The sequence below is a fragment of the Geodermatophilus poikilotrophus genome (genome assembly GCF_900111455.1).
In the GTDB taxonomy this organism is placed as follows: Bacteria; Actinomycetota; Actinomycetes; order Mycobacteriales; family Geodermatophilaceae; genus Geodermatophilus; species Geodermatophilus poikilotrophus.
Genome location: NZ_FOIE01000008.1, coordinates 214,223 through 270,547 on the forward strand (window position 1 = coordinate 214,223; position 56,325 = coordinate 270,547).

The following is a 56,325-nucleotide window of genomic DNA, read 5'->3' on the forward strand; positions in this document are numbered from 1 at the left end:
GTCGCCGTTGTCCTTGTCGCCGTTGTCCTTGTCGCCGTTGTCCTCGTCAACGACCTCGACGTCCTCCTTGGTCTCCTCGTCGAGCTTCTCGTCGTCCTCGGTGATGGTGACCGTCACGTCGACCTTGTCGCCCTCCTCGGCCTTCTCGTAGTCCTCGACGACCTCGAGTTCGACGGTGATCTCGTTCTTCTCGCCGTTGCAGTCGAGGTCCTCGTCCGCCTTCTCGTAGCGGATGTCCTTGTCCTCGTTCTCGGCGACCACATCGGCCGTGACGGAGTCTTCGTCCTCCTCCTCGCACTTGTACTCGAACGTGACCTTGAGCTTGTCGCCGTCTTCCTCGAGTTCGGCCTCGTCGTTGATCTCGATGACCTTGGCCCAGGTGCCGTCGTCGGAGTGCCCGTCGCCAGCGAGTGCCGGCGAGCCTCCGACGAGGACCATCGCCGTGGCGGCGGGCAGGGCGAGCAGCAGACGTGAACGGTTCATGGAGTCTTCCTTCCCGGCGGCCGCATCCGTGCGGCCGAGAGTGCAATGACGGCCGAGACCCTCTCGGGGTCCGCCGGGAGATCACAACCAGGTCACGGTGAATCCGGCGCTACGAGCTCCGGACCCCGGGCGAGGCGTGACTCCCGGGCCCGTCTCACCTACAGCCTGGCCCCGACAACGCGGCCATCTCATACGTCGCACAGCGCTCTGGTCAGCACCGGCAGGGCACGGCCCAGGTCGGCGCGGGTCGGCGCGGCGAACCCCACGACCAGTCCGGCCGCGTGCGGCCCGGGTCCCGTCCAGTGCCGTCCCAGTCCGTCCACCGCGACGCCGTCCGCGGCCGCTGCGGCGATGACCCCCTCCTCGGCCGCCCGGTCCGGCAGCGGCACGAGCACGTGGGCGCCGGCCGGGTCGCCCTCGGCGTGCGCCCCGCCTGCGGCCACCGCCGCCAGCACCTGCTCGCGCCGGACGACGAGCTCCCGCCGGAGCCGGCGCAGGTGCCGGGCCAGGTCACCGCTGCCGGCCAGCGCGGCGAACACCCGCTGTCCGGCCCGCGCGGGTCGGGTACCGGTCGCCGTCCGCCGGGCGACCAGCGCGGCGCGCAGGTCCGGCGGCGCCACCACCCAGCCCACACCCAGCGTGGGACTGACGATCTTGCTGCTCGTGCCCAGGTGCACCGCGACGTCCGGCCCGAGTGCACCCAGCAGCGGCAGCGGCGCGACGTCGTACCGCAGTTCGCCGTCGTAGTCGTCCTCCAGCACCCACCAGCCCTCGGCGCGGGCCCGGGCGACCAGGCCGAGCCTGCGGGCCGCGGACAGGCGGCGGCCGAGGGGGTACTGGTGCGCCGGCGTGCAGTAGACCGCCGCCAGCCCCGTGGGGACCGCGTCGACGACGAGGCCGTCCCGATCCACCGGCAGCGGCACCACGGTCACGCCGGCGTCCCGGAGCGCCCCCAACACCCGCTGGTAGCCCGGGTCCTCGACCCCCACGCGGCTGCCGGGCGGCAGCAGCCGGGCCACCTCCGCGACGGCCGCCGAGGTCCCGGCGGTGGCCAGCACGTCATCGGGCAGGGCGGCCAGGCCGCGGTGGCGGAGCAGGTGGTCGGTGACGGCGCGCTGGAAGCCCGGGTCGGCGGCCGGCTCCGGACCGGCGTCGGGGGCGGGGTCCCCCGCAGCCCGCCACGCCCGCCGCCAGGCCGAGCGGTCCAGGACCTCCAGGCACGGCGCGCCGGCGCGCAGCTCGATCGGCGCTGCGACCACCCGCGGAGCCGCGGGGCGCGCCGGGGAGGGTGCCGCAGCCGCGGTCTGCGCCCCGACGACGAACGTGCCGACGCCGCGGCGCCCGTCCGCCCAGCCCTCGGCCAGCAGCTGGTCGTAGGCGGCGGCGGTGACGGTGCGGCTGACCCGGAGGGCGACCGCCAGCTCCCGCGTGGAAGGCAGCCGGTCGCCCGGGCGGAGCACGCCGCCCACGGTGGCCGCTCGCAGCGCGTCGGCCAGCTGCACCGACAGCGGCCTCCCCGATCCGCGGTCGAGCACCAGGGGCGGGACGTCGACCACCCGCACCTCCTCCGGCTTCGGGGCAGTGGCCTGCTGGATCGCCAGCGTATTGGCCCTTGGACGGGGCCACCGCACCGGGCACGGTGAGGCCATGGACACCGCACCACCGCTCTCGCCCACCGCCCGCAGCACGGTCCGCCGGGGCGCCGAGCGGGCCCGCACCGACCGCACCGAGCTGCACGCCGTCCTCGACGCCGGCCTGGTGGGGCACCTGGGCGTCGTCCTGGACGGCTCGCCGGTCGTGCTGCCGACCGGCTACGGGCGGCGGGGCGACACCCTCTACCTGCACGGTTCCACCGGCGCGGCGACGCTGCGCGCCGCGGCCGCCGGTGTGCCGGTCTGCTTCACGGTGACCCACGTCGACGGCGTGGTCTACGCCCGCTCGGCCTTCCACCACTCGATGAACTACCGCTGCGCCGTCGTCCACGGCGTCGCCCGTCGGGTGACCGACCCGGGCGAGCGCCTGCTGGGTCTGGAGGCGCTCACCGAGCAGCTGGCCCCCGGCTCCTGGGCCGCCACCCGGCAGCCCGACCGCAGGGAGCTCGCCGCCACCGCACTGCTCGCCCTCGACCTGACCGAGGCCAGCCTCAAGGTGCGGACCGGCCCGCCCGGCGACGACGAGCGCGACCTGGCCGCACCGGTGTGGGCGGGCGTGCTGCCGCTGCGCACCGTCGTCGGGGAGCCCGAACCGTGCCCACTGCTGCCGGACGGGGCGCCGGTGCCGGCCCGGATCCGGGACCGGGGGGTCTGAGAAAGGACCCCGTCCTCCCCACCCTTCGCAGGTTCGGGGCGGGGCCCGGGACGGGGCCGCTCAGCGCGGGGTGACCCGCAGCAGGCGGTCCTCGCCGTCGCCGTTGTCGGTGGTGACGTACAGCGCGCCGTCCCCGCCCTGCTGCACGCTGCGGATGCGGCCGTACGTGCCCTCCAGCTCGGGCAGCCGGAACTGCTCGCGCAGGGTCCCGTCGTCGGCCACGCGCAGGGCCAGGACGCCCTGGTCCCTCAGGATGCCGAGCAGCAGCAGGCCCTCGTACCCCTGCCACTGCTCGCCCGCCAGGAAGGTCGCGCCCGAGGGGGCGATGGTGGGGTCCCCCGACGCCCAGGTGGCCGGCATCGCCTCGGGCAGGGAGAGGTCGGTCATCGACACGAACTCGCCGTAGCCGGGGCCCTGGGGCGCGAAGCCGCCGTTGCCGCCGGCCTGCAGCAGGGTCACCTCGTCGTCCCGGCGGGGGCCGTGCTCGGCGGCGTAGACCTGCCCCGTTCCCGGGCGGACGGCGAGGCCCTGCACGTTGCGGTGCCCGTAGGTCCACACCCGCGGGTCGGCGTCCGGGCGGCCCAGGAACGGGTTGCCGGCGGCCGCCTCGCCGGTGGCCGGGTCGACCCGCAGCACCTTGCCGGCGACCGTGCCGAGGTCCTGGGCGTTGGTGGCGACGGCGTTGTCGCCGGTGCCCACGAGCAGTGCCCCGGTGCCGTCGAAGCGCAGCCGGCAGCCGCCGTGCCGGCCGCGGCGCTCGTTGACCGGGATGTCGTCGATCAGCGGGTCGGCGACGCGGGTCGCCGTCGTCCAGCCCGGGTCGACGGTCCAGGCGGTCACCTGGATCTCCGCTGCGCCGTCCTCCTCGACGCCCTGGCAGGTGTAGAAGCGGCGGTCCCGCGCGAACCCCGGGTCGAGCACCAGGCCCATCAGCCCGGTCTCCCCGGTGGCGAACAGGTCGCCGAAGTCGGCGTCGAGCGCGCGCACCGTGCCGTCGGTCAGCACCGCGGTCAGCCCGCCGCCCCGCTCGTCGAGCAGCAGGGTGCCGTCGGGGGCCTGGGCGACGTCCCAGGGGTGGTCCAGACCCTCGGCGAGGACCGCCACGTCCAGCGCCGGGCGGGGCTCGGACGCCGGATCGGGCTCAGGCGGCGCGGGCGGGGACGTCGTCGCCGTCGGGGCGCTCTGCTCGGCGGGTGCCGCGGCCGCGGGCTCCTCGCCGGGCGTCGCGGAGCACGCGGACAGCAGCAGGACGGCTCCCGTGCCGAGTGCAGCCGGCCCCGTCCGGAGGTTCACCGGGAGCTCGCGAACGGTGAGCGGGACGGGCTCCGAGTGGTGGGGGGCAGGGGGGCCGTCACGGGGTGCTCAGCTGGTGCGCGTCACGACGTAGTCGCACAGGGCCGAGAGCGCCTCGCGGACCGGCCCCTCCGGGACGCCGGACAGCCGCGCCTGCGCCCGGTCGGCGTACTCGCGCAGCACCCCGGTGGCCCGCTGCAGCGCCGCCGAGGAGCGCAGCAGGTCCAGGGCCTCGGCGTGCTCGGCGTCGTCGGTGATGGGTCCGGAGACCAGCGCGCGCAGCCGCTGCTCGGCCGGGTCGTCGCCGGCGAGCGCGAAGAGGGCGGGCAGCGTGGCGATGCCCTCCCGCAGGTCCGTGCCGGGCGACTTCCCCGACGCGCCGTCCCGGCTGAGGATGTCGAGCAGGTCGTCGGAGAGCTGGAAGGCGACGCCGACCTCCTCGCCGAAGGCGGTGAGCGCGGTGACCAGCTCGGCGTCCACCCCGGCGAAGGAGGCACCGAAGCGCGCCGAGGTGGCCACCAGGGAGCCGGTCTTGTCGGCCAGCACGTCGAGGTAGTGGTCGACCGGGTCGTCCCCGGGCTGGGCGCCGACGGTCTCCCGGATCTGCCCGGTGACCAGTCGCTCGAAGGTCCGCGCCTGGATGCGCACCGCCTCGGGGCCGAGGTCGGCGAGCAGGTCGGAGGCGCGGGCGAAGAGGAAGTCGCCGGTGAGGATGGCGATGCTGTTGGACCACCGGCTGTTGGCGCTGGGGGCACCGCGGCGGACGACGGCCTCGTCCATGACGTCGTCGTGGTACAGCGTGGCCAGGTGGGTGAGCTCGCAGACCACCGCGGCCTCGGTGACCCCCCGCGCGTGCGGGTCGCCGAGCTCGGCGGCGAGCAGCGCCAGCAGCGGGCGGAAGCGCTTGCCGCCGGCGGCGACCAGGTGCCCGGCCGCCTCCCGCACGAACGGGTGGTCGCTGCCGACGGCCGTGCGCAGCGCCTCCTCGACGCGGCCCAGCCCCGCGGCGAGCCGGACGCCCAGGTCGCCCTCGGGCAGCCACGGGCCGATCGTCGAGGCGGGGGTCGAGATCCGCTGCCAGGTGTCGGTCGGGGTGTCCCCGCCGACGGCGGCGCTGGCTCCGGTCATCAACCGACGAAGATAGCCGCCTGCTGTGCCAGATCGAGCACCGCCCCGGGCACGACGCCCAGCACCACCGTCGCGGTGACCGTCACGGCGAGCACTAGCGTCGTCGGCAGGCCGGGGACGCCGACCGTCGGTCCGTCGACGGCTGGCTCGGAGAAGTACATCAGCACGATGACGCGCACGTAGAAGAACGCCGCGACGGCGCTGGCCAGCAGCGCCACGACCACCAGCGGCCAGGCCCCGTCGTCGATCGCGGCCCGGAAGACGGCGAACTTCCCGGTGAAGCCGCTGGTGAGCGGGATGCCCGCCAGCGCCAGCAGGAACAGCGCCATCACCGCCGCGGTGAGCGGCGAGCGGCGGCCGAGCCCCGCCCACTTCGACAGGTGGGTGGCCTCGCCGTCGCCGTCGCGGACCAGGGTGAGCACCGCGAAGGCGCCGATCGTGGTGAGCCCGTAGGCCAGCAGGTAGAACATCGTGGCCCCGAGGCCCGAGCCCGTGCCGTCGGCTCCGCTGCCGTAGCCGAGGACGCCGGTGAGCAGGAAGCCGGCGTGGGCGATCGAGGAGTAGGCGAGCATCCGCTTGAGGTCGGTCTGGGTGAGCCCGAGGACGGCACCGACGACCATCGAGACGATCGCGATGCCGTAGACGAGCGGCCGCCAGGTCCACTCGTCGGTGCCGAACGCCACGTAGAGCAGCCGCAGGATCGCCCCGAAGGCCGCGACCTTGGTGCAGGCGGCCATGAAGGCGGTGACCGGTGTCGGGGCGCCCTGGTAGACGTCCGGCGTCCAGGCGTGGAACGGCGCCACGCTGGCCTTGAACATCAGCCCGACGACGAGCAGGGCCAGCCCCAGGACCAGCAGGACCCCGCCCCCGGCCTCCCCGGCGGACGCCTCGCGGATGGCCGACAGCCGGATGCTGCCGGTGGCGCCGTAGACCAGCGCCAGGCCGTAGAGGAAGAAGGCCGAGGCGAACGCGCCCAACAGGAAGTACTTGACCGCCGCCTCCTGCGACAGCAGTCGCCGGCGGCGGGCCAGCCCGCTGATCAGGTACAGCGGCAGGCTGAGCACCTCGAGCGCGACGAACATGACCAGCAGGTCGTTGGCCGCGACGAACAGCATCATGCCGCCGATGGCGAACGTGGCCAGCGGGTAGACCTCGGTCTGCACGCGCGGGGCGGTGATCAGCTCGCGGTCGCGCGGGCTGCCCGCGGGCACGGCCGCGGCGGCGACGAAGGCGGAGCGGGCCGGGTCCAGCGAGCGCTCGGCGAACAGCAGCAGCGACAGCGCGCCGAGCCCGGCGATGGTGGCCTGCAGGAACACCGCGGCGCCGTCGACGGCGAGCGCACCGCCCGCGGTCACCTGCCGCTCCCCCGCCAGCAGCAGGCTGCTGACCAGCCCGCCGAGCGTGCCGACCAGCGCGACGGCGACCTGCACGGGGTGCCGGCTCTCGCGCGGCGCGAACGCCTCGACGAGGACGCCGACGCAGGCGGCACCGAAGACGAACAGCAGAGGTGCCAGCGCGGCCAGGGAGAGGTCCGGGGCCTCGATCATCAGTCCGTCCCCTCGACGGGAGCCTCGGGCGAGACGCCGGCCGGGTCGGCCCCGACGTCGCTCATGGTGGCGGCGACCGCCGGCTCGATCAGGTCGATCAGCGGTTGCGGGTAGACCCCGAGCGCGATGACCAGTGCGACCATCGGCGCGGCGACGGCCAGCTCGCGGCGGGAGAGGTCACGCACCCGCAGCCGGGCCGGCGCCGGCGGCGGGGCCTCGAGGGTGGCGGTCGCGGCGGTGGCCCCTCCCCCGCCGCCCGTGGCGGGCGCAGAGGTCTCCGGCGACGGCTCGAGCAGCACGCCGCGCGGCGGGCCGTGCATGGTGCGTTGGTAGAGCAGCAGCACGTACAGCGCCGCCAGCACGATGCCGACGGTGGCCAGCACCGTGAACACCGGCCGGGTCGGGAAGGAGCCGATCAGCACGAGGAACTCGCTGACGAAGCTGTTGGTGCCCGGCAGCGCGAGGGAGGCCAGGCCCGCGACGAGGAAGACGCCGGCCAGCAGCGGCGCCTGGGCGGCCACGCCGCCGTAGTCGCCGACCTGCCGGGAGCCGCCACGGGCGATGAGCATGCCGACGACCAGGAACAGCAGGCCGGTCGCGATGCCGTGGTTGACCATGTAGAGCACCGCCCCGGTGGCCGCCTCGGTGGTGAAGGCGAAGATGCCCAGGGCGATGAAGCCGAAGTGCGCGATCGAGGTGTAGGAGACCAGCCGCTTCATGTCGCTCTGGCCCATCGCCAGCAGCGCGGCGTAGAGGACGCCGGCGACGGCGAGGGCGAGCACGTACGGCGCGAGGTCGCGCGAGGCGTCGGGGAACAGCGGCAGGCAGTAGCGCAGGAAGCCGAAGGTGCCGACCTTGTCCAGGACGCCGACCAGCAGCACCGACCCGCCGATCGGCGCCTCGGCACCGGAGTCGGGCAGCCAGGTGTGGAACGGCACCAGCGGTGCCTTGATCGCGAACGCGACGAAGAACCCGAGGAACAGCAGCTTCTGCATACCCGGGTCGATCTCCATCCCCCGCAGTGCGTCGAAGGCGAACGTCCCCTCGCCCAGCTCGCCGGCGCTCACCACGTACAGCCCGATGACGGCGGCCAGCATGACCAGCCCGCCGACCAGGCTGTAGAGGAAGAACTTGACCGCCGCGTACTGCCGGCGCGGCCCGCCGAAGCTGCCGATCAGGAAGTACATCGGGACGAGCATCGCCTCGAAGAAGACGTAGAAGAGGAAGACGTCGGTGGCGGCGAAGACGCCGACCATCAGCGACTCCAGCAGCAGGAGCCAGGCGAAGAAGGTCTTCATCGACCGGTGCCCGGTGGGCTCGTCGCGCCAGGAGGCGAGCACCACCACCGGCACCAGGACGCCGATGAGCAGCAGCATCACCAGCGCGATGCCGTCGACGCCGAGGGCGAAGTCGACACCGAAGTCGGGGATCCAGGGGACCGACGTCGTCAGCTGGAACCGCTCACCGCCGGCGTCGAAGGCGACGGTCGCCAGCACCGCGAGCAGCAGCACCAGCAGGCTCACCCCGAGGGCGGCCTGCTTGGCGGTCTCCTCGCGGCCCCGCGGGAGCGCCGCGACGACGGCCGCCCCGACCGCCGGGACGGCGATCATCGTCAGGAGCCAGGGGAAGTCGGTCACGACGTGGCCTCTCGGTTCTGCAGGGACCCGGTCACCCGGCCGTCACCGCCAGCAGCGCGCCCGCCACGACCACCGCGCCGCCGAGCATCGACAGCGCGTAGGAGCGGACGAACCCGGTCTGGGTGCGGCCCAGCCGGGACGACGAGCCGCCCAGCGTCGCGGCCAGCCCGTTGACCGCGCCGTCGACCCCGCGGTTGTCGACGAAGACCAGCGCACGGGTCAGCCACTGGCCCGGCCGCATGAACAGCGACTCGTTCACCGCGTCGGCGTAGAGGGCGCGGCGGGCGGCGCGGGTCACCGGCGACACCCGCACCGGCGCGGTCACCGGGACCTCGCGGCGGCCGACGAACAGCCAGGCGGTGAGCACGCCGAGTGCCATCACCACGGTGACCAGGATGCTCACCACGAGCGGCGCGACGACGTGCTCGGCCGCCTCTGGCTCGCCGAAGACCGGGGTCAGCCACTCCTCCAGCGGGAAGGCGACGACCAGCAGGAAGCCGGCGAGGACCGAACCGACGGCGAGCAGGACCATCGGCGCGGTCATCACCGACGGTGACTCGTGCGGGTGCACCCCGGGCTCCCAGCGGGGGCGGCCGAAGAAGGTCATGAGCATCAGCCGGGTCATGTAGAAGGCGGTGAGCCCGGCGGCCAGGATCGCGATCCCGCCGAGCAGGTAGCCCCAGCCGTCGCCGCGGTCGAACGCGGCCTCGATGATCGCGTCCTTGGTGTAGAAGCCGGACAGGAACGGGAAGCCGATCAGCGCCAGGTAGCCCAGCCCGAACGTCACGAAGGTGACCTTCATCCGCGAGGCCAGCCCGCCGAAGCGGCGCATGTCGACGTCGTCGTCCATCGCGTGCATGACCGAGCCGGCACCGAGGAACAGGCCGGCCTTGAAGAAGCCGTGGGTGAGCAGGTGCGCCAGGCCCGCGACGTAGCCGACCGGGCCGAGCCCGACGGCCAGGAACATGTAGCCGATCTGGCTGACCGTCGAGTAGGCCAGCACCTTCTTGATGTCGTCCTGGGCGCAGCCGGCGATCGCGCCGATCATCAGGGTGATCGCGCCCACGGCGAGGACGGCGGCCCGCGCGGTGGGCGTCGCATCGTAGACCGGTGCGCAGCGCGCGATGAGGTAGACGCCGGCGGTGACCATGGTGGCCGCGTGGATCAGCGCCGACACCGGGGTCGGGCCCTCCATGGCGTCGGGCAGCCACGCTTGCAGCGGGAACTGGCCGGACTTGCCGCACGCGCCGAGCAGGAGCAGCAGCCCGATCGCGGTGACCGTGCCGCCGGCCAGGGTGCCGACCGCGCCGAACACGCCGTCGTAGGAGACCGTCCCCAGCTGCGCGAACATCAGGAAGATCGCCAGCGCCAGCCCGACGTCGCCGACCCGGTTCATGATGAACGCCTTCTTCGCGGCGGTCGCCGCCGACGGGCGCTCGTGCCAGAAGGCGATGAGCAGGTAGGACGCCAGGCCCACGCCCTCCCAGCCGACGTACAGGGCCACGAAGTTGTCGCCGAGGACCAGCAGCAGCATCGCCGCGACGAACAGGTTCAGGTAGGCGAAGAACCGCCGGCGCCGGGGGTCGTGCGCCATGTAGCCGATCGAGTAGACGTGGATCAGCGCGCCGACGCCGGTGATCAGGAGGACGAAGACCGCCGAGAGCGGGTCGAACAGCAGGCCGGCCTGCACGTCCAGCGACCCGGTGGCGACGAAGGTGAACAGGTCGACGTCGAGCCGCCGGCCGTCCAGCTGCAGCGTGCACAGCAGGCCGAGCACGAAGGCCGCGACGACCGTGCCGGTGCCCAGCAGGTGCCCCCAGCGGTCGGTGCGCCGTCCCCCGAGCAGCAGGACGGCGGCGCCGGCCAGCGGCAGCGCGATGAGCAGCCAGGCGGAGGTGATCAGCCCGTCGGCCGGTGCGGTGTCCATCCCCGGTCCCCGTCCCTCAGTACTTGAGCAGGTTGGCGTCGTCGACCGACGCCGACCGGCGGGTCCGGAAGAGCGACATGATGATCGCGAGGCCGACGACGACCTCGGCGGCGGCGACGACCATGACGAAGAACGCCATGACCTGGCCGTCGAGGGTGCCGCTGGCCCGCGCGAAGGTGACCAGCGTCAGGTTCACCGAGTTGAGCATCAGCTCGACGCACATGAACACGACGATCGCGTTGCGCCGCACGAGGACGCCGACCGCGCCGATGGTGAACAGGATCGCGGCGAGCACCAGGTAGTGCGTGAGGCTCATCGGTCGCGCCCCCCCGGGACGTCGCTGGGCGCCGGGTCGAGGGTGCCCAGCGCCGCGTCGGGGGTGCCGAGCTCGGCCCGGCCGGTGGGCCTCGGCATCTGCTCGACCTCCTGGGGCTCGATCCCGGTCGCGAAGCTGTCCTCGGCCAGCCGCCCGTCGGGCAGCAGCGCCGGCGCGGCGACGGAGTTGCCGCGCGCGAAGACACCCGGTCCGGGCAGCGTCTGCGGCCGGTCGGTGAGGAACCGGGCGCGCGACAGCTCCTTCTGCGTGGGCCGGGTGCCGGGCTCGCGCTCGATGTGGGCCAGCACCATCGCCCCGACGGCGGCGGTGATGAGCAGCGCGCTGGTGACCTCGAACGCCAGCAGGTAGCGGGTGAAGAGCACCTCGGCGATCGCCTCGATGTTGCTGGTCTCCGCGCCCTGCACGGCCGCGAGGCCGGCGACGGGGATGCCCTGGGTGGCCCGGGCGATGCCGGCGCCGACCAGCCCGGCGAAGCCGAGGCCGAGCACGATCGCCGCCACCCGCTGACCGCGCAGCGTCTCCACCACCGAGTCGGACGAGTCGCGGCCGACCAGCATCAGCACGAACAGGAAGAGGATCATGATCGCGCCGGTGTAGACGATGATCTGCACCGCGCCGAGGAACGGCGCCTCCTGGACGACGTAGAAGACGCCCAGCGCCAGCATCGTGTTGACCAGCCACAGCGCCGAGTGGACGGCGTTGCGCGAGAGCACCATGCCCAGCGCGCCGGCCAGCGCGATGGGCCCGAGCACCCAGAAGACGACGGCCTCGCCGGTGCCGATGACGACGTCGGGGTTCACGACCGGGCCCCTGGCACCGGCTGGTCGACGCGCGCACCGGCGGCGGGGTCGACCGGCGGGGCCGCTCCTGCTGCCTCCCGGACGTAGTAGTCCTTCTCGTCCTCCCCCAGCCGCATGGCGTGCGGCGGGGCCTCCATGCCCGGCAGCAGCGGCGCCATGAGCTGCTCCTTGGTGTAGATGAGGTCGGCCCGGTTGTCGTCGGCCAGCTCGAAGTCGTTGCTCATGGTCAGCGAGCGGGTGGGGCAGGCCTCGATGCACAGGCCGCAGAAGATGCAGCGCAGGTAGTTGATCTGGTAGACGCGCCCGTACCGCTCGCCGGGCGAGTAGCGCTCGTCCTCGGTGTTGTCACCGCCCTCGACGTAGATGGCGTCGGCGGGGCAGGCCCAGGCGCACAGCTCGCACCCGACGCACTTCTCCAGCCCGTCGGGGTGCCGGTTCAGCACGTGCCGCCCGTGGTAGCGCGGCTTGGTCACCTTGGGCACCTCGGGGTACTCCTCGGTGGTCACCTTGCGGAAGATCTGCGCGAAGGTGACCCCGAAGCCCTGCCCGGGACCGGGCAGCCAGCTGGACCGCTTGACCGCCCCGGCGTCGCGGCCGCGGCGCTCGAGCTCGCGCTTCGTCTGCGCCACCATGTCGTGACCGGGGTCGTGGGGATCCGGCGAACGGCGGTCCACGTCGCGGTGCTCAGTCATCGACGTCCTCCTCGATCGTGGTGGTGCTGCGCCGTCCGGTGCCCACCACGGCGCCCTCGGGCGCGACCGCGTCGCGGCGGCGCAGCCGGGGCGACGGCGGGACGGCGAGGTCCATCGGCGGGATGGGGAAGCCGCCCTCGGCCCGGCTGGGACCGCCCGGCCCGCGGCGCGGCCCGGGCGGCGGCAGCACCTCGGGCTCGGTGGGGTGGTTGGAGCCCGCCGCCGCCTCACGGGCGGCGAGGCGGGTGGCCCGGTTGCTGGCGCGGCTGGCGACCAGCAGCACGGCGATGACGAGCAGCGCGATCGGGACGCCGACGAACAGCGCCACCTGGCCGGTGGAGAGGTCGGCCTCGCGGGCCACGGTGCGCATGGTGGCGACGGCGAGGATCCAGACCAGCGCGGTCGGGACCAGCACCTTCCACCCGAAGCGCATGAACTGGTCGTAGCGCAGCCGGGGCAGCGTGCCGCGCAGCCAGATGAAGACGAACAGCGCGGCGACGACCTTGAGGAAGAACCACAGCAGTGGCCACCAGCCGGAGTTGGCGCCGTCCCAGACCGAGATCGGCCACGGCGCCCGCCAGCCGCCGAGGAACAGCGTCGCGGCCAGCGCGGAGACGGTGACCATGTTGATGTACTCGGCGAGGAAGAACAGCGCGAACTTCAGCGACGAGTACTCGGTGTGGAAGCCGCCGACCAGCTCGCTCTCGGCCTCGGGCAGGTCGAACGGCGCCCGGTTGGTCTCCCCCACCACGGCGATGACGTAGATGACGAAGGAGACCGGCAGCAGGACGGCGAACCAGCCGGGGCCGGTGAACTCCAGGCCGAAGAAGGAGACCGGGTTGCCGTCGGCCTGCGCCGCGACGATCTCCGAGGTGGACATCGACCCCGCGTAGAGGAACACCGCGACGATCGACAGGCCCATCGCGATCTCGTAGCTGATCATCTGCGCGGCGCTGCGCAGCGAGCCCAGCAGCGGGTACGTGGACCCGGAGGCCCAGCCGCCGAGGACGATGCCGTAGATCCCCATGGCCGAGCAGGCCAGCACGACGAGGACCCCGATGGGGGCGTCGGTGAGCTGCAGCGGCGTCTGCTGGCCGAAGATGCTGACCACCGGGCCGAGCGGGATCACCGAGAACGCGAGGAACGCGGGCACGGTGGCGAGGACCGGGGCCAGGAAGTAGACCGGCTTGTCGGCCAGCGCCGGCATGATGTCTTCCTTGAACGCCAGCTTCAGCCCGTCGGCGAGGCTCTGCAGGTAGCCGCGCGGCCCGACCCGGTTGGGGCCGATCCGCTGCTGCATCCGCGCGACGACCTTGCGCTCGAACACGATGGCGAACAGCGTCAGCAGCACCAGCAGGGCGAAGACCCCGACGACCTTGATGAGGACGATCCACCACACGTCGGTGCCGAAGTCCGCGAGGGTCGGCTGGTCGGCCGCGGCGGCGAGGATCACTCCGCACCCCCCGCGACCAGGCGGACGACGCCGCCGGGCGGGGTGCCCAGCCGGGTGCGCAGCTCGCTGCCCGGTGAGCGCATCGGCAGCCAGACCACCTGGTCGGGCATCTCGGTCACCAGCACCGGCAGGCTGACCTCCCCCATCGCGCCGCAGACGGTGACCCGGTCGCCGTCGGCCAGGCCCAGCCGGCGGGCGGCGTCCTTGCCGAGACGGGCGACCGGCGGGCGGGCGGTGCCGGCGAGCTCCGGCTCGTCGCGCTGCAGCGTCCCGACGTCCAGCAGCTGCCGCCAGGAGGCGAGCACCGCCTGGTCCTCGGCGAGCTCCGGGTCACCCGGCGGGACGACGTCCAGACCCCGGACCCGCGGGCGCTCGGCGACCACGCCGAGGGCGGCGAGCTCGGCACGGGCGACCTCGGGTGCGGGCAGCCGCAGGTCGACGTCCATCTCGTCGGCCAGGCCCTGCAGCACGCGGCCGTCGGGCAGCTGCCCGGCGCCGTGCAGCGTGGTGTCGAACGGGCGCAGCCGGCCCTCCCAGTCCAGGTAGGCGCCGGCCTTCTCGGAGGCGGCGGCCACCGGGAGGACGACGTCGGCGTGCTCGGTGACCGCGCTGGGGAGCATCTCCAGGCTCACCACGAAGTCGGCCCGGGCCAGGGCGGCCTCGGCCAGGCCCGGATCCGGGAGGTCGGCGGGGTCGACGCCGCCGACGAGCAGGCCGGCGAGCTCCCCGTGGACCACCGCGGTGAGGATGCCGGTGGTGTCGCGCCCGGGGGTGGCCGGCAGCTCGTCGACACCCCAGGCGGCGGCGACCTGGGCGCGGGCGCCGGCGTCGGTGACCGGGCGACCGCCGGGGAGCAGGGCCGGCAGCGCCCCGGCCTCGACGGCACCGCGCTCACCGGCCCGCCGCGGCACCCACGCCACGCGGGCGCCGGTCGCGCGGGCGAGTGCGACGAGGGCCGAGAGCGCGCCGGGCGACTCGGCCAGCCGCTCGCCGGCGAGCACGACCGCCCCCGACTGCCGCAGCGCCTCGACCGCGGGCCCGCCCCAGCTGCCCTCGGCGAGGGCGGCCAGCGAGCGGGCCTCCGTGCCGGGCCGGGTGGCCAGCACCGTGGCCTGCAGCTTCTCCGCGGCGGCAGTGGCGAACGGGGCGAGGTCGTACACCGCCAGCCGGTTCTTCCGCACCGCCCGGCGCAACCGCAGGAAGACGATCGGCGACTCCTCCTCCGGCTCCAGGCCGGCGAGCAGCACGGCAGGCGCGCTGGTCAGGTCGTCGTAGGTGACCGCACCGTTGGCCGGGCCGGTGCCGGCGACGTGCGCCACCAGGAAGGCCAGCTCCTCGGCCGAGTGCGCGCGGGCGCGGGCGTCGACGTCGTTGGTGCCCAGCGCCACCCGGGCGAACTTGGCGTAGGCGTAGGCGTCCTCCACGGTCAGCCGCCCGCCGGGCAGCACCCCGACCCCGCCGGCGTCCCGCGCGGCGCGCAGCCCCTCGGCGGCCGCGGCCCACGCCTCCGGCCAGGACGCGGGCTGCAGCACGCCGTCCCGCCGGACCAGCGGCGTGGTGAGCCGGTCGTTGGCCGTGGCGTACCGGAAGGCCCACCGCCCCTTGTCGCAGTTCCACTCCTCGTTGACCGCCGGGTCGTCCCCCGCCAGCCGGCGCAGCACCTTGCCGCGGCGGTAGTCGGTGCGCTGGGCGCAGCCGGAGGCGCAGTGCTCGCAGACGCTCGGCTCGCTGCGCAGGTCGAACGGTCGGGAGCGGAACCGGTACTGGGCGCTGGTCAGGGCGCCGACCGGGCAGATCTGCGTGGTGTTGCCGGAGAAGTAGGAGGAGAACGGCTCGTCCTCGTAGATGGCCACCTGCTCCAGCGCGCCGCGCTCGAACAGCTCGATGAACGGGTCGCCGGCGACCTGCTGGGAGAAGCGCGTGCAGCGGGCGCAGAGCACGCAGCGCTCGCGGTCGAGCAGCACCTCGCTGCTGATCGGCAGCGGCTTGGGGTAGGTGCGCTTGACGTCGACGAACCGGCTCTCCGTGCGGCCGTTGCTCATCGCCTGGTTCTGCAGCGGGCACTCGCCGCCCTTGTCGCAGACCGGGCAGTCCAGCGGGTGGTTGATGAGCAGCAGCTCCATCGTGCCCTGCTGCGCCTTGTCGGCGACCGGGCTGGTGAGCTGGGTCTTCACCACCATCCCGTCGGTGACCGGCATGGTGCAGGAGGCGACCGGCTTGCGCTGGCCCTCCACCTCGACCAGGCACTGGCGGCAGGCGCCGACCGGCTCGAGCAGCGGGTGGTCGCAGAACCGCGGGATCTGGACGCCGATCTGCTCGGCGGCCCGGATGATCAGCGTCCCCTTGGGCACGGCGACGTCGAAGCCGTCGATCGAGCAGTGGACGGCGTCCGGCGGGGTCTGCGGACCGGGCACCGCGGGCGCGGTGGCCGGGGCGGGCTGGGGCGTCGTCACGAGGCCACTCCGACGGGTTCGAGCCGGAGACTGCGGCCCAGGCGGGCCTGTTCCTCCGGCGGCAGCAGCGCGACGTAGTCGTCGCGGAAGTACTTCAGCGAGCTGGAGATGCAGCTGGTCGCGCCGTCACCGAGGGCGCAGAAGGAGCGGCCCAGGATGTTGTCGCAGGTGTCGGTGAGCAGGTCCAGGTCCGCCGCCGTCCCCCGGCCGTCGACCAGGCGCTGCAGGACCTGCACCAGCCAGTACGTCCCCTCGCGGCACGGGGTGCACTTGCCGCAGCTCTCGTGCGCGTAGAACTCGGTGAACCGCAGGGTGGCCTCGACGATCGAGTCGGTCTCGTCGAAGACCATGAGCGCGGTGGTGCCGAGCATCGAGCCCGCGGCGGCCACCGAGTCGAAGTCCAGCGGGACGTCGAGGTGCTCGGGGGTGAAGTACGGCGTCGACGAGCCGCCCGGCGTCCAGAACTTGAGCTCGTGCCCCGGGCGGACGCCGCCGGCCATGTCCAGCAGCTCGCGCATCGTCGTCCCCATGGGGGCCTCGTACTGGCCGGGGCGGACGACGCGGCCCGACAGCGAGTAGATCTTCGGTCCGGGCGACCGCTCCGGGCCGAACTCCTTGAACCAGTCCGAGCCGCCGCGGACGACGAACGGCACGCTGGCCAGCGTCTCCACGTTGTTGATCACCGTGGGGGCGCCGTAGAGGCCGGCCACGGCGGGGAACGGCGGCTTGAGGCGCGGCTGCCCGCGGTAGCCCTCGAGCGAGTCGAGCAGCGCGGTCTCCTCGCCGCAGATGTAGGCGCCGGCACCCGCGTGCACGATCAGCTCCAGGTCGTAGCCCGAGCCGAGGATGTCGGTGCCGAGGTAGCCCGCCTCGTAGGCCTCGCGGACGGCGTTGACCAGCCGGCGGTGGGCGTGCACCGCCTCGCCGCGGACGTAGATGACCGCCAGGTGCGACCGGATGGCGTAGGAGGCGATGACCACGCCCTCCACCAGGGAGTGCGGGTCGGCCATCATCAGCGGCAGGTCCTTGCAGGTGCCCGGCTCGCCCTCGTCGGCGTTGACCACGAGGTACTTGGGCAGCGCGGCCGGCCCGGTCGGCGTCTCCCCCGGCTTGGGCTGCGGGATGAAGCTCCACTTCATGCCGGTCGGGAAGCCCGCGCCGCCACGGCCGCGCAGCCCGGAGTCCTTGACCATGCCGACCAGCTCGTCGGGGGTCATGGACAGCGCGGTGCGCAGCGCGGTGTAGCCGTCGAGCCGCTCGTAGGTCGACAGCCGCCAGGACTGCGGCTCGGCCCAGCGCGAGGTGAGCACGGGTGCGAGGGGCATGTCACGCCTTCCCGTCGGTCGGGGTGGTGCCGGTGGCGGGCTCGGTGGCGGGTGGGGTCTCGGTGCCGGCGTGCTGCCGGCCCCGCGGCTGCCCGTACTCGGCGCCCTTGTCGGGGTGCGCCTGCGCGGCGCCGGCCCGCTCGGCGGGGTTGTCCGCGGCCGCGACGCGGGCGTCGGCGGCCTCCTCCTCCGGCGTCTCGCCGGTGCGGCCCGAGGGCCGCACCGTCTCGCCGGCCCCGTCCCGGGCCCCGCCCTGAGCCTGCGAGGGGTGGGCAGGACGGGGTCCTCCTGCGGTGTCGGCCGGCGGCCGCGCGGGCCCGGGCATCGGCGGGGCGGACTCACCGCGCTCCGCGGCCAGCCGCAGCCCGGCCAGCGTCGGGCCGATCGCGCCCTCGGCGTCGACCGCGGCTGCCCGGGCGGCCTCGCCGCCGTACTGGTCGAAGCCGGCCAGCTGGCGGGAGACGCCGCGGAAGTCGGTCAGCGGCGCCCCGCGGGTGGGGTGCGGCTTCTCGCCACGGCGGAGCGCCGCGACCAGTTCGCGGGCGCTGTCGACGTCCTGCTGGTCGTAGAACTCGTAGTCGACGGTGACCACCGGCGCGTAGTCGCAGGCGGCCAGGCACTCGGCGTGCTCGAGGGTGACCGAGCCGTCGGCGGCGGTCTCGTCGTGGTGGACGCCGAGGTCGCGGGAGAGCGCGTCGAAGATCCGCTGCCCGCCCAGGACGGCGCACAGCGTGTTGGTGCAGACGCTGACCAGGTGCCGGCCGGTGGGGCGGCGCTTGTACATCGTGTAGAAGGTCGCGACCGCGCCCACCTCGGCCTTGGTCAGCCCCAGCTCCTCGGCGCACAGCGCGACGCCCTCGGGGGTGACGTAGCCCTGGTGGCTCTGGACCAGGTGCAGCATCGGCAGCAGCGCGGAACGGGGCTGCGGGTAGCGGGCGATGATCTCCCGCGCCTCCAGCCGGACCTGCTCGGTCAGCGGCGGCAGGTCCGCGGCGGCGGGCTCGACCGGGCTGGAGTCCAGCCCGGTGACCGCCGTCCCCTCGGCGCTCCCGGGGAGGGCGCTCATCGGTCGCACCCGCCCATCACCGGGTCCAGGGAGGCGATGGCCGCGATGACGTCGGCGATCATGCCGCCCTCGCTCATCGCCGCCGTGGCCTGCAGGTTGACGAAACTGGGGTCGCGCACGTGCACCCGCCACGGTCTGGTGCCGCCGTCGCTGACCACGTGGTAGCCCAGCTCGCCGCGGGGTGACTCGATGGGCACGTAGACCTGGCCGGCCGGCACCCGGAAGCCCTCGGTGACCAGCTTGAAGTGGTGGATCAGGGCCTCCATCGACTGCCCCATGATGTGCTTGACGTGCTCCAGGGAGTTGCCCATGCCGTCGGGCCCCAGCGACAGCTGGGCCGGCCAGGCGATCTTCTTGTCCTCGACCATGACCGGCCCCGGCTCCAGCCGGTCCAGGGCCTGCTCGATGATCTTCAGCGACTCGTTCACCTCGGCCATGCGGACCAGGTAGCGGCCCCAGGCGTCGCAGGTGTCGGCGGTCGGCACCTCGAAGTCGTAGGTCTCGTAGCCCAGGTAGGGCTCGACCTTGCGCAGGTCCCACGGCAGCCCGGCGGCGCGCAGCACCGGCCCGGTGACACCCATCGCCACGCAGCCGGTGACGTCGAGGTAGCCGGCGTCCTTGAGCCGGGCCTGCCAGATCGGCTGGCCGGTGAGCAGCTTGTGGAAGTCGGCGACCCGGTCCGGCATGACCTGCAGGAACTCCCGGATGTGCTCGACCGCGCCGGGCGGGAGGTCCTGCGCCAGCCCGCCGGGGCGGATGTAGGCGTGGTTCATCCGCAGCCCGGTGATCTCCTCGAGCAGGTCCAGGACCAGTTCCCGCTCGCGGAAGCCGTTGGTCATCCCGGTGAGCGCGCCCATCTCCATGCCGAAGGTGGCCAGCGCGACCAGGTGCGAGGCGATCCGGTTGAGCTCCATGACCAGCACGCGGATCGTCCGCGCGCGCTGCGGCGCCTCGATGCCCAGCAGCTTCTCGACGGCCAGGCAGTACCCGGCCTCGTTGTACAGCGGGGACAGGTAGTCCATCCGCGTGACGAACGTCGTCCCCTGCGTCCAGTTGCGGTACTCGGTGTTCTTCTCGATGCCGGTGTGCAGGTAGCCGATCACCACCCGCGCCTTGGTGACCGTCTCGCCCTCGAGGTCGAGGACGAGCCGCAGGACGCCGTGGGTGGAGGGGTGCTGCGGGCCCATGTTGACGACGAGGCGCTCCTCGCCGTAGGCCTCCGCGCCGAGCGTCTGGTCCCAGTCACCGCCGGTGACGGTGTAGACGCGGCCCTCGGTGGTCTCCCGGGAGCCGGCGTACGGGTCGGTGGGGTTGTAGGTGGTGCTCATCGGTAGCTCCGCCGGGTGTCGGGGGGCGGGATCGTGGCGTCGTGGTACTCCACCGGCACGCCGCCGAGCGGGTAGTCCTTGCGCTGGGGGTGGCCGTCCCAGTCGTCGGGCATGAGGATCCGGGTCAGCGCCGGGTGGCCGTCGAAGACGACGCCGAACATGTCCCACGTCTCCCGCTCGTGCCAGTCCGCCGTCGGGTAGACGGACGTGACCGAGGGGACGTGCGGGTCCTCGGCGGTCACCGCGACCTCCAGCCGGATCCGCCGCCGGTAGGTCATCGAGGTCAGGTGCAGGACGACGTGCAACCGGGGCCGGCCGGGACCTGCCGCGGGGCCGCCGCTGTCCAGGTAGTCGACGCCGGAGACGCTGCTGCACAGCTCGAAGCGCAGCGCCTCGTCGTCGCGCAGGGCCCGCACCAGGGTGAGCAGGTGCTCGCGGGCGACGAAGTAGGTGATCTCGCCGCGGTCGGCCAGCACCCGCTGCACGGCGGCGTCGTAGGTGGCCTGGCCGACGGCGTCGATCAGCGCGTCGGTGACCTCGTCGAAGTACCCGCCGTAGGGCCGCTCGGTGGAGTGCAGCGCGACCGCGCCGCCGGGCTCGACGCGGACCAGCCCGCCGAAGCCGGAGGTGTCGCCGCTGCCGCTGACCCCGAACGCGCCCTTGCGGAACCCGCCGCCGGGGGCGGTGGCGCCCTGCTCGGCGTCCGTGCCGCTGCGGTCGCCCGGGCCGGTCACCGGTTCCCCCGCACGTACGGCTCGGGCAGCAGGACGGCGTCGCCGCCGCGCTGCTCGATGGCGAACTGGCCGGTGCGCCGGTCGGCCGCCGCGCGCTCGTAGGCCGCCCGCGCCGCCTTGTCGGCCCGGACGCTGGACGGCATCTCGACGTACAGCTCCTGCGCCCGGCCCTCGGCCCGCGCCTGCTCGAGCTCACGGGCCCGCCTCGGACCCAGCGGCTCGTGCATGATCTTGTGGTGCAGCTTGAGGATCGCGTCGGTGAGCATCTCCGGCCGCGGCGGGCACCCGGGCAGGTACATGTCCACCGGGACGACGTGGTCGACGCCCTGCACGATCGCGTAGTTGTTGAACATCCCGCCGGAGCTCGCGCACACGCCCATCGCCAGCACCCAGCGGGGCTCGGGCATCTGGTCGTAGATCTGGCGCAGGACCGGGGCCATCTTCTGGCTGACCCGCCCGGCGACGATCATCAGGTCGGCCTGCCGCGGGGAGGCCCGGAAGACCTCCATGCCGAAGCGGGCCAGGTCGTAGCGGCCGGCGCCGGTGGCCATCATCTCGATCGCGCAGCAGGCCAGCCCGAAGGTGGCCGGCCACAGCGACGACTTGCGGGTCCAGTTGACCAGCTTCTCCACCGAGGTCAGCAGGACGCCGCTCGGCAGTTTCTCCTCGAGTCCCATCAGAGGCCTCTCAGTCCCAGTCCAGGCCGCCGCGTCGCCACACGTAGACGTAGGCGATGAACACGGTGCCGATGAAGACGACCATCTCGACCAGCCCGAAGACGCCCAGCGCGTCGTTGGCGACGGCCCACGGGTAGAGGAAGACGATCTCGATGTCGAAGACGATGAAGATCATCGCCGTGAGGTAGTACTTGACCGGGAAACGGCCGCCGGTCAGCGGCTGGTCCACCGGCTCGATGCCGCACTCGTAGGCGGCCAGCTTCGCCCGGTTGTACCGGCGGGGGCCGACGAACGGCGCGACCGCCACCGAGAACAGCGCGAACGCCGCGGCCAGCGCGAACAGGCCGACGATCGGCACGTACACCGAGAGCACAGCGTCTACCTCTCGCCGTCGGGGGTCGGGTCGGGAGCGGTCACGTCAGACCGCCGGGGCCAGGCGGGTCAGGACGGCGACGGCGCGGTCGAACCGGTCGCCGTCCCGGCCGTCGGAGAGGTTGCCCATCAGCCGCAGCGCCCGGGCCACCAGCGACGGCCGCTTCAGGCCGTGCGCGGTGGCGAACCGGACCAGGTCCGGCCGGGCCAGCAGCGCCAGGAACCCGGTGCCCAGCCGGTGGTGGCGCCCGTACTCCTCGCGCAGCCGGGCCGGGTACCGGCGCAGCACCGCCTCGCGCGCGACCCCCTCGGGCGCGGCCAGGCCCGCCACGGCGGTCTCGGCGGCCATCCGGCCGGTCTCCAGCGCGTAGCTGATGCCCTCGCCGTTGAACGGGTTGACGGTGCCCGCGGCGTCGCCGGCCAGGAGCAGCCCGCGGGTGTAGGCCGGCCCGCGGTGCAGCGCCATCGGCAGGCCCGCACCGCGCAGCGGGGTGACCGCGTGCTCCTCGCCGAGCTGCCACTCGGCCGGCAGGGTGGCCAGCCACCCGCGCAGCACCGCCCGCGGCTCGGCGCCGGTGCCGCGGCGGGTGTCGAGCAGGCCGAAGCCGACGTTGCTGGTGCCGTCGCCCATGCCGAACGCCCAGCCGTAGCCGGGCATCGAGTCCGCGCTCGGGCCACCGGTGGACAGGTCGAAGGAGATGTCGAGGTACTGGTCGTCCGTGCGCGGGGACGAGACGTACCGGCGGACGGCGACGCCGAGCGGCCGGTCCTCCCGTCGCAGCAGGCCCAGCGCCTTGGCCAGCCGCCCGGAGAGCCCCTCGGCGGAGACGACCAGCGGCGCGCGCCAGGTGGCCGGCGTCCGGTCCGGGCCCTCCTCGGCGTGCACCCCGGCGACCCGGCCGGCGTCGTCCAGCAGCGGGCCGGTGACCGTGACCTCCTGCACCAGCCGGGCGCCGGCCGCGACGGCGTGGTCGGCCAGCCCGGCGTCGAGGTCGCGGCGACCGCGGATCAGGCCGTACGACGGCCAGCGGTCCAGGACCGGCCAGTCGACCTCGACCACCTGGCCGCCGCCGGTGACCCGCAGGCCCTTGTGGCGGACCCAGCCGGTGGTGTCGACCCCCATGTCGTCGAGCGCCTTGACCCCGCGCGGGGTCAGCCCGTCGCCGCAGACCTTCTCGCGGGGCAGCCGGGCCTTCTCCAGGACGGCGACGTCGAGGCCGGCCCGGGCGAGGTGCCACGCGGCCGAGGAGCCCGCCGGGCCGGCGCCGACGACGAGCACGTCGGCCCGCCGGTCGCCGTCGTCCACCTCGGCCCCCTCCGTTCGAGTTCACCGGCCACTTTGTGAATTGCTTCACAAGGCGGCCCGGTCCCCACTCTAGGCCGGGGTGTGAGCTCGGTGACAAGTGGGCACCTGCGATTGGTACGTCACGGTTCCGTCTCGTCCCACCCGTACCAGGCGGGAGGCGCTCAGCCGAGCGGCTTGCGGCCGCGGTGCAGCGCCACGATGCCGCCGGTGAGGTCGCGCCAGGCGACGTCGGCCCAGCCGGCACCCTGCAGCCGGGCGGCCAGCGCCGGCTGGTCGGGCCAGGCCCGGATCGACTCGGCCAGGTAGACGTAGGCGTCGGGGTTGCTGCTGACCGCGCGCGCTATGCGCGGCAGCGCCCGCATCAGGTACTCGGTGTAGACGGTGCGGAAGGGCGCCCAGGTGGGGCTGGAGAACTCGCAGACCACCAGCGTGCCGCCGGGGCGGGTGACCCGGGTGAACTCGCGCAGCGCGGCGTCGGGGTCGGCGACGTTGCGCAGGCCGAAGGAGATGACCACGCCGTCGACGCTCTCGTCGGCCAGCGGCAGGGCCATGGCGTCGCCGGCCACCTTGGGCACCGGCCGGGCCGCGCCCGCGCGCAGCATCCCCTGGGAGAAGTCGCAGGCGATGGCGTGCACGCCGCCGGCGGACAGCTCGACGGTGGAGACCGCCGTCCCGGCGGCGACGTCGAGCACGGTCTGGCCCGGGTGGGCGCCCAGGGCCTCGCGGGTGGCCCGCCGCCAGGAGGCGTCGAGGCCGCCGGAGAGGACCGTGTTGGTGACGTCGTAGCGCTCCGCGACCCGGTCGAACATGGCCGCGACGTCGGCCGGCCGCTTGTCCAGACCGGCCCGGACCCCGGCGGTGTGTGCGCTGTCTCGCCGGTCTCCCACGACGGCGACGCTACCGGGCTGCCTACCCTGGGCTGGTGAGCGTGGCAGCAGTGACCACCCCCGGTGCGGTCACGCCCGTCGTCACGACCACCCCGCTGCTCGAGCCCCCCGCTCTGCTCGACCTGCTGCCGGCCGCCGGCGCCCTGTCCTGGGTGCGCCGCGGGGAGGGCCTGGTCGGCTGGGGCGAGGCTGCCCGGCTGGAGGTCACCGGCCCGCGGGCCCTGGCCGAGGCGGCCGCGTGGTGGGAGGCCCACAGCGCCGGTCTGGACGTCGACGACCGGGCCGGGGTGCCCGGTTCCGGGCCGGTCGTGTTCGCCAGCATCGCCTTCGACCCGGCCGCCGGGACGTCGGTGTTCGTCGTCCCCGAGGTCGTCGTCGGCCGGCGGGACGGCCTGGCCTGGGTGACCACCAGCGGGGACGCCGACCCCGCCGACGTGCTGTCCGCCGCACCCAGGACCGCGCCGTCCGCGCCGGGGCGGCTGCGCTACGCCGACGGCGCGCTGGACCCCGCCTCGTGGTGCGCGACGGTGGCCGCGGCCGTCGAGCGGATCGACGCCGGCGAGCTGGCCAAGGTGGTGCTGGCCCGTGACCTGCTGGTCACCGCTGACGCACCGCTGGCCCCCCGCGCGCTGCTCGCCCGGCTCGCCGCCCGCTTCCCCGACTGCTGGACCTTCGCCGTCGACGGCCTGCTGGGCGCGACGCCGGAGCTGCTGCTGCGCCGGACCGGCCGGCAGCTGTCCTCGCGGGTGCTCGCCGGGACCGCCCCCCGCGGCGCCGGCGCCGACGACGAGCGGCTGGCCGCCGGCCTGCTCGCCTCGGCCAAGGACCGCGCCGAGCACGCCCTCGCGGTGGAGTCGCTGGTGCGCGCGCTGGACCCCTACTGCACGGCGCTCACCGCGCCCGGCGAGCCCGAGCTGCTGACGCTGGCCAACGTGCGGCACCTGGCCACCGACGTCACCGGCGTCCAGCGCCGGGCCGGTGCCCGCGGCTCCGCCGGCCTGCTCGAGCTGGTCGGCGCGGTGCACCCGACGGCCGCGGTCTGCGGCACCCCGACCGACGCCGCCGCCGCGCTGATCGGCGAGCTGGAGGGCATGGACCGCGGCCGCTACGCCGGCCCGGTCGGCTGGGTGGACGCCCGCGGGGACGGCGAGTTCGGCCTGGCGCTGCGCTGCGCGGAGCTGTCCGACCGGGACCCGGCCTCGGCGCGCCTGTTCGCCGGCTGCGGCATCGTCGCCGGCTCCGACCCGGCCGCCGAGCTGGCCGAGACCCAGGCGAAGTTCGCCGCCTTCCAGGCCGCGCTGGAGAGCTGAGCCGGGCTCGTCCGCACGGGCGTGCCAACTCCGCAGGCGACGACCTCCTCCCCGGAGGGTCGTGCTCTGCCCAGCACCGTGGGCAGAGCACGACCACCCGCGGACGAGGACCTGCTGGGCGGTGGTGCAACCGCCACGTCCGGAGCCGTCGTGGGTCTCGATGCCGCCCGGGTCGACGGCCGGCTGCGGCGAGGCGCTCAGGCTCCGCCCAGCGCCTCGGCGGCGGCCGAGCGCAGCCGGGTCGCCAGCTCCGCCTCGGCGCGCTGGTCGGTGCGGACGACGACCACCCGGGGTCCGCCCGCGGCGACGGCGTCCCGGAGGTCGGCCGACGACGACACCCGCTCGGCCGGCCAGCCGAGCGCCTCCGCGACGGCGACCAGGTCGCGGCCGTGCGGCGTGCCGAACACCCGCCGGTAGCCGGCCTCGTACCGCGGCTGCCCGGGCTCGAGCTGGGCGAAGATGCCGCCGCCGTCGTTGTCCGGGACGACGAGGGTGAGGTCCGGCCGGGGTTCGCCCTCCCCCACCAGCAGGCCCTGCAGGTCGTGCAGGAAGGTGAGGTCGCCGAGCAGCGCGAACGCCCGGTCGCCGTGCACGCGGGCCGCGCCGACCGCGGTGGAGACCGTCCCGTCGATGCCGGCGACGCCGCGGTTGGCCAGCACGGTGAGCTCCGGGCGCGGGACGGCCAGCCGGTCGACGTCGCGCACCGGGGTCGAGGAGCCGAGCACCAGCAGCGCACCGTCGGGCAGGGCGGCGACCAGGTCGCGGGCGAGCATCCCGGCGGTCAGCCCGGGCAGTGCATCGAGGACGCCGTCGACCGCCGTCCCCAGCCGGCCGGCGGCCGCGCACCACGCCGCCCGCCACGCCGCACCGGCCGGGGCGCCGGCGGCCGGCAGCCCGCCCACCCAGGTCGTCGAGCGGCCGGCGTCGGGCCAGTGCGGGGCGGCGGACACGGTCTCCACCCGGACGGCGGGGTCGGCGAGCAGCGCCGACACCGGCCGGGACAGCGTCGGCCGGCCCACGACCAGCACCCGGTCGGGCCGGTGGTCGGCCAGCCAGCCGGGCACCCCGAGCAGCAGCGCACCGCCGCGCACGGACGCCGCCCACGCACCGCTCGACGGCTCGGCGACCACCGGCCAGCCCTGCGCGCCGGCCAGCTCGGCCGCTGCCCGGCCCAGCGCCGGCGGCGCGTCACCGACGACGACGAGGGTGCGCTGCGGGCCGGTGTCGGCCGGCCGGGGTGGTGCGGGCAGCGAGCCGTCTGTCCACGGGGAACCGTCCGGCCGGCCGGACCACGGGCCGGTGGTCCGCACGTCGGCGTCCTCGGGAAGCAGCGGCTCGCGGAACGAGAGGTTGAGGTGCACCGGCCCCGGGTCGCCGGAGAGCCCGCCGCGGGCGGTCAGCAGCGCCTTGGCCACCAGCGAGCGCCAGTACCGGTTCTGCGCCTGCTCGCGGCCGGCCTCGGGCACGCCGACGTCGACCGCCGCCCGCACCGCCCCGCCGTAGAGACCGGGCTGGGCGATGGTCTGGTTGGCGCCGGTGCCGCGCAGCTCCGGCGGCCGGTCGGCGGTCAGCGCCAGCAGCGGCACCCCCGCGGCGTCGGCCTCCAGCACCGCGGCGTGCAGGTGCGCGGTCGCCGTCCCCGATGTGGTGAGCACCGGCACCGGCCGCCCGGACGCCTTGGCCAGGCCGAGCGCGAGGAAGGCCGCCGTCCGCTCGTCGATGCGCACGTGCAGCGTCAGCCGGCCGTCCCGCTCGGCGTCGGCCAGCGCCAGCGCGACCGGCGCCGAGCGGGAGCCGGGCGCCACCACGGCGTCGGTGACCCCGCCGCGGACCAGCTCGTCGACGAGCACCCGGGCGAGGGCGGTGGAGGGGTTCACCCGCGCACCGCGTGCAGCCGCGCCAGCCACCGCGCCTCGACCTCCGGGCCGGCGGCGACGTCGGCCAGCCGGTCGGGCGTGACGGCACGCACCGGGAGCGCACCGTCCACCGGCAGCAGCGGGTCGCCGGTGACGTCCCCGTCCAGCAGCGCGACGGTGGCCAGCCCGCAGGCGAACGGCAGCTCGGGCAGCGCGGCGGCCAGGGCCACGCCGGCGGCGATGCCCACCGAGGACTCCAGCGCCGAGGAGACGACGCACGGCAGGCCGTGCGCCCAGGCCACCTCGAGCGCCGCCCGGACCCCGCCGAGCGGCTGCACCTTGAGGACGACGACGTCCGCCGCCTCGCGCAGGTCCACCCGCAGCGGGTCGGCCGAACGCCGGACGACCTCGTCAGCGGCGACCCGGACGTCGACCCGGCGGCGCAGGGCGGCCAGCTCCGCCAGCGACGCGCAGGGCTGCTCGACGTACTCCAGGCCGACCCGGTCGAGCACGCGGATGCGCGCGGCGGCGGTGTCGACGTCCCAGGCGGCGTTCGCGTCGACCCGGATCGCGCCGTCCGGGCCGAGGGCGTCGCGCACCGCCTCGACGCGGGCCAGGTCGTCGGCCGGCGCCTGGCCCGGCTCGGCGACCTTGACCTTCGCCGTCCGGCAGCCGGAGGCGGTCACGATCGCGTGCGCCCGCCCGGGGTCGACGGCGGGCACGGTGACGTTCACCGGCACGGCGTCCCGCACCGGCGCCGGCCACCCGTCGCAGGCCGCCTCGACCGCCGCGGCCCACCAGCGGCGGCTCTCGGCGACGTCGTAGTCCCAGAACGGGGAGAACTCCCCCCAGCCCGCCGGGCCCTCCACCAGCACCCCGTCGCGGACGTCGATGCCGCGGAACCGGGTCCGCATCGGCACCGACCAGACCTGCGCCCCGTCGGTGTCGATCACGTCAGCAAGCGTAGTTCGGGCGCGCAGTAGCCTCGGACCTCGTGCCCAGGCACCTCACACTCGTGCCGGCGCCGGCCGACCCTCTCGCGCTCCTCCCCGACCTGCGCGCCGCCCTGGACGGCACGACGCCGCTCGCCGTCCTGCCCGCCGGCCCGCCGCCCGCCGTCAGGGCTGCGCTGGCCGTGCTGCGCCCCGAGGTGCCCCTGGAGGACGGCGCGGACCTCGTCGTCGTCACCTCCGGCTCGACCGGCGGCGGCCGCGGCGTGCTGCTGCCGGCGGCCGCGGTGCGCGCGTCGGGCGAGGCCACGCTGCGCCGGCTCGGGGGGCCGGGCGCCTGGCTGCTCGCGCTGCCGGTCTCGGCGATCGCCGGCCTGCAGGTGCTCTGCCGCTCGATCCTGGGCGGCACCGACCCGACCGTGCTCGCCTCCGGGGAGCCGCTGGCCGCCGCCGTCGCCCGCATGCCGGCCGGCCGGCGCTACACCGCGCTGGTGCCCACCCAGCTGCGCCGGTACCTCGACGCCGAGCCCGCCGCGCTGCGCGCGTTCGACGCGGTGCTCGTCGGCGGCGCGGCCACCGACGCAGGCCTGCTGGCCGGCGCCCGCGACGCGGGCGTCGCCGTCGTGACCACCTACGGGATGACCGAGACCGCCGGCGGCTGCGTGTACGACGGCGAGCCGCTGGACGGCGTGCGGGTGCGCGTCGCCGACGGCGGGGACGCCGCAGGACCCGGCGGTGTGGGCATCGAGCTCGCCGGGCCGGTGCTCGCGACCGGCTACCGACTCGACCCCGGGGGCACCGCGGCCGCGTTCGCCGGCGGCTGGTTCCGCACCCGCGACGCCGGGGCCCTCGACGACGCCGGCCGGCTGGCCGTGCACGGCCGGCTGGACGACGTCGTGGTCACCGGCGGGGTCAACGTCGCGCCCCAGGCCGTCGAGGCCGTGCTGCGCCAGCACCCGGACGTCGCCGACGCCGTCGTCTTCGGCCGGCCGGACGACGAGTGGGGCCAGCGGGTGGTTGCCGCGGTGGTGCCGGCACCGGGCGCGGAGCCGGACCTCGCCGCGCTGCGCCGCTGGGTCACCGCGCGGCTGGGCGGGCCGGCCGCACCGCGGGAGCTGCACCGCATCGCCGCCGTCCCGGCCCTGCACACCGGCAAGCCCGACCGCCGCGGTGTCGCCGCCGCGATCCCCGACGAGAGGTCCTGACCGTGGCCACCCCCGCCCAGTGGCTGGCCGGCGCCCGCCCGCGCACGCTGCCCGCGGCCCTCGCCCCCGTGCTCGTGGGCACCGGCACCGCCGCGGCCCTCGACGGCTTCCGGCCGCTGACCGCGCTGCTGGCCCTGCTGGTCGCCCTCGCGCTGCAGGTGGCGGTCAACTACGCCAACGACTACTCCGACGGGGTGCGCGGCAGCGACGCCGTCCGGGTGGGCCCGATGCGGCTGGTCGGCTCGGGCGCGGCGACCCCGCGGCAGGTGCTGGGCGCAGCGCTGGCCTCCTTCGCGGTCGCAGCGGTGGCCGGGCTGGCCCTGGCGGCGCTGTCGAGCTGGTGGCTGGTCGGGGTCGGCGCGGCCTGCATCGCCGCCGCCTGGACCTACACCGGCGGCCCGCTCCCCTACGGCTACCTGGCGTTGGGCGAGGTGTTCGTCTTCGTCTTCTTCGGCCTGGTCGCCGTCGTGGGGACGACGTTCGTGCAGACCGGCTCGGTCGACGGGCTGGCCGTCGCGGCCGCGGTGCCGATCGGCCTGCTGTCGGTGGCGCTGCTGGTGGTGAACAACCTGCGCGACATCGAGGGCGACGCCGCCGTCGGCAAGCGCACGCTGGCCGTGCTGCTCGGCGACCGCGGCACCCGGATCGCGTTCGCGGCGCTGCCGGCGGTGGCGTTCGCGGTGGTCGTCGCGATCGGCGTGGCGCGGCCCTGGGCCCTGCTGGCGCTGCTCGCCGTCCCGCTGGCCGTGCCGCCCGTGCGCACCGTGCTCTCCGGCGGGCGCGGCCCCGCGTTGATCGCGGCGCTGCAGGGCACCGGTCTGCTCACCCTGGTGACCGGGGTGCTGCTGGGCGCCGGGCTGGCCCTCAGCGGCTGAAGGAGGACCCCGTCCTCCTCACCGCTCGCAAGCTCGCGGCGAGCCTCTGGACGGGGCCAGCGGGGTCCTTCACCCGTCGCCGGTGAGTCGGGCCTCGCGCGCGGCCTTCGCCTGCTGACGGGCGACGCTGCGCGCGGCCAGGGCCTCGGTGAGCCGCTCGCGCGAGGAGCGCAGCAGCAGGTACGAGACCGGCATCGACAGCAGCAGCCCGAACAGCGCGCCGGACCAGAAGTCCAGGCCCAGCACCCACAGCAGCAGGACCAGCGCGGCGGCGATGGCCAGCCGGCCGACCGTGTACACCGCCAGCCAGGGCGCGATCCTGGGCGGCGCCGCCGGCCCTCCGGTCGGCGCGCCCGGCACCGCCGGCTCAGCCCTCTCCGCCATGGCGACCCTCCCACTTGGTGCTGAGCACGACCGTCGTCCGCGTGCGGGCGACGCCTCTGACCCGGTTCAACGCGCTGATGGTGGTCTCCAGTGCCGCGATGTCGGTCACCCGGACCTTGAGCACGTAGCCCTCGCTGCCGGCGACCCGCCAGCAGTCCTCGACCTCGGGCATCGCGGCCAGCGCCTCCTCGATGCCGGTCTCGTCGACCGAGTCGCTCTCGATGACGCCCACCAGCGCGGTGACGCCCAGGCCCACCGCCGCCGGGTCCACGACCGCCCGGTAGCCGGTGACGACCCCGGCCGCCTCCAGCTTGCCGACCCGCTCGTGCACCGCCGGGGAGGAGAGACCGACCCGCCGCGCGAGCTCGGCGTAGCTCGCCCGGCCGTTGGCGCGCAGCAGGTCGATCAGCTGCTGGTCGACGGCGTCGATGGCGTGTCCCTCCCGCAGGTGCCGCGCTGGGTGTGCGGTCGAGTATCGCCCGCGCACGTACTGTGGAGAGCAGTCGGGCTCGATCGGCGAGGGGGTGGGCCGCCATGGCCTTCGTGGTGGTGCTGGTGGTGGCGATCGCCGTGGTGGTGCTGGTGCTGCGCGCGGCGGAGAAGGGCGGTCCCGGCGGGGTCCGCGCCCCGAAGCCGCCCCGGCCGCAGCGCGCCGCCCGCCCGGTGGCACCGGACGACGACCCGGAGTTCCTGCGCGAGCTGGAGCGCCGCACCCGGCGCGACGACGGCTCCCCCGCCTGAGCGCCTCGGTCACCCAGGTCCCGAGCGCGGTCCCGCCCTGAGCCTGCGAAGGGTGGGGAGGACGGCGGCCCCGTCCCGGGTCCCGCCCTGAGCCTGCGAAGGGTGGGGAGGACGGGGTCCTTACTTCAGGCGGCGCGGAAGAGGCGCCGCCACCCGCGGCGCTTCTCCGGCTGCTCGGCGTCCGGCACGGCCTGAGGGGCCCGGTCGGAGATCCCCCCGGGCCAGCCCAGGCCCTCGTGCGTCGTCGATGTCCCCGGCCAGCCGAGACCGCTCTCGGTGCCCTCGGCCCGCGCGTGGCCGTGCCGTCCGGCAGGGGCACCCGCCGGACGCTGCGCGAGCGCGGCGGCGACGACGGGATCCACCGCCGCCCCTTCCGAAGCAGAGTGCCTACCCACGGGGAGCTCCCCTCCGGCGCGACATGGGGGCATGGAAGCACGGCCGCGTCCGGCGTGTCATGGACACGCCGCCCGTACGGGAGACCCGTGTCACCTCGTGTGGCGAACGGGACGGCCCGCGCGCAGGACCCCTTCCCCGGTGGACGAGGGGCCCGCGGTGGAGCGGTCAGCAGTCCCAGGCGGCGTACTGCGGGTCCCGCTCGGCCATCGCCTCCCTCAGTCCAGCCCGCCGTAGCTGTGCAGGCCGGTCGAGACCATGTTGACGTAGAGCAGGTTGAACAGGACCACGGCGAAACCGACGACGTTGACCCACGCCGCCGGGCGCCCCCGCCAGCCGACCGTCGTCCGCGCGTGCAGGTAACCGGCGTAGACCACCCAGGAGATGAACATCCAGGTCTCCTTGGGGTCCCAGCCCCAGAAGCGGCCCCAGGCGCTCTCCGCCCAGATGGCGCCGGCGATCATCGCGAACGTGTAGATGGGGAAGGCGAAGACGGCGGTGCGGTGGGCGACCCGGTCGAGTGTCGCGGCGCCCGGGAGCCGGGACAGGAACGAGCCGTCCGCACCGGCCTCCTGCCGGGACCGCAGCAGGTACAGCACGCTGGCGATGCCGCTGACGAAGAAGAGACCCGAGCCGAGGATCGCGCTGGACACGTGCACGGCCAGCCAGCTGGAGCGCAGCGCGGCGACCAGCGGCCCGGTCTCGGTGTAGAGGAACAACCCGATCGCGACGAGCGAGATCACCACCGGCGCCAGCACGAAGGCGCCGATGTCGCGGACGGCCGGGACCCGGGTCGCTAGCACCAGGTAGGCCACCACGCCGACGAGGACCACGGCGGTGGCGAACTCGTACATGTTGCCCCAGGGCAGCCGGTCAGCGGCCATCCCGCGGGTGATCAGCACGCCTGCGTGCGCGGCGGCGCCGAGGACGGTGACCGCCAGCCCGGCGAGCCCCCAGCGGTCGCTGCGGAGCGGGGCGGCAGGCGCACCCGCGTCCGCCCCGCCGGACCCGGCGGGGACCAGCTCCCTGGCCGGCCGCCGGCCGAACGCCAGCTGCGCCGAGAACGCCACGACGGCAACCGAGTAGAGCGCGACGGCGATCGAGAACAGCCTGTCCGACAGCTCGGCCAGCGACGGGTCAACGGTCACGCGGGGAGACCTCCGGTTCCGGTGCGGCCCCGCCGGACGGCGGGGCGGAGGGGGTCGGGGAACGCTCGTCGAGCGCGGCCCGCAGCTGCCCGGTCAGCTCGGCGAAGCGGGTGGCGCTCTCGCCGCCGCCCCGCGTCAGCGAGCCGACGGTCAGCACGGTACCGCCGCCGTCGGGAGCCGGGCCGACGCGGGCGAAGAAGCGCTCACGGCGCAGGAACAGCAGGGCGAGCAACCCGACGAGCACGGCGATCGCGGCGGCGAGCACCCACACCTGGCCGGGGTCGTGGGAGAACTGCAGCGCGGCGAACTGCGAGACGCCGGTGAAGGTGACCGCCGTCCCGTCGGGGAGGGTGAGCGTCTCGCCGACCGCCAGGTTGGCCCGGCCGACCTCGGCGAGCCGGCCGCGCTCGATCTGGCTGGCGTCGAGCGAGTAGACCGACTGCGGCAGGCCGGAGTCCAGGCCCAGGTAGCCCTGGTAGGCCAGGACCGCCACCTGCGGGTTCAGCGGCCGGGGGTCGATCGAGGTCAGGACGCCGCCCTGCATCAGCCCGGTCGGGGCGAAGAAGCCCTCGAGGGCCAGCTGGTCCTCCACGCCGGCGCCGAGGTCGGGCAGCTTGAGCGCGCCCTCGCTGGACATCGTGGTCTGGTCCGAGGGCAGGAACGGCGCCGAGACGTCCGTGAACGCCGTCCCGTCGGGCAGGGTGACGGTGAACCGCGGGGCGTAGCCGTGGCCGGTGACGTACACCCGGTCGCCGTCGAGCCGGAGCGGGTCGTTGACGCCGATGGTGGCCGGCTCCCCCTCCTCGCCGGGGCCGCCGTAGCGGATGTCGGCGGTGTAGGAGGCCGCGGTCAGGTCCTCCTCGTACTCCGCGCGGAAGTCCTCCAGGTCGATGCAGAGCGGGCTGAGGTCACCGCTGTCGACCAGCGCACCGGAGGAGTGGGTGTCGTACTGCTGGAAGGAGTTGCAGAAGCCCTGGCCCTCGGTGACCAGGATGCTGCCCTCGTACCCCCACAGCTTGCCGCCGGCCAGGCCGAGCAGCAGCGCCACCAGGGACAGGTGGAACAGCAGGTTGCCGCTCTCCTTCCAGAAGCCCTTCTCCGCGGAGAGCTCCGGGCCGGATGCCGCAGGACCCGGCGGAGTCGACGCGGCACCGTCCCGGCGGACGACGCGGAAGCGCCGCACCCGCAGCTCCTCCTCGACCACGTCGAGGACGGCCGGGCCGGGCAGCGCGGTGGCGAGCTCACCGGAGTCGGGCAGCCGCTGCAGCCGGCGCGGCGCCGGCGGCGGAGCGGCCCGCAGCGCGCGGACGTGCTCGGCCAGCCGGGGGACGACGCAGCCGATGAGCGAGACGAACAGCAGCAGGTAGACCGCGGCGAACCACGGCGAGCCGAAGACGTCGAAGGCGTAGAGCCGGTCGAGCACCGGCGCCAGCGTCGGGTGGTCGGCGAAGTACTGCCGGACGGCGTTCTGGTTCAGCGAGCGCTGCGGGAGCAGCGACCCCGGGATCGCCGCCAGCGCCAGCAGGAACAGCAGGACGATCGCCGTCCGCATCGCGGTCAGCCGGCGCCACCAGCGCAGCCACAGCCCCCAGGCGCGGGCGCCCAGGGAGGGCCGGGCGGGCGGCGGCGGTGCCGCGGCCGGCCGCGGCGGGGCGACGGTGCTCACAACACCTCCTCGCTGGCGCTCGTCGGTGCTGTGAGCAGTGCTGCTCCGTTGATCGGTGACCTCGCGAGCTCGGTCACAGCACGCTCTCCGCGAAGCCGTTGGCGGCCAGCCAGCCCTGCAGCCAGCGCATCATCTCGGTCCAGGCGCCGGTGACCAGCAGCAGGCCGACGACGACGAGGACGGCGCCGCCGAACCGCGTGACCGCCTGCGCGTGCCGCCGCAGGAACGACGTCGCGCCCATCGCCCAGCGGGCGCCGAGGGCGACGAGCACGAACGGCACGCCCAGTCCCAGGCAGTAGGCCAGCCCGAGCAGCGCCCCGCGTCCGGCGGTGGCCTGCTGGAAGGCGAGGTTCTGCACCGCGGCGAGCGTGGGGCCCAGGCACGGCGTCCAGCCCAGCCCGAAGACGACGCCCAGCAGCGGCGCCCCCGCCAGCCCGGTCGCCGGGCGGAGGGCCATCCGCCTGGTGCGCTGCAGCAGCGGCAGCCAGCCGAGGAAGCCCAGCCCGACCAGGACGGTGACGACGCCGAGCACCCGGGTGATCTCGTCGTTGTACTGCAGCAGCAGCCGGCCCAGGCCGCCGACCGCGGTGCTGATGGTGACGAAGACGGCGGTGAAGCCGAGCACGAACAGGACGGCGCCGAGGACCATCCGCCCGCGGGGTGACCGCTCGTCGGTGCGGACCACCGTCGCCGTGGAGCCGCCGGACGCGACCGCGGCGGGGGCCGTCGTCCGGGCACCGGAGCCGACCAGCCCGGTGACGTAGGACAGGTAGCCGGGCACCAGCGGCAGCACGCACGGCGAGGCGAAGCTGACCAGCCCGACCAGCGCCGCGACGGCAGCGGCCACGAGCAGCGGGCCGTCGGTCACGAGGCCGCCGAAGGTCTCCCCCATCAGCCCTCCTCGGCCAGCAGCAGGTCGAGCACCGCCCGCAGGTCCTCCTGCGCGACCGCGCCGGTGTAGACCGCGGCCACCCGCCCCTGCGCGTCCAGCACGATGGTGGACGGGATGGCGTTGGCCGGGTAGTCCCGGAACGCCAGGGCCACCTCGCCCCGCGGGTCGTGGAGCGACGGGAACTCGATGCCGAAGCTGTCCTCGAACGCGCGGGCCAGCTGGTCGGTGTCCTTCACGTTGACGCCCAGGAACCGCACGCCCCGGTCGCGCACCTCGGCGTAGACCTCCTGGAACTCCGGCGACTCCACCCGGCAGGGGGCGCACCAGGAACCCCAGAAGTTGACGACCGCGATGCCGCCGTCGAGCTCGGTGGAGGCGAAGTCGTCGCCGTCGAGCAGGGTGCCGGAGAACTCCGGCGCGGCGGCGCGCTCGTCGGACGGGATGACCTCCCCGGCCGGGGTGCCCTGGACGAAGCGGAACTCCCCGCCGTTGTTGACGTCGACGGCGCCGTCGCCGGTGGCGCAGCCGGTGAGCAGCAGCGCAGCCACCAGCGCGCCGAGCAGACCTCGCCTCATGCGCCGGGGACCGCGTCCGGCGGGGTGGCGCCGGCGGGCTCGGCGTAGGAGATCCCCACGACGTGGTCGCCGTCGTAGGTCACCGAGGTGACGCTGGCCAGCCCGCACTGCCGGCGGCGCGGGTCGTGCGTGTAGCGGCGTCCCTCCAGGTGCAGCCGCAGCGTCCAGATCGGCAGCTGGTGGCTGACGCAGACCGCCGCGGCACCGCGGGCGGCGTCCCGCGCGGACTCGACCGCGGCCAGCATCCGCGCGGCGATCTCGACGTAGGGCTCGCCCCACGACGGGCGGAACGGGTTGCGCAGCTTCCACCAGTGCTGGGGGGAGCGCAGGGCGCCGTCCCCCACGCCGACCCGCAGCCCCTCGAAGGCGTTGCCCGCCTCGATCAGCCGGTCGTCCACCCCGATCGGCAGGTCGAGCTTGCCGGCGATCGGCGCGGCGGTCTGCTGCGCGCGCTTCAGCGGGCTGCTGACCACGTGGGTGACGCCCTTGCCGGACAGCCACTCGGCGGCGGCCAGCGCCATCGCCTCGCCGGTCTCCGACAGCCGGTAGCCCGGCAGCCGGCCGTAGAGCACCTCCTCCGGGTTGAACACCTCGCCGTGGCGGAGCAGGTGGACCACGGTCTCCTCGGCCATCAGGTGCTCATCCCGGTGGAGGCGTCGGCCGGCTCCTCGGCCGGCGGGGCGGACGACGGGTCGACGGCCGCGGCGGCACGGGCGGCCGCCGGGAGTGCGTCGAGGACCCGCTCGACGGCCTCGTCGTCGAGCGCGGCGCTGACGAACCACGACTCGAACGCCGAGGGCGGCAGGTAGACGCCGCGGGCGAGCATCGCCTGGAAGAAGGCGGTGTAGCGGGCGGCGTCCTGCGAGCGCGCGTCGTCGTAGTCGCGCACCTGCCGGTCGTCGGGGACGAAGAACACCGAGAACATCGAGCCGGCCTGCTGCACGCGGTGCGGGACGCCCGCGGCGAACAGCGCGGCGCTGGCCGCCCCGCGGAGGGTGACGGCGACCTCGTCGCAGCGGGCGTAGACCTCGCGGGTGCAGTGCCGCAGCGTGGTGAGGCCCGCGGCGACCGCGACCGGGTTCCCCGACAGCGTGCCCGCCTGGTAGACCGGCCCGGCCGGGGCCAGGTGCTGCATGAGGTCGGCGCGGCCGCCGAAGGCCGCGGCCGGCAGCCCGCCGCCCATGACCTTGCCGAAGGTCATCAGGTCGGCGTCCACCGGGTCCAGGCCGTACCAGCCGGAGCGGGACACGCGGAAGCCGGTCATGACCTCGTCGACGATCAGCAGTGCACCGTGCGCGGCGGTGGTGCGGCGCAGCGCCTGGTTGAAGCCGTCCAGCGGCGGGACGACGCCCATGTTGCCGACCGCGGCCTCGGTGATGACCGCGGCGATCTCGCTGCCCCGCTCGGCGAAGACGGCCTCGACCGCGGCCGCGTCGTTGTAGGGCAGGACGACGGTGTCGGCGGCGGCGCCGGTGGTGACGCCGGGGGTGTCGGGCAGGCCGAGGGTGGCCACGCCGGAGCCGGCCGAGGCCAGCAGCGCGTCGACGTGGCCGTGGTAGCAGCCGGCGAACTTGACGATGACCCGACGGCCCGTGACGCCGCGGGCCAGGCGCACCGCCGAGAGGACCGCCTCGGTGCCGGAGTTGACCAGCCGCACCTCTTCCACCGGCGGCATGCGGCGGACGATCTCCTCGGCCAGCTCCACCTCGCCCTCGGTCGGGGTGCCGAAGGTCAGGCCGCGGCGGGCGGCAGCGGTGACCGCCTCCACGACCGCCGGGTGGGCGTGGCCGAGGATCAGCGGGCCCCACGAGGCGACGAGGTCGACGTAGCGGCGGCCGTCTGCGTCGGTGAGGTACGCGCCCTGGCCCTGGGCCATGAAGCGGGGGGTGCCACCGACGGCGCCGAAGGCGCGCACCGGTGAGTTCACCCCGCCGGGGGTGACCCGCTGCGCGCGGGCGAACAGGTCGGCCGACGCGGGGGCCTCGTAGGCGTACGGGGGGCTGTCCAGCGAGGTCACGACCCCAGTGTCCCCTCCCTCTCCGACGGGCCGCCGGGGACGTCCGCCACAGCCGCGAGCAGGGCACGCGACAGCGCCGCCGGGTCGCGGGTGGGCACCAGCACGGTGCGCCCGTCCGTCGTCCGCAGCGGCAGGCCCGACCGGCCGCGCGGCAGCGACCAGCCGCCGCCGAGCACCGGGGCACCCGCGTCCACCCCCGCCGTCCCGGCGCCGACCGCGCGCAGGTGGGCGGCGTCGACGTCGGCGAGCGGCACCCGCTCCGGGCCGACCGCGAGCACCGGGTCGGCGCCGCCGGCGTCGACCTGCACCGTCCAGGCCCGGCGGGCCGAGACCACGCCGGTCGCGACCACGCCCAGGACGGCGACCACGGCCAGCGCCCACACCGGCGGCGGCAGCCCGGGGCCGGGCAGGGCGGCGTCCAGGACGACGAGGAGCCCGAGGGCCCCGGCGACCAGCCAGAACGGCCGCCAGGAGCCCCCGGGCTCTGCGTAGGACATCAGCGCAGCCAGCGGGCGGCCTCCACCGCCCAGTAGGTGAGCACGGTGCCCGCGCCCGCCCGGCGGATGGCGGTGAGCGTCTCCAGGACAGCCCGCTGCCGGTCCACCCAGCCGTTGGCGGCGGCCGCCTCGAGCATCGCGTACTCACCGCTGACCTGGTAGGCGCTGACCGGGACGTCGACGGCGTCGGCGACCCGGGCGACGATGTCCAGGTAGGGCAGCGCCGGCTTGACCATGACCGCGTCGGCGCCCTCGGCGAGGTCCTGCGCCACCTCGCGCAGCGCCTCGTCGGCGTTGGGCGGGTCCATCTGGTAGGTCGAGCGGTCGCCGAACTGCGGCGCGCCCTCGGCCGCCTCGCGGAACGGGCCGTAGAAGCCCGAGGCGTACTTGGCGGCGTAGGCCAGGATCGGCGTCTCCTGGAAGGCCGCGCCGTCCAGCGCCCGCCGGATCGCCGCGACCTGGCCGTCCATCATCCCGCTGGGGGCGATGACGTGCGCTCCTGCCTGGGCCTGGGCGATCGCGACGGCGGCGTAGCGGTCCAGCGTCGGGTCGTTGTCGACGACGCCGGCCGGGGTGACGAGCCCGCAGTGCCCGTGGTCGGTGTACTCGCACAGGCACAGGTCGGCCATGAGCACCAGCTCGTCGCCGAGGTCGGCGCGCAGCTGCTGCAGGGCGACGTTGACGATGCCGTCGGCGGCGTCGGCCTGGGAGCCGACCGCGTCCTTCTCCGACGGGATCCCGAAGAGGACCAGCCCGCCGATGCCGGCCTCGGCCGCCTCGTGCGCGGCCTTGCGCAGCGACTCGGTCGTGTGCTGGACGACGCCGGGCATCGAGCTGATCGGCTGCGGCTCGTCGATGCCCTCCTTGACGAACACCGGCAGCACGAGGTCGGCCGGGGCCAGCCGGGTCTGCGCGGTGAGCCGCCGCAGCGCGGCCGTCGACCGCAGCCGACGCCCGCGCGTGAAGCCACGGGTCGACCCGCCCGCCCCCACACCTGCGGTCACTGCTCCTCGCCGCCCTCCGCCTCGCGCAGGGACAGCGCGTGCTCGGCCAGCGCGTCCACCAGCGGGCCCACCGCGGCGGTCTCCGGCTGGACGTCGACCCGCAGGCCGAACTCCTGCGCGGTCGCCGCGGTCTGCGGGCCGATCACCGACACGACGGTCTTCGCGTGCGGCTTGCCGGCGATGCCGACCAGGTTCCGCACGGTGCTCGACGAGGTGAAGCACACCGCGTCGAAGCCGCCGCCCTTGATCGCCTCGCGCACCGGGGCGGGCGGCGGGGCGGCCCGGACGGTGCGGTAGGCGGTGACGTCGTCGATCTCCCAGCCGCGCTCCTTGAGGCCTGCGGCGAGGGTCTCGGTGGCGATGTCGGCGCGGGGCAGCAGCACCCGGTCGATCGGGTCCAGCACGTCGTCGTACTCGGGGAAGTCGGCCAGCAGGCCCTCGCTGGACTGCTGCCCGGTGGGCACCAGCTCCGGCACGATGCCGAAGGCGCGCACGGCATCGGCGGTGGACTCCCCGACGCAGGCGACCTTCACGCCGGCGAACGCGCGGGCGTCCAGGCCGAGCTCGACGAACTTCTCCCGGACGGCCTTCACCGCGTTCACCGAGGTGAAGACGATCCAGCCGTAGCGACCGGTGACCAGGCCCTTGATGGCGCGGTCCATCTGCGCGGGGCTGCGCGGCGGCTCGACGGCGATCGTCGGCACCTCCACCGGGACGGCGCCGTAGGCACGCAGCCGGTCGCTCATCTCGCCCGCCTGGTCCTTGGTGCGCGGCACCAGCACCCGCCAGCCGAACAGCGGCCGGCTCTCCCACCAGGACAGCCGGGCGCGCTTGTCGACGGCCGACCCGACGGTGGCCACGACCGGGCCGCTGACGGCGTCCAGGCCGGCGGTCTTCTCGGCGACGGCGGCGAGCTTGGCCACCACGCTGCGCTGCCCGGTGCCCGAGCCGCCGGTGGTGACGACGACCGCGGTGCTGCCGGACAGGCCGCCCTCGACCAGCCGCGCGGCGGCGTCCGGGAGGTCCTCGGCGTCGCCCTGGAGCACCAGCGGCGCGTCCAGGCCCTTGGCCGCGGTGGCCAGCGCCGCCAGGTCGGCCTCGCCACCGCGCAGGTCCGCGGTCAGCGAGGTGCCGCCGAGCGCGACGCCGGCGAACGCCGGGACGGCGGTCTGCGGGGCGACGCCGGGGACGACGTCGAAGCCGACCGAGGTGCGGCTCACGGCCAGCACCTCCTTGACCACGGCGTCGGAGGTGAACGGGTCGCCGGCGACCAGCCGGACGACGGTGCCGCCGGCCTTGGCGGCGGCCACGGCCGCCTTGGCGACCTCGGCCGGCTCCCCGGTCGCGGGGGTCAGCTCGAGCTCCGGCCGGTCGGCGCGGACGGCCTCGGCGACCGCCGGCGGGACGGCGGCGTCGACGAGGACGGTGTGCGCCTCGGCGAGCGCCGCGGTCGCCCGGGCGGTGAGCATCCCGGGGTCGCCCGGGCCGGCGCCGACGAAGACGACCGTGCCGGTCGCCCCGCCGTTCTGCTTGCGGAAGCGCGTCATCGCGTGCTCCTGGGTAGGGCCCTGACGGGCTGGTGTGCGGGGGTACGGGAGGCCGGGGTCTGCTGCCCGGCCCGGGAGGTGCGGCTCACCGGGACGCCGCCATCAGTTCGGCGGCCCCCCGGTCGAGGAGTTCTGCGGCGAGCTCGCGGCCGAGCCGCTCGGCCTCGGGAGGCGGTCCGGTGATCGAGCCGCGGACGCCGTCGCTGCCGTCGAGCGCGGTGACCGAGGCGCGGAGGAACAGCTCGGGGCCGTCCTCGCCCTCGGCGAGCTCGGCGTAGGCGGCGACCGGCGCGCTGCAGCCGGCCTCCAGCGCCGCCAGCGTCGTCCGCTCGGCGACGACGCAGGCGCGGGTGGCGGCGTCGTCGAGGGGGGCGAGCAGCTGCCGGGTCCGCTCGTCGTTCCCGCGGCACTCCACGGCCAGCGCGCCCTGCGCCGGCGCGGGTAGGACCTGCAGCGGGTCGAGCGTCTCGGTGACCGCCGACAGCCGCCCCAGCCGGGACAGCCCGGCGCGGGCCAGCACGACGGCGTCCAGGTCACCCGGGACGACGCGCGCCAAGCGGGTGTCGACGTTGCCGCGGATCGGCACCACCTCGAGGCCGAGGCCCAGGGCGCGCAGCTGGGCCACCCGCCGCGGGGCGCCGGTGCCCACCGTCGCGCCCGGCGGCAGCTCGCCGAGGGTGAGGCCGTCGCGGGCGACCAGCGCGTCGCGCGGGTCCTCCCGGAGCGGGACGGCGGCGATGGCCAGCCCCGGCTCCGGCAGCGTCGGGAGGTCCTTGTAGCTGTGGACGGCGACGTCGACGGTGCCCTCGAGCAGCGCCTGCCGGATCGCCGTCACGAAGACACCCGTGCCGCCGAGCTGGGCGATCGCCACCGAGGAGCGGTCGCCCTCGGTGCTGATGTGCACCAGCTCGACCGGGACGCCGCTGGCCGCGGTGATGGCGTCGGCGACGGCCTGCGACTGGGTGGTCGCCAGCTGGCTGGCGCGGGTGCCGAGGCGCAGGGTGCCGGTGGTGGTCGCCGTCATGCCGTGCCCCCGGGCCGCAGCTCGTCGGGGTCGACGGCGACCGCCTCAGCCAGGTTGGTCCGCGCCGGGAGGACCTCCGCGTCGATGCCCAGGCCGAACAGGGCCCGCAGCGCGTCGGCGTAGTCGACTCCGCCCGGGGCGCTGGCCAGCTCCTTGACCCGCACGGTCGGCTCGTGCAGCAGCTTGTCGACGACGCGGCGCACGGTCCGGGCCACCTCGGCGCGGGTGCGGGCGTCCAGGTCGGGCACCCGCGTGGACAGCCGCAGCAGCTCCGCGTCGACGACCTCGGCGGCCTGGCTGCGCAGCGCGGAGACCGTCGGCGCCACCGCGGCGGCCTGCCGCTCGGCACGCAGCAGCGCGGTCTCGGCCTCGATGAGGGCGTGCGCCGCGGCGACGTCGTCCGCCGCCACCGGGCTGGCGGACGAGTGCCCGTCGGCGCCCCGCTCCCCCTGCAGGAGGGCCAGGTCGACCACGTGCACCCCGGGCAGCGCGGCCACGCCGGGGTCGACGTCGCGGGGCAGCGCCAGGTCGATGACCACCAGCGGCCGGTCCGGCCGGGCGGCCCCGGTCCGCGACCGCATCGCCCCGGCCACCACCTCCGTGCCGATGACGATGCCGCGCGCGCCGGTGCAGGTGACCAGCACGTCGGCGGCGGCGATCTCCGCGGGCAGGTCGGCGAGGTCGGCGAGGCGGCCCTCGACGGACGTCGCCAGCCGCTGGGCGTGCGCGGGTGTGCGGCTGCTCACGGTCACGGCGGCGCCGCGGCGGGCCAGCGTGGTGGCGGCCAGCGCGCCCATGGAGCCGGCGCCCACGACGAGTACCGGACGTCCCTCCAGCGAGCCGATGCGCTCCTCGGCGCGGTCCAGCGAGACCGACACGAGCGAGGCGCCGGCCTTGTCGATCCCGGTCTCGGAGTGGACCCGCTTGCCGACCCGCAGCGCCCGCTGCGCGACCGGGTGCATGGCGCGGCCCACCGTGCCCTGCTCCCGGGCGAGCGCGTAGGCGTTGCGCAGCTGGCCGAGGACCTGGGTCTCGCCGACGACCATGGAGTCCAGGCCCGCGGCGACGGTGAACAGGTGCGCGACAGCCTGGTCCTCGTAGTGCACGGTGACGTACGGGGAGAGCTCCTCCACCGTGGCGCCCGCCTGACGGGCCAGCACCCGGCTGACGTCGGTGACGCCGCCGTGGAACCGGTCCACCTCGGCGAAGACCTCGACCCGGTTGCAGGTCGCCAGCACGATCGCCTCGCTGACGTGGTCGCTGCCGACCAGCTCGTGCAGCGTCTTGACGGTGTCGTCGGCGCCCATCGCGAACTGCTCGAGCAGCGCCACGGGGGCCGTCTGGTGGCTGACACCCACGGCGAGCAGGCTCACGAGTCCTCCTCGCCGGCGCTCGTCGGACGCGCTCGCCGGGCTGCCGCGCCCACGGGTGAGCTCGCGAGCTCGCTCACGCGGTCACCTCCACCGTCGTCGCGGCCGCGCCGCGCTGCTGGCCGAGGAACGCGAGCACCTGCAGCTCGACGGACAGGTCGACCTGGCGGACGTCGACCCCCGCGGGCGCGGTCAGCGCCACCGGCGCGAAGTTCAAGATGCTCCTCACCCCGGCCGCGGTCAGCCGGTCGCAGACCGACTGGGCGACGTCGGCCGGTGTCGCGATGACCCCGATCGTGGCCGCGGTCGCGGCCACCACCTCGTCGAGCTCGGCCACCGGCCGCACCGGCTGGCCACCGATCCGCCGGCCGACGCGCTCGGGGGCGGCGTCGAAGAGGCCGACGAACCGGAACCCGCGGCTGCCGAAGCCGGCGTAGTCGGCCAGGGCCGTGCCCAGGTTGCCGATCCCGACCAGCACGCAGGGGCGGGACTGCTCGACACCGAGGACCCCGGCGATGCGGTCCCGCAGCGTGGCCACCTCGTAGCCCACCCCGCGGACCCCGCAGGGGCCCAGGTGCGAGAGGTCCTTGCGCAGCCCGGCCGGGTTGACGCCCGCCGCCGAGGCGAGCTCACCCGAGGACACGTTGCGGCGCCCGCCGTCGGCCAGACCCGCGAGCACGCGCAGGTACACGGCCAGGCGGGCGACGGTGGCCTCCGGGATCCGGGGGCGGGCTGGGGACACGGGCCACTCCTCGCCGGCGCTCGTCGACCTCGTGCCCTGAGGAGCTGTGCCGTCGCACGACCTCGCGGTCTCGGTCACGTGGCACTCCACAAACGGTCGCGCCCGGAGTCCGGCGGGTGCCGGATGCGGTCGAACGACATCGGGGACCCGGGCGGTCAGCCGCCCGGCGACCGCCACGGTAACCGCTTGTGAACGCAGGAACAAAGTCGCCGGGGGGCCACCAGGCCGCTACCCAGCGCAGACGCGCACCGCTGTGGTGGAGACCATAGCAAGGGCCCCCGTGCCGGCCTCGGTCGGGCGAGGCCGATCCCGTCGTCGACCGGTGCGCTCCGGCGCCGCTGCAGCAGCGCGGGAGCGCACCGGCCCTGCCGCCGTCCGGGCGTCGGCCCCCGGCTACAGGGCGAGGTCCCGCCGCAGCCGGGGCACGTCGACGGTGAAGTAGGAGTGCTCCCGCCCGTCGAGCAGCACCACCGGCACGCGGTCGCCGTACTCGGCCTGCAGCTCCGGGTCGGCGTGCACGTCGACCGTGGTCACCGTCAGCCCCGCCTCCGCGGCGAGCCGGTCGAGGGTCTCCGCGGCCACTGCGCACAGGTGGCAGTCGGCCCGGGTCAGCAGCTGCAGCCGAGGCGCGTCACCGGTCACCGTCGCCCCCGGCGGTCGGCTCGTCGTCGGCGCGGGCCAGACCCAGCTCGCGCAGCCGCGCCCGGCTGACCTTGCCGGTCAGCGAGTGCGGCAGCGCGGTCAGCACGTGCACCGACGTGGGCACCTTGTACCGGGCCAGGGACGCCGCCGCGTGCGCCCGCAGCTCCTCGAAGGCCAGCCGAGCACCCGGGCGCAGCGCGACCACGGCGCGCACGGCGGCGCCGGTCCGCGGGTCCGGCACGCCGATGACCGCGCTCTCCGCGACCGCCGGGTGCGCGTCGAGCACCCGCTCCACCTCTGCGGGGTAGACGTTGAAGCCGCTGACCAGGACCAGGTCGCTGCGCCGGTCGACCAGGTGCAGGTCGCCGTCCCCGTCGGCGTAGGCGAGGTCGCCGGTGGCCAGCCAGCCCTCGGCGTCCGGCCCGTCGACGCCGTCGGGCCAGTACCCGGAGAAGAGGTTGGCCCCGCGGATCCAGATCTCGCCGGGGCCGTCCTCGGAGAGCTCCCCGGGCGCCGACACCTCGCCGTCCTCCAGCGGCTCGTGCAGCGCGGTGTCGCGCAGCTGCAGCTCCACCCCGGGGACCGGGCCGCCGATGCACGTCGGCTTGGCCCGCCCGGTCGCCAGCGTGCTGGCCACCACCGGGCAGGCCTCGGTCAGCCCGTAGCCCTCCCACACCGTGACCGCGGCCCGCTCGCGCATCGCCGTCCAGACGTCCTCGGGCAGCGGTGCGGCGCCGGAGGTGGCGATGCGGACGGCGGCGAAGGCGCGGCGCAGGCCGGCGTCGGACCCGGCGGCGTCCGCGACGGCCAGCCAGGCCTGGTAGACGGGCGGGGCGCCCGGGACCGCGGTGACCTCCTCGCGCGCCATCACCTCCAGCGAGGTGACCGGGTCGAAGGACTCCACGAGCACCGCGCAGGCGCCGGCCGCCGCGACCAGGCCGAAGCCGGCGTTGAGGCCGTAGACGTGGAACAGCGGCAGCACCAGCAGCACGCGGTCGTCGGGCCGGACCGGGGGCGGGTCCATCCGCAGGCACTGCTCCTGGTTGGCCCGCAGCGCGGCGGCCGACAGCATCGCGCCGCGCGGCCGGCCGGTGGTCCCGCTGGTGTAGGCGAGGAAGGCCAGGGAGCCGGGGGCCTCGGGCACCGCCGGCGGGGCGGCGTCGTCCGTCGGCGGCCCGGCGAGCACGGGCACGCCGGCCACCTGCGGCCGATCCCCGGGCGCGACGAGCAGCGCCGCCCCGGAGTCGGTGAGCACGTGCTCCAGCTCCGGGTCGGTGTAGGCGGTGTTGACCGGGACGACGACCAGCCCCGCACGCAGGGCGCCCAGCGTCGCCCGCAGCCAGTCCACGCCGTTGGGCAGCTGGACGGCCACCCGCTCGCCCGGCGCGAGGCCGCGGGCTGCGTACCCGGCGGCCGCGCGGTCGACCAGGGCGTCCAGCTCGCCCCAGCTCAGCCGCTGCTCGCCGGCCACGACCGCCGGTGCGTCCGCGCGGTCCCGCGCCGCGGCGCGCACCAGCACGGACAGCGAGCTACCGACGTCGGTCATGCACATCTCCTCCGGTGGAGCGCTCGGGGCCACCAGCGGGGTGCGCGGCCGGGGGCGGGGTGGCGTGGACGGGCTGCAGCGATGTTGTCACCACGGGCACACCCCCGCAGCACTGCGATCCCCGTACGGCGGGCCGTTCCGCCCGGGGGCGGGAATCCCGGCGGGCGCACGAGGAGGACGACGCATGCGGCGGTCGAGCCCGGTCGACGGGCGCGTGCCCGCAGCGGCGTCCGCCGGGTCACGGCCGCCTCCACGACCACTACGTGAGCATGGTCCACCGCTGCTCGTCTGCTGGGCTCGGGCGGTCGGCCGCCGCCCGGGACCCCCGGCCGACGTGGCCGCGGACGCCACTAGGGTTCCCTCGGAGATCCACCAGCCGCCCCGGGGGCGGTGGAGGAGCGACAGTGGAGGTCGTCGTGCCGGGACTGCCCTTCCGCGGCCGCCGCGCGCGCTCGGCGGACGTGCCGGACGAGGAGACGCGGGCGCACGTCGCCGGTGCCGCCTCGGCCGCGGCCGCCGAGGTCGAGCCGGCCCCGGCCGTCGTCCCGGACCTCACCGCGGCAGCGTTCTTCGACGTCGACAACACGATGATGGTCGGCGCGTCCATCTTCTGGTTCGCCCGGGGACTGGCGGCCCGCAAGTACCTCACCACCCGCGACATGTCGCGCTTCGTGTGGCAGCAGGCGAAGTTCCGCATCGCCGGCAACGAGAGCGCCGACGACATGCACACCATCCGGGAGAGCGCGCTGGCCTTCGTCGCGGGGCGCCCGGTCTCCGAGATCGTCCAGGCGGGCGAGGAGATCTACGACGAGCTGATGGCCGACCGGATCTGGGCCGGCACGCAGGTGCTCGCGCAACAGCACCTCGACGCCGGGCAGCGGGTCTGGCTGGTGACCGCGACGCCGGTGGAGCTGGCCAGCATCATCGCCCACCGGCTCGGGCTGACCGGCGCGCTGGGCACCGTCTCGGAGGTCGTCGACGGGCACTACACCGGCCGGCTGGTCGGTGAGCTGATGCACGGTGAGGCCAAGGCCGAGGCGGTCCGGGCGCTGGCCGAGCGGGAGGGCCTGGACCTCCCGCGCTGCACGGCCTACAGCGACAGCTCCAACGACCTGCCGATGCTCACGCTCACCGGCCGCGCGATCGCGGTGAACCCCGACACCGAGCTGCGTGCGGTGGCCCGGTCCCGCGGCTGGGAGATCAAGGACTTCCGCACCGGCCGCAAGGCCGCGAAGACCGTGGTGCCCACCGTGGCGGCCGCGGCGCTCTCCGGCGGGCTGGTCGGCGGCGCGCTCGCCCTGCGCCGCCGCAGGATCTCCTAGACGACGTGTCGGAACGGCCCTCGTCAGGGACGCGCCGAGCGTGGTGACGTGCTGGAACGGCCCGGCTGCAGGGGCCCGGGCCGAGCGGAGCGAGGGCCGGGGGGCAGCCGGGTCCTTCGTCAGCTGAAGACGGACCTGCGCTGCAGGAGCAGCTCGTAGAGCGACTGCTGGATCGTCTCGCGCACCTGGTCGGTGAGGTTGAAGACGAGCATCGGGTCCTCGGCGGCGGCGGGACCGTAGGACGCCGTCTCGATCGGCTCCCCGAAGGCGATCAGCCACTTCGACGGCAGCGGCACCAGCCCCAGCGGGCCGAGCGCGGGGAACGTCGGCGTCACCGGGAAGTAGGGCAGACCGAGCAGCCGGGCGAGGGTCTTGGCGTTGCCGATCATCGGGTAGGTCTCCTCGGCCCCGACGATGGCGCACGGGATGATCGGCGCACCGGTGCGCAGTGCGGCGCTGACGAAACCGCCCCGGCCGAACCGCTGCAGGGTGTACCGCTCGCGGAACGGCTTGCCGATCCCCTTGAAGCCCTCGGGGAACACCCCGACCAGCTCGCCCCCCGTGAGCAGCCGCTCGGCGTCCTCGTTGCAGGCCAGCGTGGAGCCGAGCTTGCGCGACAGCGAACCGATGACGGGCAGGTCGAACACCAGGTCGGCGCCGAGCAGCCGCAGCCGCCGCTGGGCCGGGTGGTCGTCGTGCAGCGCGACCGTCGCCATCATCGCGTCGAGCGGCACCGTCCCCGAGTGGTTGGCGACGACCAGTCCGCCGCCGGTGTCGGGCACGTTCTCCACCCCGTGGGTCTCGACCCGGAACCAGCGCGAGAACAGCGGCCGCAGCAGGGGCAGGAGCACGTGGTCGGTGAGGTCGGCGTCGAAGCCGAACTCGTCGGTGTCGTAGTCGCCGGTCAGCCGCCGCCGGAGGAACTCCAGGCCGCCGGCGACCTGCTCCTCCCACGAGGCGGACGACGGCGGCGGGACCCGCGGCTCGTCGTCGTCCGGCCGCAGCGGGATGACCCGTGCCTCAGGCATCGCGCACCGCCCGCAGGCCGGGGGTCGGCGGTGCCGGCCACAGCCGCTCCCCCACCGCACCCGCCGCCGAACCGACGCGGGCCACGAGGTCCTGCGCCCGCGTGGTGACCCCGGCGACCACCTCGGGCGGGATCACCGGCGTCAGGGTGCTCGCGTAGTCGGCCAGTGCCTGCTCGGTGGTGTACCGCGGGGTGTAGCCGAACTCCTCGCGCAGCACGGTGGTGTCGACGACCCGGCCGAAGTTCAGGAAGCGCATCTGCTCCGGGGAGTAGTCGACGTAGCCGAACCGGTGGGTGACCCGGCCCAGGGACCCCAGCGCGGGCGAGGGCAGCGGGACCTGCAGCCGGCCCAGCCGGCGGATCACCTGTGACAGCAGCAACGTGCCCTCCCCACCGACGTTCACGGTGCCGGCGAAGTCACCGGTGGTGGCCCGCGTCAGCACCGCCAGCGCGTCGTCCTCGTGCAGCAGCTGGACGCGCGCGTCGTACCCGAGCGCCGTCGGGACCAGCGGCATGCGCAGGAAGTGCGTGAGCACCGAGTCGATGCGCGGGCCGATGAAGTTGGTGAAGCGCAGCGCGGCCACCCCGACGTCGGGACGACGGCGCGCGAAGGACCGGACGTAGCCCTCGATGTCGAGGCTGTCCCGGGCGAAGCCCCCGGAGGGGACCCGACGGGCCTGCATGGCCTCGGTGAAGACGGCCGGGTCGCGCGAGGAGGCGCCGTAGACGGCACTGCTCGACTTCAGCACGAACCGGCGGACGGACGCCGCCCGCTGGCAGGCGGCCAGCAGCTGCATCGTCCCGATGACGTTGAGCTCCTTCATCGGCCCCCGCCCGCCGGAGCCGGCGGGCGTGGAGCTGATGTTCATGTGCACGACCGTATCGACCGACGCCGTCGCGATGACCTTGCCGATCAGCGGGTTGCGGATGTCGGCCCGCACGAACTCGGTGCGGCCCAGCCGGCGGAGCACCTCCGGCGACGGGGGGACGGTGTCCACCCCGATGACCCGCTCGACGGCGCGGTCACGAGCGAGCTCGGCCGCCAGCGCACCACCGAGCCACCGGCTGACACCGGTGACCAGGACGACAGCGGGCGGCACGAGCGTCAGCTCACTTCTTGTTGCGGCGCTGGACGCGGGTCTTCTTCAGCAGCTTGCGGTGCTTCTTCTTCGCCATCCGCTTGCGGCGCTTCTTGATGACCGAACCCATGTGCGTGCTCCCGACGTCGTTGCGGCGCGGCGGCCACCGCCGACCGGGAGGTCGTACCGGGCACCGCGCGAGGTGATCAGCTCGTGTGCGACGACCCGGACCGGATGGGTCCCGTCGTCGCTCGGCGCCCGAGCGTACCCGGCGGCCCCGCGGCGACGCTGCCGCGTGGGCCTGCCGGCGATCCGGACCCACCACGAGGGGTGGGGTGGTGCAGTCGGCCTCCGCCGGGAGCGGCAGTCACGGCCCTCCTGCAGGTGGAGGACCTCGCCCCTCTCAGCCCTCGCGAGCTCGGGCTGGGCCTCCGGGTCAGGCCGGCCTGCGAGGGGTGGGGAGGACGGGGTCCTCTCTCAGGCGATGTCGGTGTAGGCGTCGCGCAGGTAGTCCTGCACGGCGCGCTCCGGGACGCGGAAGGAGCGGCCGACGCGGACGGCGGCGAGCTCGCCGGCGTGCACGAGGCGGTACACGGTCATCTTCGAGACGCGCATCATGCTCGCGACCTCGGCGACCGTCAGGAAGGTGACGGCGGCGCGGGGGGCCGGGACCGGCGGGCGGCCGACGGGCATGGCGGCGGGGTGCTGCGGCGGGATCGGGCGGGCCATGGTGGCGGCCTGGATCGGCCGGCCGACGGGACGCGGGCCGGGGACGCCGGGGCGGGCGTAGGCGGCGGCGGGAACGGTGCGCTGGGGCATGGTCATCTCTTCATCTCCGGACCTAGCACGCGCCGGGCGTCGGCTTCCCCACCGACTACGGAGCCCGCATGTGCTGACACAGAGAGTAGGGGGACATGCGTGACAGAAGCGATGGAAGAAACGGACAGGGGGAACGGTCCGTCCTGGGCAGAAGTACACCTATGTAGCCGTATCGACATGTGCCCGGGCGCGTCGTCGACGACACGTCCCGAACCGGTCACGGATCGTCGACACATCGACGCTCCATCGCGTTACGGTCACCGGTCGCGCGCGGCCCGCCCCAGCTCCACCGAGCGTGCGTGCGCCGCCTCGATGGCCGCGATCAGCGCGGCGCGCACGCTGTGCCGCTCCAGCTCCCGGATGGCGGCGATCGTCGTCCCGCCGGGGCTGGTGACGGCCTCCCGCAGCTGCACCGGGTGCTCGCCGGAGTCACGCAGCATGACCGCCGAGCCGAGCGCGGTCTGCACGATGAGGTCCACGGCCAGGTCGCGCGGCAGGCCGAGCAGGATGCCGGCGTCGACCATCGCCTCGACCAGGTAGAAGAAGTAGGCCGGTCCGCTGCCCGACAGCGCCGTCACGGCGTCCTGCTGGGCCTCCGGCACCCGCCGCACCCGCCCGACCGCGGCCAGCAGCGTCTCGGCCTCGTCCAGGTGCCCCTCGTCGGCGTGCGCTCCGGCGGAGAGCACGCTCATCCCCTCGTCGACCAGTGCCGGCGTGTTGGGCATGACCCGGACGACGGGGACGCCTGGGGGCAGGGCGGCCTCGATGGTCGCCGTCGGGACGCCGGCGGCGACCGACACCACCAGGTGACCGGTGTCCACCGAGCCCGCCAGCAGCTCCAGCAGGGTGCCGATGTCCTGCGGCTTGACCGCGAGCAGCAGCACCCGAGCCCGGGCGGCGGCCTCGGCCAGCCCCAGCACCGGGACGCCGTAGCGCGCGGTCAGCTCGGCGGCCCGCTCCGGGTGCCGCTCGCAGACGACGATCCCGTCGGCCCCGCCGCGGCGGACGAGGCCGGAGAGCAGGGCCTCCCCGATCTTGCCGCCGCCGATGATCGCCAGCCCCGAGCGGCCGGTCCCCCCGGCGCTCACGACCGGCCCCCCGCACGGCACGCCTCGGGGACCCCGGCACCCGAGCGCCCGATCACCCGGTACCCGCCGGCGACCGGCCGGCACTGCTGCTCGCTGCGGCCCTGCCACGGCATGACGTGCTCCCAGCTGTCGAGGACTCGTTCGTTCCGGGCGGCGCGCTCGCCGGCGGCAGGTTCGGCCGCGCGGACCACCACGGGCACCGGGCCGACCTCGGCGACCCCGGGGTCCACCGCGGCCGGGTCGCCGTCCGGGCCGGCACCGGCGGCACGGACCGGGTCGGCGACCCGCGGACCGGCGCCGGGGAGGACGTCGACCAGGTGGCGCACGGCAACTGTGATCTGCGCACGCACGGGGCCGAACCTAGTGCTCGGGGCGTGTGTGCTCCTCGGGGGCGGGGTAGCCGCCGCCGCATGGCTGACGAACTCGACGGGTTGAGGGTGGCCGTCCTCGCGACCGACGGCGTGGAGCAGGTGGAGCTCGATCGGCCGTGGCAGGCGCTCGAGGAGGCCGGCGCCCAGCCGGAGCTCGTGTCGCTCGAGGCCGGTGAGATCACCGCCTACGAGCACATCGACAAGGGCGACACCAAGAAGGTGGACGCGGTCGTCAGCTCGTCCGACCCCGACGACTACGGCGCGCTGGTGCTGCCCGGCGGCGTCATCAACGGCGACTTCGTCCGCGCCGACGCCGACGCCGTGGCCTTCGTGAAGGCGTTCTTCGACGCGGGCAAGCCGGTGGCGGCGATCTGCCACGCCGGGTGGGTGCTCGCCGAGGCGGGCGTCGTCCGCGGGCGGAGGATGACCTCCTGGCCCTCGCTGCAGACCGACCTGCGCAACGCCGGTGCGACGTGGGTGGACGAGGAGGTGGTCGTCGACGGCAACCTGGTGACCAGCCGCAACCCCGACGACCTCGACGCGTTCACCGCCGCCATCGTCGAGCAGTTCGCCGCGGCCGACCAGGACGAGGACGCCGGCGAGGGCTAGGGGCAGCGGCCTCGCCGCAGGGTCCCGCCGCGAGCCTCACCCGGTGGCGAGGAGGCCGGCGGCCGGCGCGATGGTGAGCAGGGTCCCGGCGAAGACCAGGACCGCCACCAGCCGCGCGCCGACCGGCTCCCGGTCCTGACGCTGCCGCCACACGCCGACCCCGCCGACCAGCCCGGCCACCGCGACCGGGGCCAGGAGGACGGCCAGGTAGGGCAGCTGCTGCCAGAGCACGGTGAACAGGAAGTAGATGCCGACGCCGGCGGCCAGCGCGAGCACCAGCTCGCCGCCGAAGCGCAGCCAGGCCACCGCGCCCTCGCGGGGGGCGAGGTCCTCGTCCTCCAGCAGCGGCGGGTCGTCGGCCCGGACGACGGGGATCGGGCCGGTCCGCGGCCCGGGAGCGGCGGTCACCCGCTCGCGGGGCGCCCGCTCCCGCGACCGGTCCTCCCCCGACCGGTCCTCCCGCGACCGGTCCTCCCGCACGGCCCCGTCCGGCGCGGCCCCGGCCGCGGTCGCGCCCGGGACACCGGGCTTGCGCGAGGGCCGCAGGCCGGGGATGGCCGCGGTGGAGGGCTCCGGCTGCCGGCGTCCGACCCGCCGGTCGGGCCGGGGTGGGACGGAGGCGCCGTCCCCGGCCCGGTCGCTGGCCCGCCGTCCGAACTCCGACCGGTCGGCCACCCGCCCGGTGTCCCCCGTGCCGCGCTGGCGGACGCCGGTGTCCTCGAGTTCGTCCCCCCGCCGGCGCCGTCCGCGGGTCGGTGACTCGACCCCGGCCTCCCGCAGGATGTCGGCCAGCGGACGGCCGCCGGTCTCCGGGTCGCGGCGCCCCTCGCCGCGGCTGCCGGGGGGAGTGCTCATCTCTCGTCCTCCAACGAGTCCAGTCGCCGGAGGATGACGCCCTCCCGCAGCGCCCACGGGCAGATCCGCACGGACGGTACGTCCAGCGCCCGCATCGCGGCCCGCGCCACGACGGCACCCCCGGGGATCTGGTGGGCGCGGTCGGGTGACACGCCCTGCAGCTCGGCCAGCGCGGAGGACTCGATGCGGGCGACGAACCCCAGCAACTGTCCGAGCCCGTCGAGGGTCAGCTGGCGCGGCGCGCGCAGCCCGGCGGAGTAGGGCGCCGCGCCGGTCAGCCGGGCCAGCGTCCGGAACGTCTTCGACGTCGCCGCCACCAGGTCCGGCGGCCCGCCGGCCAGCAGTTTCTTCGCCGCGGGCTTGAGCAGGTCGGCGGCGTGCTCGTCGAGCTCGGCGAGCGCCCGCAGGTCGGGGCGCCCGCCGGTGCGCGCCTCGGGGAGGAAGCGGCGGGTCATCCGGCCGGCGCCCAGCGGGAGGGACAGCGCGGCGTCGGGGTCCTCGTCCAGCCCGCTGGCCAGCTCCAGCGACCCGCCGCCGATGTCGAGCACCAGCAGCCGGCCGGCGCTCCACCCGAACCACCGGCGGACGGCGAGGAAGGTCAGCCGCGCCTCCTCCTCGCCGCTGGTCACCTGCAGCTCCACGCCGGTCTTCTCCCGCACCCGGTCCAGCACCTCCATGCCGTTGCGGGCCTCGCGGATCGCCGAGGTCACCAGGGCCAGCACCTCGTCGCAGCCCTGCTTCTCGGCCTGCTCGCAGGCCTTGCGCACCGCCCGGAGGAGCGCCTTCTCGCCGTCCTTGGACAGGACGTCGTCGTCGCCGACGTGCTCGGCCAGGCGCAGCAGCCACCGGTCGTCGTGCTGCGGCGTCGGGTGGCCGCCCCGATGGGCCTCGACCACCAGCAGGTGCACGGTGTTCGAGCCGACGTCCAGCACCCCGAGCCTCATGCGGTCAGTCTGCCTGGCCCCCTCCGGAGGCTCGCACCGAGCGGAGCGAGGCGTGAGGGGAGGGGTCCCTTCTCTACGCTGGACGGGTGCACGACGCCCCGCCCGAGGTACCGCTGGACTTCGCCCGGGAGTGGGTCGAGTTCCCCGACCCGGCCGATCCGCACCACGTCGTCCGCGCCGACCTGACCTGGCTGTCGTCCGCCTGGACCTGCGTCTTCGGCCGAGGCTGCGCCGGCGTCGTCGAGGGCCGCCCGGACGACGGCTGCTGCAGCCACGGCGCCTTCTTCGCCGACGGGGACGACCTGGCCCGCGTCACCGCGGCCGTCGCCGACCTCACCGACGAGGACTGGCAGCTGGCCCCCGTGGGCCGCGGCGCCTGGACGGAGGAGGACGACGCCGACGAGGAGGGCGGCGTGCGCTCGCTGCGCACCCGCCTGGTCGACGGCGCCTGCGTCTTCCTCAACCGGCCCGGCTTCCCCGGCGGCACCGGCTGCGCGCTGCACCGGATGGCGCTGCGCGAGGGGCTGCACCCGCTGCTCACCAAACCCGACGTCTGCTGGCAGCTGCCGGTGCGCCGCGAGCAGGAGCAGGTCGAGCGGCCCGACGGCACGACGGTGCTGGTGTCGAGCATCGGTGAGTTCGACCGCCGCGGCTGGGGCCCCGGCGGGCACGACCTGCACTGGTGGTGCACCGGCTCCCCGACGGCGCACGTCTCCGCCGAGCCGTTGGTGGTCACCTACGCCGGGGAGCTCACCGCCCTGCTGGGGACGGCGGCCTACGCGGAGCTGCGGCGGCTGACCGAGGAGCGCCTGGACCGGGGTCTGGTCGCCCCGCACCCGGCCAGCCCGACACCCGTGCCGGTGACGCTGCACCGCCGGCGTCCCTGAACGTCCACCCGATCGGGGTTCCGACAGCACCGGGCGGCCACGCTGCGCCACTACCCTCTCCCCGACTGACCGACGACGAGCGGACGGCGGGACCAGTGGACGAGGAGCGCGCGACGCCGGGCCCTCCCCCGGCCGGGGAGCGCACCACGGCCGGGACCGCGCGCCCCGACAACGCCTTCCTCGCGCTGGTCCGCATCCCGGTCTTCCGCCGGCTGTGGGCGGCGATCACCGTCTCCAGCCTCGGCGACTGGCTGGGCCTGCTGGCCACCACGGCCATGGCCCAGCAGCTCACCCGGGAGGAGTCCCTCGCGGTGCAGGGCGCCGCGATCTCCGGCGTCATCCTCACCCGGCTGCTGCCCGACCTGGTGCTGGGCCCGCTGGCCGGGGCGCTGGCCGACCGGCTGGACCGGCGGACGACGGTCGTCGTCGGCGAACTGCTGGCGCTCGCGCTGTACCTGTCCATCGCGGTCACCTACGAGCTGACCTGGCTCTACGTCGCCCAGTTCCTCGTCGAGGCGGTCGGGTTGTTCACCAACCCGGCCAAGCAGGCGATGTGGGTGTCGATCGTGCCCCGCGAGCGGCTCGCCGTGGCCAACCAGGTCTCGCTGTTCTCCGTGTACGGCGCCGTCCCCGTCGCCGCCCTGGTGTTCGCGCTGCTGTCGACGGTCAGCCGGCTGATCGGCGAGGGCGACGAGAGCGAGGCCCGGACGGCGATCGTCGTCGCCCTGGTCTTCAACGCCGGCAGCTTCGGCCTGAGCGCGGCCACCGTGTTCCTCTCCCGCCGGCTCATCCCGGGCACGCCGGTCGACCGGGACGGCGGGCAGCGCAACGTGCTGTCGCTGGTCGTGGAGGGCGTGGCCTTCCTGCGCGGGCAGCCGTTGATGCGCGCCCTCTACGTGGGCGTCATCGGCGCGTTCGGCGCCGGCGGCCTCACCGTCGGGGTCGCCCAGCTGTACGTGGCCACGCTGCGCGCCGGCGCGGCCGGCTACTCGGTCGTGTTCGGCGTGGTCTTCACCGGCCTGGCCATCGGCATGCTGGCCGGGCCCCGGATCCTGCCCACGGTGCCGCGGCGCAGCGTGTTCACGCACGCCATCGGCCTGGCCGGGGTGGCCCTGCTGGTGATGTCCCTGCTGCGGGACTTCGTGCTGGCCACCGCGGCGGCGTTCTGCGTGGGCCTGTTCGCCGGCG

General features: G+C 75.3%; 56 protein-coding genes (1 of these 56 running past the window's edge). 9 read left to right on the forward strand and 47 right to left on the reverse strand.

Annotated elements, in window-relative coordinates; all coding sequences use genetic code 11:
- The coding region (locus BMW27_RS18600; protein WP_217638204.1) for a hypothetical protein at positions 1–483 on the reverse strand (483 nt) is incomplete at its 3' end.
- Positions 484–671: 188 nt separating this feature from the next.
- Positions 672–2,039 (reverse strand): aminotransferase-like domain-containing protein, encoded by a 1,368-nt coding sequence (locus tag BMW27_RS18605; RefSeq protein WP_091446715.1) that lies wholly within the window; start codon positions 2,037–2,039, stop codon positions 672–674.
- Between the two features lie 91 nt (positions 2,040–2,130).
- On the opposite strand from BMW27_RS18605, the gene BMW27_RS18610 reads away from it, so the two are divergent.
- Positions 2,131–2,790, forward strand: coding sequence for a pyridoxamine 5'-phosphate oxidase family protein (locus BMW27_RS18610; protein ID WP_091446716.1), 660 nt, complete (start codon positions 2,131–2,133; stop codon positions 2,788–2,790).
- 60 nt (positions 2,791–2,850) lie between these two features.
- Here BMW27_RS18610 and BMW27_RS18615 read toward each other — a convergent pair whose 3' ends face one another.
- From BMW27_RS18615 to BMW27_RS18700, 18 genes are all read right to left on the reverse strand, one after another.
- A complete protein-coding gene (locus BMW27_RS18615) occupies positions 2,851–4,083 on the reverse strand; it encodes a PQQ-dependent sugar dehydrogenase (RefSeq protein ID WP_091446717.1) in 1,233 nt (410 codons plus the stop codon).
- A gap of 69 nt (positions 4,084–4,152) precedes the next feature.
- Positions 4,153–5,211: a polyprenyl synthetase family protein gene (locus BMW27_RS18620; protein ID WP_175486562.1), complete on the reverse strand. Its 1,059-nt coding sequence runs from the start codon at positions 5,209–5,211 to the stop codon at positions 4,153–4,155.
- Positions 5,211–6,758, reverse strand: a complete 1,548-nt coding sequence (gene nuoN, locus BMW27_RS18625; protein WP_091446718.1) for an NADH-quinone oxidoreductase subunit NuoN — start codon at positions 6,756–6,758, stop codon at positions 5,211–5,213. Before nuoN ends, BMW27_RS18620 begins: the two co-directional genes overlap by 1 nt.
- Positions 6,758–8,395 carry an NADH-quinone oxidoreductase subunit M gene (locus BMW27_RS18630; RefSeq protein WP_091446719.1) on the reverse strand — a complete coding sequence of 546 codons (1,638 nt, stop codon included), beginning with the start codon at positions 8,393–8,395 and terminating at the stop codon, positions 6,758–6,760. Before BMW27_RS18630 ends, nuoN begins: the two co-directional genes overlap by 1 nt.
- Positions 8,396–8,426: 31 nt before the next feature.
- Positions 8,427–10,322 (reverse strand): NADH-quinone oxidoreductase subunit L, encoded by a 1,896-nt coding sequence (nuoL, locus tag BMW27_RS18635; RefSeq protein WP_175486563.1) that lies wholly within the window; start codon positions 10,320–10,322, stop codon positions 8,427–8,429.
- 16 nt (positions 10,323–10,338) lie between these two features.
- A complete protein-coding gene (gene nuoK / locus BMW27_RS18640) occupies positions 10,339–10,638 on the reverse strand; it encodes an NADH-quinone oxidoreductase subunit NuoK (protein ID WP_091447113.1) in 300 nt (99 codons plus the stop codon).
- A complete protein-coding gene (locus BMW27_RS18645) occupies positions 10,635–11,459 on the reverse strand; it encodes an NADH-quinone oxidoreductase subunit J (protein WP_091447116.1) in 825 nt (274 codons plus the stop codon). The genes nuoK and BMW27_RS18645 overlap by 4 nt, the downstream gene beginning before the upstream one ends.
- On the reverse strand, positions 11,456–12,151 hold the full coding sequence (gene nuoI / locus BMW27_RS18650) for an NADH-quinone oxidoreductase subunit NuoI (RefSeq protein WP_281244777.1): 696 nt from the start codon (positions 12,149–12,151) through the stop codon (positions 11,456–11,458). Before nuoI ends, BMW27_RS18645 begins: the two co-directional genes overlap by 4 nt.
- Positions 12,144–13,604, reverse strand: coding sequence for an NADH-quinone oxidoreductase subunit NuoH (gene nuoH, locus BMW27_RS18655; RefSeq protein WP_091446720.1), 1,461 nt, complete (start codon positions 13,602–13,604; stop codon positions 12,144–12,146). The genes nuoI and nuoH overlap by 8 nt, the downstream gene beginning before the upstream one ends.
- Positions 13,601–16,057, reverse strand: a complete 2,457-nt coding sequence (locus tag BMW27_RS18660; RefSeq protein WP_091446721.1) for an NADH-quinone oxidoreductase subunit G — start codon at positions 16,055–16,057, stop codon at positions 13,601–13,603. Before BMW27_RS18660 ends, nuoH begins: the two co-directional genes overlap by 4 nt.
- The gene (gene nuoF, locus BMW27_RS18665; RefSeq protein WP_091446722.1) at positions 16,054–17,382 is read right to left on the reverse strand and encodes an NADH-quinone oxidoreductase subunit NuoF; all 1,329 of its coding nucleotides are present in this window, start codon (positions 17,380–17,382) and stop codon (positions 16,054–16,056) included. Before nuoF ends, BMW27_RS18660 begins: the two co-directional genes overlap by 4 nt.
- Position 17,383: 1 nt before the next feature.
- Positions 17,384–18,448, reverse strand: coding sequence for an NADH-quinone oxidoreductase subunit NuoE (nuoE, locus tag BMW27_RS18670; protein WP_091446723.1), 1,065 nt, complete (start codon positions 18,446–18,448; stop codon positions 17,384–17,386).
- On the reverse strand, positions 18,445–19,776 hold the full coding sequence (locus BMW27_RS18675) for an NADH-quinone oxidoreductase subunit D (RefSeq protein ID WP_091446724.1): 1,332 nt from the start codon (positions 19,774–19,776) through the stop codon (positions 18,445–18,447). Before BMW27_RS18675 ends, nuoE begins: the two co-directional genes overlap by 4 nt.
- Complete coding sequence (locus tag BMW27_RS18680) at positions 19,773–20,510, reverse strand: NADH-quinone oxidoreductase subunit C (protein WP_091446732.1); 738 nt, start codon at positions 20,508–20,510, stop codon at positions 19,773–19,775. The genes BMW27_RS18675 and BMW27_RS18680 overlap by 4 nt, the downstream gene beginning before the upstream one ends.
- Positions 20,507–21,187, reverse strand: a complete 681-nt coding sequence (locus tag BMW27_RS18685) for a NuoB/complex I 20 kDa subunit family protein (RefSeq protein WP_091446734.1) — start codon at positions 21,185–21,187, stop codon at positions 20,507–20,509. Before BMW27_RS18685 ends, BMW27_RS18680 begins: the two co-directional genes overlap by 4 nt.
- Positions 21,188–21,197: 10 nt before the next feature.
- On the reverse strand, positions 21,198–21,560 hold the full coding sequence (locus tag BMW27_RS18690) for an NADH-quinone oxidoreductase subunit A (RefSeq protein ID WP_091446737.1): 363 nt from the start codon (positions 21,558–21,560) through the stop codon (positions 21,198–21,200).
- A gap of 45 nt (positions 21,561–21,605) precedes the next feature.
- Positions 21,606–22,865 carry a geranylgeranyl reductase family protein gene (locus BMW27_RS18695; protein WP_091446739.1) on the reverse strand — a complete coding sequence of 420 codons (1,260 nt, stop codon included), beginning with the start codon at positions 22,863–22,865 and terminating at the stop codon, positions 21,606–21,608.
- Positions 22,866–23,026: 161 nt separating this feature from the next.
- Entirely contained in the window at positions 23,027–23,752 is a 726-nt protein-coding gene (locus BMW27_RS18700; protein WP_091446740.1) for a demethylmenaquinone methyltransferase, read from the reverse strand.
- 35 nt (positions 23,753–23,787) lie between these two features.
- Between BMW27_RS18700 and BMW27_RS18705 the strand changes: the two genes are divergently transcribed.
- Positions 23,788–25,062: an isochorismate synthase gene (locus BMW27_RS18705; protein WP_175486564.1), complete on the forward strand. Its 1,275-nt coding sequence runs from the start codon at positions 23,788–23,790 to the stop codon at positions 25,060–25,062.
- Positions 25,063–25,259: 197 nt separating this feature from the next.
- On the opposite strand, the gene menD is transcribed toward BMW27_RS18705, so the two are convergent.
- Positions 25,260–26,939 (reverse strand): 2-succinyl-5-enolpyruvyl-6-hydroxy-3-cyclohexene-1-carboxylic-acid synthase, encoded by a 1,680-nt coding sequence (gene menD, locus BMW27_RS18710; RefSeq protein WP_091447122.1) that lies wholly within the window; start codon positions 26,937–26,939, stop codon positions 25,260–25,262.
- Positions 26,936–27,871: an o-succinylbenzoate synthase gene (locus BMW27_RS18715; RefSeq protein ID WP_091446741.1), complete on the reverse strand. Its 936-nt coding sequence runs from the start codon at positions 27,869–27,871 to the stop codon at positions 26,936–26,938. The genes menD and BMW27_RS18715 overlap by 4 nt, the downstream gene beginning before the upstream one ends.
- A 41-nt stretch (positions 27,872–27,912) precedes the next feature.
- Here BMW27_RS18715 and menE point away from each other — a divergent pair, with 41 nt between their 5' ends.
- Together menE and BMW27_RS18725 are read left to right on the forward strand one after the other, a co-directional pair.
- Positions 27,913–29,073, forward strand: coding sequence for an o-succinylbenzoate--CoA ligase (menE, locus tag BMW27_RS18720; RefSeq protein WP_091446742.1), 1,161 nt, complete (start codon positions 27,913–27,915; stop codon positions 29,071–29,073).
- 2 nt (positions 29,074–29,075) lie between these two features.
- Positions 29,076–29,948: a 1,4-dihydroxy-2-naphthoate polyprenyltransferase gene (locus BMW27_RS18725; protein WP_091446743.1), complete on the forward strand. Its 873-nt coding sequence runs from the start codon at positions 29,076–29,078 to the stop codon at positions 29,946–29,948.
- A gap of 69 nt (positions 29,949–30,017) precedes the next feature.
- On the opposite strand, the gene BMW27_RS18730 is transcribed toward BMW27_RS18725, so the two are convergent.
- Together BMW27_RS18730 and BMW27_RS18735 are read right to left on the reverse strand one after the other, a co-directional pair.
- Positions 30,018–30,332, reverse strand: a complete 315-nt coding sequence (locus BMW27_RS18730; protein ID WP_091446746.1) for a DUF4229 domain-containing protein — start codon at positions 30,330–30,332, stop codon at positions 30,018–30,020.
- Positions 30,316–30,819, reverse strand: a complete 504-nt coding sequence (locus BMW27_RS18735; RefSeq protein ID WP_245743702.1) for an Lrp/AsnC family transcriptional regulator — start codon at positions 30,817–30,819, stop codon at positions 30,316–30,318. Before BMW27_RS18735 ends, BMW27_RS18730 begins: the two co-directional genes overlap by 17 nt.
- Positions 30,820–30,866: 47 nt before the next feature.
- Between BMW27_RS18735 and BMW27_RS18740 the strand changes: the two genes are divergently transcribed.
- Positions 30,867–31,073 carry a hypothetical protein gene (locus BMW27_RS18740; protein WP_091446749.1) on the forward strand — a complete coding sequence of 69 codons (207 nt, stop codon included), beginning with the start codon at positions 30,867–30,869 and terminating at the stop codon, positions 31,071–31,073.
- Between the two features lie 125 nt (positions 31,074–31,198).
- Here BMW27_RS18740 and BMW27_RS18745 read toward each other — a convergent pair whose 3' ends face one another.
- The 15 genes from BMW27_RS18745 to BMW27_RS18815 form a co-directional block, all read right to left on the reverse strand.
- Positions 31,199–31,435 (reverse strand): hypothetical protein, encoded by a 237-nt coding sequence (locus BMW27_RS18745; RefSeq protein WP_091446752.1) that lies wholly within the window; start codon positions 31,433–31,435, stop codon positions 31,199–31,201.
- A 249-nt stretch (positions 31,436–31,684) separates the two neighbouring features.
- A complete protein-coding gene (gene ccsB / locus BMW27_RS18750) occupies positions 31,685–32,614 on the reverse strand; it encodes a c-type cytochrome biogenesis protein CcsB (RefSeq protein ID WP_091446754.1) in 930 nt (309 codons plus the stop codon).
- A complete protein-coding gene (gene resB, locus BMW27_RS18755) occupies positions 32,604–34,280 on the reverse strand; it encodes a cytochrome c biogenesis protein ResB (protein ID WP_091446757.1) in 1,677 nt (558 codons plus the stop codon). The genes ccsB and resB overlap by 11 nt, the downstream gene beginning before the upstream one ends.
- Before the next feature lie 73 nt (positions 34,281–34,353).
- Positions 34,354–35,172, reverse strand: coding sequence for a cytochrome c biogenesis CcdA family protein (locus BMW27_RS18760; RefSeq protein ID WP_091446758.1), 819 nt, complete (start codon positions 35,170–35,172; stop codon positions 34,354–34,356).
- On the reverse strand, positions 35,172–35,747 hold the full coding sequence (locus tag BMW27_RS18765; RefSeq protein WP_091446759.1) for a TlpA family protein disulfide reductase: 576 nt from the start codon (positions 35,745–35,747) through the stop codon (positions 35,172–35,174). The genes BMW27_RS18760 and BMW27_RS18765 overlap by 1 nt, the downstream gene beginning before the upstream one ends.
- The gene (locus BMW27_RS18770; RefSeq protein ID WP_091446760.1) at positions 35,744–36,379 is read right to left on the reverse strand and encodes a histidine phosphatase family protein; all 636 of its coding nucleotides are present in this window, start codon (positions 36,377–36,379) and stop codon (positions 35,744–35,746) included. The genes BMW27_RS18765 and BMW27_RS18770 overlap by 4 nt, the downstream gene beginning before the upstream one ends.
- A complete protein-coding gene (gene hemL / locus BMW27_RS18775; RefSeq protein WP_091446761.1) occupies positions 36,379–37,764 on the reverse strand; it encodes a glutamate-1-semialdehyde 2,1-aminomutase in 1,386 nt (461 codons plus the stop codon). The genes BMW27_RS18770 and hemL overlap by 1 nt, the downstream gene beginning before the upstream one ends.
- A complete protein-coding gene (locus BMW27_RS18780; protein WP_245743703.1) occupies positions 37,761–38,261 on the reverse strand; it encodes a hypothetical protein in 501 nt (166 codons plus the stop codon). The genes hemL and BMW27_RS18780 overlap by 4 nt, the downstream gene beginning before the upstream one ends.
- The gene (gene hemB / locus BMW27_RS18785; RefSeq protein ID WP_091446766.1) at positions 38,261–39,265 is read right to left on the reverse strand and encodes a porphobilinogen synthase; all 1,005 of its coding nucleotides are present in this window, start codon (positions 39,263–39,265) and stop codon (positions 38,261–38,263) included. The genes BMW27_RS18780 and hemB overlap by 1 nt, the downstream gene beginning before the upstream one ends.
- Positions 39,262–40,812, reverse strand: coding sequence for a uroporphyrinogen-III synthase (locus tag BMW27_RS18790; RefSeq protein ID WP_091446769.1), 1,551 nt, complete (start codon positions 40,810–40,812; stop codon positions 39,262–39,264). The genes hemB and BMW27_RS18790 overlap by 4 nt, the downstream gene beginning before the upstream one ends.
- Before the next feature lie 85 nt (positions 40,813–40,897).
- Positions 40,898–41,836 (reverse strand): hydroxymethylbilane synthase, encoded by a 939-nt coding sequence (gene hemC, locus BMW27_RS18795; RefSeq protein WP_091446772.1) that lies wholly within the window; start codon positions 41,834–41,836, stop codon positions 40,898–40,900.
- Positions 41,833–43,209, reverse strand: a complete 1,377-nt coding sequence (locus BMW27_RS18800) for a glutamyl-tRNA reductase (RefSeq protein ID WP_091446774.1) — start codon at positions 43,207–43,209, stop codon at positions 41,833–41,835. Before BMW27_RS18800 ends, hemC begins: the two co-directional genes overlap by 4 nt.
- A 73-nt stretch (positions 43,210–43,282) precedes the next feature.
- Complete coding sequence (locus BMW27_RS18805) at positions 43,283–43,948, reverse strand: redox-sensing transcriptional repressor Rex (protein WP_091446776.1); 666 nt, start codon at positions 43,946–43,948, stop codon at positions 43,283–43,285.
- A 393-nt stretch (positions 43,949–44,341) separates the two neighbouring features.
- Positions 44,342–44,590 (reverse strand): glutaredoxin family protein, encoded by a 249-nt coding sequence (locus BMW27_RS18810; RefSeq protein WP_091446778.1) that lies wholly within the window; start codon positions 44,588–44,590, stop codon positions 44,342–44,344.
- Complete coding sequence (locus BMW27_RS18815; protein WP_091446780.1) at positions 44,580–46,136, reverse strand: AMP-binding protein; 1,557 nt, start codon at positions 46,134–46,136, stop codon at positions 44,580–44,582. Before BMW27_RS18815 ends, BMW27_RS18810 begins: the two co-directional genes overlap by 11 nt.
- A 404-nt stretch (positions 46,137–46,540) precedes the next feature.
- Between BMW27_RS18815 and BMW27_RS18820 the strand changes: the two genes are divergently transcribed.
- The gene (locus BMW27_RS18820) at positions 46,541–47,458 is read left to right on the forward strand and encodes an HAD family hydrolase (protein WP_245743704.1); all 918 of its coding nucleotides are present in this window, start codon (positions 46,541–46,543) and stop codon (positions 47,456–47,458) included.
- Positions 47,459–47,577: 119 nt separating this feature from the next.
- On the opposite strand, the gene BMW27_RS18825 is transcribed toward BMW27_RS18820, so the two are convergent.
- From BMW27_RS18825 to BMW27_RS18850, 6 genes are all read right to left on the reverse strand, one after another.
- The gene (locus tag BMW27_RS18825; protein WP_091446782.1) at positions 47,578–48,486 is read right to left on the reverse strand and encodes a lysophospholipid acyltransferase family protein; all 909 of its coding nucleotides are present in this window, start codon (positions 48,484–48,486) and stop codon (positions 47,578–47,580) included.
- Complete coding sequence (locus BMW27_RS18830; protein WP_091446784.1) at positions 48,479–49,585, reverse strand: NAD-dependent epimerase/dehydratase family protein; 1,107 nt, start codon at positions 49,583–49,585, stop codon at positions 48,479–48,481. Before BMW27_RS18830 ends, BMW27_RS18825 begins: the two co-directional genes overlap by 8 nt.
- A gap of 10 nt (positions 49,586–49,595) precedes the next feature.
- Positions 49,596–49,694, reverse strand: a complete 99-nt coding sequence (locus BMW27_RS18835; protein WP_012854759.1) for a 30S ribosomal protein bS22 — start codon at positions 49,692–49,694, stop codon at positions 49,596–49,598.
- A gap of 347 nt (positions 49,695–50,041) precedes the next feature.
- Positions 50,042–50,383, reverse strand: coding sequence for a helix-turn-helix domain-containing protein (locus tag BMW27_RS24145; protein WP_245743705.1), 342 nt, complete (start codon positions 50,381–50,383; stop codon positions 50,042–50,044).
- Between the two features lie 257 nt (positions 50,384–50,640).
- A complete protein-coding gene (gene proC / locus BMW27_RS18845) occupies positions 50,641–51,471 on the reverse strand; it encodes a pyrroline-5-carboxylate reductase (protein ID WP_091447133.1) in 831 nt (276 codons plus the stop codon).
- The gene (locus BMW27_RS18850) at positions 51,468–51,821 is read right to left on the reverse strand and encodes a hypothetical protein (protein ID WP_091446785.1); all 354 of its coding nucleotides are present in this window, start codon (positions 51,819–51,821) and stop codon (positions 51,468–51,470) included. The genes proC and BMW27_RS18850 overlap by 4 nt, the downstream gene beginning before the upstream one ends.
- A gap of 60 nt (positions 51,822–51,881) precedes the next feature.
- Between BMW27_RS18850 and BMW27_RS18855 the strand changes: the two genes are divergently transcribed.
- A complete protein-coding gene (locus BMW27_RS18855; protein WP_091446788.1) occupies positions 51,882–52,451 on the forward strand; it encodes a type 1 glutamine amidotransferase domain-containing protein in 570 nt (189 codons plus the stop codon).
- Between the two features lie 36 nt (positions 52,452–52,487).
- Here the strand turns inward: BMW27_RS18855 and BMW27_RS18860 are convergent, their stop codons facing one another.
- Both BMW27_RS18860 and BMW27_RS18865 read right to left on the reverse strand, forming a co-directional pair.
- Positions 52,488–53,306, reverse strand: coding sequence for a hypothetical protein (locus BMW27_RS18860; RefSeq protein ID WP_091446791.1), 819 nt, complete (start codon positions 53,304–53,306; stop codon positions 52,488–52,490).
- The gene (locus BMW27_RS18865; protein ID WP_091446798.1) at positions 53,303–54,250 is read right to left on the reverse strand and encodes a Ppx/GppA family phosphatase; all 948 of its coding nucleotides are present in this window, start codon (positions 54,248–54,250) and stop codon (positions 53,303–53,305) included. The genes BMW27_RS18860 and BMW27_RS18865 overlap by 4 nt, the downstream gene beginning before the upstream one ends.
- A gap of 86 nt (positions 54,251–54,336) precedes the next feature.
- On the opposite strand from BMW27_RS18865, the gene BMW27_RS18870 reads away from it, so the two are divergent.
- Positions 54,337–55,137: a DUF3109 family protein gene (locus tag BMW27_RS18870; RefSeq protein ID WP_091446801.1), complete on the forward strand. Its 801-nt coding sequence runs from the start codon at positions 54,337–54,339 to the stop codon at positions 55,135–55,137.
- Between the two features lie 95 nt (positions 55,138–55,232).
- Positions 55,233–56,325, forward strand: the 5' portion of a protein-coding gene (locus BMW27_RS18875) for a bifunctional MFS transporter/dTMP kinase (RefSeq protein WP_091446806.1). Its footprint extends 1,091 nt past the window's final position; only the first 1,093 of its 2,184 coding nucleotides appear in the window; its start codon is at positions 55,233–55,235; its stop codon lies off the right edge, out of view.

What these genes read in the sequence shown, in the direction of transcription:
- BMW27_RS18610 (WP_091446716.1), top strand. Translation starts at nt 2,131, where the DNA reads ATGGACACCGCACCACCGCTCTCGCCCACCGCCCGCAGCACGGTCCGC.
- BMW27_RS18620 (WP_175486562.1), bottom strand. Translation starts at nt 5,211, where the DNA reads ATGACCGGAGCCAGCGCCGCCGTCGGCGGGGACACCCCGACCGACACC.
- nuoN (WP_091446718.1), bottom strand. Translation starts at nt 6,758, where the DNA reads ATGATCGAGGCCCCGGACCTCTCCCTGGCCGCGCTGGCACCTCTGCTG.
- nuoL (WP_175486563.1), bottom strand. Translation starts at nt 10,322, where the DNA reads ATGGACACCGCACCGGCCGACGGGCTGATCACCTCCGCCTGGCTGCTC.
- nuoK (WP_091447113.1), bottom strand. Translation starts at nt 10,638, where the DNA reads ATGAGCCTCACGCACTACCTGGTGCTCGCCGCGATCCTGTTCACCATC.
- nuoI (WP_281244777.1), bottom strand. Translation starts at nt 12,151, where the DNA reads ATGACTGAGCACCGCGACGTGGACCGCCGTTCGCCGGATCCCCACGAC.
- nuoF (WP_091446722.1), bottom strand. Translation starts at nt 17,382, where the DNA reads ATGCCCCTCGCACCCGTGCTCACCTCGCGCTGGGCCGAGCCGCAGTCC.
- nuoE (WP_091446723.1), bottom strand. Translation starts at nt 18,448, where the DNA reads ATGAGCGCCCTCCCCGGGAGCGCCGAGGGGACGGCGGTCACCGGGCTG.
- BMW27_RS18675 (WP_091446724.1), bottom strand. Translation starts at nt 19,776, where the DNA reads ATGAGCACCACCTACAACCCCACCGACCCGTACGCCGGCTCCCGGGAG.
- BMW27_RS18685 (WP_091446734.1), bottom strand. Translation starts at nt 21,187, where the DNA reads ATGGGACTCGAGGAGAAACTGCCGAGCGGCGTCCTGCTGACCTCGGTG.
- BMW27_RS18730 (WP_091446746.1), bottom strand. Translation starts at nt 30,332, where the DNA reads ATGGCGGAGAGGGCTGAGCCGGCGGTGCCGGGCGCGCCGACCGGAGGG.
- BMW27_RS18740 (WP_091446749.1), top strand. Translation starts at nt 30,867, where the DNA reads ATGGCCTTCGTGGTGGTGCTGGTGGTGGCGATCGCCGTGGTGGTGCTG.
- BMW27_RS18760 (WP_091446758.1), bottom strand. Translation starts at nt 35,172, where the DNA reads ATGGGGGAGACCTTCGGCGGCCTCGTGACCGACGGCCCGCTGCTCGTG.
- BMW27_RS18765 (WP_091446759.1), bottom strand. Translation starts at nt 35,747, where the DNA reads ATGAGGCGAGGTCTGCTCGGCGCGCTGGTGGCTGCGCTGCTGCTCACC.
- BMW27_RS18770 (WP_091446760.1), bottom strand. Translation starts at nt 36,379, where the DNA reads ATGGCCGAGGAGACCGTGGTCCACCTGCTCCGCCACGGCGAGGTGTTC.
- BMW27_RS18780 (WP_245743703.1), bottom strand. Translation starts at nt 38,261, where the DNA reads ATGTCCTACGCAGAGCCCGGGGGCTCCTGGCGGCCGTTCTGGCTGGTC.
- BMW27_RS18790 (WP_091446769.1), bottom strand. Translation starts at nt 40,812, where the DNA reads ATGACGCGCTTCCGCAAGCAGAACGGCGGGGCGACCGGCACGGTCGTC.
- hemC (WP_091446772.1), bottom strand. Translation starts at nt 41,836, where the DNA reads ATGACGGCGACCACCACCGGCACCCTGCGCCTCGGCACCCGCGCCAGC.
- BMW27_RS18815 (WP_091446780.1), bottom strand. Translation starts at nt 46,136, where the DNA reads ATGACCGACGTCGGTAGCTCGCTGTCCGTGCTGGTGCGCGCCGCGGCG.
- BMW27_RS18825 (WP_091446782.1), bottom strand. Translation starts at nt 48,486, where the DNA reads ATGCCTGAGGCACGGGTCATCCCGCTGCGGCCGGACGACGACGAGCCG.
- BMW27_RS18835 (WP_012854759.1), bottom strand. Translation starts at nt 49,694, where the DNA reads ATGGGTTCGGTCATCAAGAAGCGCCGCAAGCGGATGGCGAAGAAGAAG.
- BMW27_RS24145 (WP_245743705.1), bottom strand. Translation starts at nt 50,383, where the DNA reads ATGCCCCAGCGCACCGTTCCCGCCGCCGCCTACGCCCGCCCCGGCGTC.
- BMW27_RS18855 (WP_091446788.1), top strand. Translation starts at nt 51,882, where the DNA reads ATGGCTGACGAACTCGACGGGTTGAGGGTGGCCGTCCTCGCGACCGAC.
- BMW27_RS18860 (WP_091446791.1), bottom strand. Translation starts at nt 53,306, where the DNA reads ATGAGCACTCCCCCCGGCAGCCGCGGCGAGGGGCGCCGCGACCCGGAG.
- BMW27_RS18865 (WP_091446798.1), bottom strand. Translation starts at nt 54,250, where the DNA reads ATGAGGCTCGGGGTGCTGGACGTCGGCTCGAACACCGTGCACCTGCTG.